Below are 44,202 nucleotides of genomic sequence, written 5' to 3'. Positions count from 1 at the left end.
GAGGAGGAAAGGGGGGGGGGGGGGGGGGGGAGGGGGGGGGGGGGAGGGGGGGGGGTGTGGTGGGGGGGGGGGGGGGGGGGGGGGGTGGTTTCCCCCCCCCCCCCCCCCCCCACCACCGTGCCAGGCAGGGCCGGCCGGCTCCGTCGGGGCGCCGCCGGCCCCGGTGCCCCCAATGGCGGTGAGGGTCCAGCCCCGTCGCCCGAGAGCCGAGCGTCGGAGAACGAACCACGGCTTCCTCGTATCTCCAGCAATCGCCTCGCAGACCCTCACTCCCAGCAATCACCGCCCACCGCCCACCGATAGCAACTCCCTTGCGGGACTTGCTTTTTCGACAGTTATTATCTAGTATCGAACTTACCGACCGGGTGACGCCGGACGGGTCGCCGAACAACACACGAAGGGAGAGCCCCCTAGTGGCTCACGAGAACGGCCAGACCATTACGGGCGCCGCGGACGCAGGCGCGCGTAACGCCTCGCTTGAGGACCTGGCCCAGGCCCTCAAGCGGGACCAGGACGCCAAGATCGACATGGTGGCGCCTGCATCTGCGATTACCGCCGTCGCCGGTCACATCACCGTGACCGGCGTGGAGCCGGTACTGACGCCCGGCGGCGTGACACGCGCCGACGGCGCCTACCGCCCCACTACCGTTGCCGACGAAGGGATTGCCGACAAGCTGAAGATCCCTACCGCCTACCTGAGGCGCATGCGCGCCGAAGCCGTCGACCTGTACGACCTGAACGTCAACGGGTGGCTACAGAAGGACCCATCCCGACGCTTTCTCCTCCGGGCGTTCAAGGGCGAGCCGGGCGTACTGCGTGCGTGGCTGTCCGACGGCTACAAGATCATCGATCATCTGGACATGCTGACGGCCGTGTTGGCGGGTATCCAGGAGTCCGGGCACAGCGTGAACATCACGGGAGCCGACCTCACGGAACGGCGCATGATCGTGCGCGTCGAGTCCGAGCACGTCGCGGCCCTTGCCCCTGAGCTCTTGCGCGGGTACCGGTCGCCGTTTACTGGGCAGACAGGCGACGAGCTGCCGCTTGTCTCGGCAGGGTTCGTGATCACCAACAGTGAGGTAGGCAGCGGCAGGTACGCCATCACGCCCCGCATCGTCGCGCAGGTGTGCGGCAACGGTATGACGATCACGAAGGACGCGTTCGGGAAGGTGCACATCGGTGCGCGGATGGACGAGGGGATCATCAAGTACTCCGAGGACACCCAGGAAAAGAACCTCGCGCTGATCACCGCTCAGACCCGCGACGCCGTCGCAACGTTCATGAACCGCGAGTACGTCGAGCGGAAGATCGCCGACATCGAGCGGGAGGCCGGGCGCGAGATCACCAGCCCGGTTGAGGTTGTGGAAGTAGTGGCGCGGCAGTTGCGGTTCTCCGACAGCGTGCGTGAGTCCGTGCTGAACCACTTCATCAAGGGTGGCCAGCCGACGGCGGGCGGGATCATGCAGGCGATCACCGCGACCGCTCAGACCCTCGGTGACGGAGACGCGGCATACGAGCTGGAGACGCAGGCCCTTTCCGCGATGGCCATCGCCGCAGCGGCATAACCGCCCGAAGGCTCCGGCGGGGGCGTGGCGGCTTCCCGCTCCCGCCGGATGACGCCTGTGAGCGGTACCCACGTGCCGCTCACAGGCACCCAAGCCAGAACCGGGGACTTGACTTCCGGGCAAGTTTTATCTAGTATCGAATATAGCTGGAAGGTGACGCTTCCGGCTCGCCGAACAGCACGAGGGGAAATCTGATGGATTCACAGTTCTTCGATTCCGGCCAGGACCCGGAGGGCATGGAATCGCTCCTGATCCACGCCGTACGCGCCGTCAGTGAACTGATGTACGCGGCTGGTGCTGGAAGACACATGGTGATCACAGCCGTCGCGCCGGAGGACCGCGTGCCGACCTACGCCGTCACCTGGTTCGATATCTTCGGTAAAGGAGATGACGCCCTGTGGGGCGGCACTTTCGCTGAGGTAGCCGAAGTGACCGAAACCGTGGCCCTCGGTTTCCTGGTCGGCCGGGGCAGCGTGGTACTCGGTTCGACCTCTCCGGACGGCACGGAGACCGTACGCGGGTGGATGGTTGACGGCCGATCGCTGCGGCCGCTCACGGCGGACCAAGTGCGGCTGACCTTCAACTCGGCAGTTGGTCCCCAGTCGCCCGACGTCACTTTCCGTACGGCATACACGCTTCCCTCCGCCGCCAGCGCGTAGCCCCTGCTGCGCCCTCAAGCCAGCGGCCACGCGTTTCCCCCACCCGTGACCGCTGCGGCCCGCCGCCCCGAATCCCCCGCAAACGGGGCGGCGGGCCACCCCAAGCCCGCACCTCAGGCAGAGCCAGCGCCCCAGCAGGCGCCAAGGCACCCCCGGTCCGAATCCGACCGCGCCCGCCCCCAGCCCCAGCACCCGTGACGGAGGAGCCATGGCCACCGACGACACCCCGACCACCACCCCCCAGCCGACCGCGCCCGGCGCGCCCCAGAAGTCCCCCCGACGTCGCAGCGCGCAGGAAGTGATCCAACTCGTCATCCGTGAACGGCAACTCACCGACCTGGACGTCGAAGTCGACTTCGAGGCACTCGCCCGACTCGACGACATGTCCGACGACGAGGCCGCAGCGCTCATCGACGAGACCATGGCCCGCATCCTGTCCAACTGACCAGCGGCCGGGGCCGCCCTGCCCCCGCCCCGGCCGCTCCCAGGGCCGCGCCCCCGCACCCCTGCCCCTGCCGGGGCGCGGCCCGCACAACTCCGGGGTGCTGTAGCTCAGTTGGCAGAGCACCGGTCTTATAAGCCGTGAGGTCGTGGGTTCGAGCCCCACCAGCACTACGCACACAGCCAACAGTCCTCCCCCGCGCGGCCGCCGGCCGCTGCCACGAGCCCCCGGCGGCCGGACACGCGACCCGCGCCACGGCGCACCGACTCGCTTCCGTGCCGCCGGGCCCGTCCCGTCACCAGAGCACGTTCTGACCGACAGCAGCAGGCCCACCGCCAGGTCACTCGCCCGCTCACCGGCCCCGACCGGGCTGGACCCTGCACACCACCCTGCCCGATGTAGCCATGGGCACAGCCTCACCCGACCCGCGAAATGAGGGATTCCAAGTGGCACCCGCCGAACCGCCCCGCTGCTACCACGTGATCGCTCACTGGGTGACCGACGATCAACGCCAGCAGATCACCGACGCCATCAAGTACGCCCGCCATGTGGGCGACATGGGCGCGCTGCCGCTTCTCCTCCTGCGGCTCACCGCCCCGTGCGACGCCCGCGACACCTACCGCGAGCAGCCCACAGGCAGCGACGAACAAGGCACCCTTCTCCTGCCGCCTCTCTGACCACCCCTGAAAGCCGTTCCCGCCTCGGCGAGCGGGACGGACAACCCGGCCAGTTCGTCACTGGCCGATGAGAGGCCATCCCGAGCCCGCTCCTCCCTCACCGGGCTCGGGATGGCGGCCCCTGCTCGTCACGTCGTCCCGAGGAGCCAACAGCCGTGCACAGCCCGCACCTGACCATCGAAACGCCCGCCGGTACCGTGAGCGCCACCGCCGGCCCCCGCCTGGCTGATGCGATCGTGTTCGAGCTGCACGGCGCAATGCGCGGCCTGGTACACGTCACCGGCACCCACCACCGGCGCCACTGGGACCAGTTCACCGCCGTACGAGCCTGCCTCGGCCCCGTCAACGCCTTCACTACCACCGCCCCCGAGGACGCGCTGCCGCGGCTTGCTCGCAGCCGCACCGGCTACCGGGGCAGCCTGACCCTCTACGCCGACAGCGCCAACTGCCCCGAGGCGGAGGTGTCGCCGATACGGTCCGCCGCTGACCGCGAACCGTCGCAGAGAACGGCAGCGGTCTTGATCGCCACCCTGCGCGCCTGCGCCGCGCACGTCGCGAAACGCGACGACCTGCCGGTGATCCTGGACGCCTCCCGGCAACGCGATACTCCCGCGCTCCTGAGGTTCCTCGACTGGTCGGAGGAGGCCCGCACCGCATACCTCGCACAGCGAGCCGCCGTGACCGCCTGGTGGACCGCGGCACGATGGCTCGCCCTCTCTCCCCACCCGGTCCTGCTGCTCCTCCTGGCCGACCGCCCCGGCTCTCTGGCCCGCGACGTCAGCGGGTTGCAGTGGTGGGCCCCACGCCGCGCCAGCGCAGCCGCCAACGAGCGTGATCTAGCCTGCCGCGCCCAGCCCGAGGCTGTCTCACTACGTACCCAACAGCGCCCCGGTCTGTGCAACCGCCACTCTGCCGCCCGCCGGCACGCCACTCCCGAACGGCTGTCCGGCGGAGCACCGCCCACCGATGCGTGAGCGGCTGCGCCGCCGTAAATCCGTGAGAACGAGTCGGAGGCAGGGCTGCTTGACCTGCAAGCACTTTTTATCTAGTATCGAATTACGCTGCTCGCGTCACCAACCCCGCACGAGGTACGCGCCATGGGAGCCAACTGCCGTTCATCCAGCCAGGCCTGTCAGCGACTGACACCGGCCATCACCCGAGCCGTGCACACCATCGCCTATCTCGTACAAGCGGCAGGCCCGGGGTCACACCGAATCACCACCGCCGCCCAGCCCACGTACGGCGAGCCGTTCGCCGCTCACGCCCATTTCGACGTCGTCGGCGAAGGCACGGACGCCCACTGGAGGGGCACTCATGCCGACGCAGCCGCCGTCGCAGAGGTCGTGACCCTCGCATTCATCGTCGCCAACGGCAGCATCCTGCTCGCCACGTCGACGCCGACAGGCGAGGAGTCCATGCACGGCTGGCTGATCGACGGACGCGCACTCCGACCGCTCACCGCCGACCAGGTCCGATTCACCTTCCACGAGACCCCGGGCCCCGTGCGCACCGAGGTCACCTTCCTCACCGCTTTCCCGGTTCCGCCATACACCCCGACCGGCCGCCACCCGGTCTGCCTCCATCACACCCTGCCCCACGCGGGAGAAAGGAACGAGCCGCGGCCGAGATGAACACCACGGTCAGCCAGGAACTTCACTTGCTTCTCATCGTGACCAGCGACGACTCACGGCCCGTGCGCACCGATCTGCGGTACGACACGACCGACCCCTACGCCGTGCACGCCACCTTCCACACCGGAGCCGAGGAGACCGTCGAGTGGGTGTTCGCCCGCGACCTCCTCGCCGAGGGGCTGCACCGCCCCACCGGCACCGGCGACGTCCGCGTCTGGCCGTCCCGCAGTCACGGTCAGGGCGTCGTGTGCATCGCCCTGAGCTCTCCGGAGGGCGAAGCCCTGCTCGAAGCCCCGGCGCGGGCCCTGGAATCCTTCCTGAAGCGAACTGACGCCGCCGTGCCGCCCGGCACGGAGCACCGGCACTTCGATCTCGATCAGGAGCTCTCCCGCATCCTGTCCGAGAACTGAGCATCCGGTACCGAAAGATCGGCGCAACCGTCAGCCGGAACCGGGGCCACCCCGGCCAGATTCGTTACTGGCCGACGTCCCGCCGTCCCGAGCCCGTACCTCCCCCACCGGGCTCGGGACGGCGGCCCCGAAGAGGCCACCGACCCTACCCAAGTACGCGGCTGCCCATCGCCACGCCCGCCGGTACCGGTCCACGCCACCGCCGGCGCCTGCAGCAACGAAGCCGTCCTGTTCCAGCCGGGCGGGGCGATGCCTGGCAGTGTCACCGGAACCGGCCGCCCCCGCAACGGGCCAGAGGCGACCGGGGCACCGTGGACGACCCGCAAGGGCACGCCCGCGCTCACCGAAAGCCCCCGACCCTCGCCAGCTCAGACCTCCCAGCCGATCGGCAGAGCTTGACTTTCCCGAAATTATTATCTAGTATCGAATCACATAGGTGGCACCTTCGCTCGCCACCGAAGCAGCTCGAGGGGAAACGCGATGGACACCAACCGCCCCAGGCGGGCCCGCCAGCAGGTGACACCCGCCGTCGCACACGCCGCCCACACCGTGGCCTACCTGATGGCGGCGGCCGGTCCGGGGAAGCACCGGATCACCACTGCCGCCCAGCCGGGTAGTGGCGGTGGGCCCATCACCGCCCGCACCCGCTTCGACGTCATCGTGGAAGAGACCCACACTTCCCTGAACACCGACCAGGACGACCTGACCGCCGTCGCAGAAGCCGTGGCCATCGCGTCCCTGTTCGCCGGGGGCAGCATCCTGCTCAACACGACTACGCCGACAGGCGAGGAGACCGTACGCGGCTGGCTGATCGAGGGCCTTGCCCTCAGGCCGCTCACCGCAGACCAGGTCCGCTTCGCCTTCCACGAGACCCCGGGCCCTACGCCCTCCGGCGTCACCTTCCTGACGGCTTTCCCGGTTCCGCCGTACACCCCGACATAGACCGGCGCGGCCCGATCTGGCAGCCGCCCCGCTTCCCGTCCGGGACCGCCCTCGCACCCGTCACCGACTCACCGGCGCCCTTTAGGAGCCGAATGAGCCCCCGCCCCCTCGACCCCAAGGAACTTGCCCATGGCCAGCACCGAGCCGGAACCGATCACCTACTCGAACGCCGCTGCACATGCCATCGCCGCCGCCATCCACGACATCACCGAGCAGGACATACCAGGCCACGGACCCGAGATCGTCGAGTTGCGGTTGCTTCGGCCCAGATCGGTCATCCGCGCCTCGGTCACCTACAGCAACGCCCGCACGGCTGGCAAGACCGAGCGCGAAGCCGTCCGCGTTGCGGCAATCGACCTCGCCAGGCAGTACCGCACCCAGCACAACCTCTGAGATGCCCTGGCGGCGGCCGTCAGCCCGTTCCTGCCCCGCACGCGAGGGACTTCCCGGCCCGGCCCGTTCTGTCATCCGTGGTATGCGACCGGATACACCGCAACCGACGCACGCCGCGAGGCCGAGCGCCCGCTGCAGCCGGCGCCGGAAACGGTGACACAGCGCTCGTTCCCGCCCGGCAACTCCTCCCCGGCATCGATGGAATATCCGACCCACAGCAGTTGTTAATCTAGTATCGAAGAAATGCGAAATGTCGTTCCGGCAGGCGCCTCACCTCCACGAAGGGAAGTTCCAGACATGGGCTACGGCATGCACTTCGTACGCTCCCCGGACGGCGAGGAGGCAGCCTACGAAGCGGCCAGGAAGTCCTTCGACGCGGCCGTGGAACACCGCGACAGCCTCCGCCTTCCGTGCAGGCACGCGGACTACCAGGCCGCACAGGTCGAGGTCGCCCGCACCTACGACGCAATGCAAGCGGCTCGCACCACCCACTTCTTCCTCACGACCTGGGCTATGAGTGAGTGCCGAGCCCTCATGGACCACTTCGGCATGCTGGTTGCCGCACAGCCACCGGTCCGGCCCGCACCCGAGGCGTACGGGACCACCTCCGCGCAGGCCGCCCTGCCCACGGCGGGGGACACGCCTCCCGAACAGGTGCAGCGCTACCACAGGGCCCTGCGCAAGCGGCTGGCCTGGACGCCGCCCCGCCCCGAGGGAATCGCGATCCACAAACTCGGCGGTGACGAAGGCTGGATGGTCACTCCCGGCGAGATCCGTGCCGCTCTCGCGGCGTACGAGACCAGCAGGACCGCGAACCCGGCATTCCTTTCCAACCTCATCGAGGACGCCGACTGGTGGCCCGAATGGATCGACTACCTCAGGCGCGCCGCCACACACGGCGGATTCCGCACCTACGGTCCTTCCGCGACCTGAGCCCCCTACCAGCCACCGCGTAACGGCGCGGATCCCCAGACCGGCCGGACCCGTTCCCTTCGTTTGGGGCCTGGCCGCCCACGGCCCGGCACGCGGTCGAACCGTCCGCGCGGATCCCCCTCAATCCGCACACGCGCTCCCGCGTGCCGGGCCGACCATCAGCCTGCACACCGAAGTTGAGAAGCCCCCGTGTCCAGACCCTCCCCCGCCCTGCTGCTGACCTACAACACGCAGCTCGTCGAGATCGAACTACCTGTCGGCCAAGACCCTGAATCCAGCGCCCAGCGCCGCGCCGTGATGCGTGCGGTTCTGCGCTGCGACAGGTTCGACGTCGTCGCCCTGACCCGTCGGTGGGACATGTGGATCGACGACGAAGGCATGTACAACCACCCGGTGAATCCCGCCGCCACCGCCCTCGCCCGACGGTTCGGTTATACATACCAGCCTTACCACGGCTCCGTACTGCTCACCGGGGGACCCGACGCCGACGGCAACACCCTGCCCCTGCTGAGACAACAGCTCATCGGCCTGCTGCACACCCTGCAAGACCTCACGTGACCGCGCTCAGACCGGCCGAGCCCGTCCCTTCGATTGGGCCCGGCCGCCCACGGCCCGGCAGCCGGTCGAGCCCTCCGCGCGGATCCCCCTCGAACGGCACACGCGCTCCCGCATGCCGCCGACCACCCACCGCGTCACCCGACGCCGATCAGCCCCACGCCACGTGCGAGCGCGCATACGAGGAAAGGCCAAGGACGCAGGCGGCCACCTCTCCGGCGACGTCTGGGCAGCTCTGGCCGACAGCTGAAAGGCGCGTCGGCCGGCGGGGGCAATGTGAAACCTGCGCCGAAGCACACGGCACCGAAAGTGAGGGGTATTACCCCATGATCGACCTCATAGACGAGATACGCCGCACCCACCAGCTCGAATTCGCCTGGCAGCACGCTGGGTCCGAGCGCAAGGCCGGCGAGCACACCGTCTGGCAGAAGTTCGAGATTCAGGCACATACCGGTGGCGGCGCCCGTGGCGCGAAGCTGAACCTGTTCGTCACCGACGACGTCGCGGCCGGCATCCTGCGCCCCGACGACCACCCGCACTACCCATTGACCGGCGAGGCGCTGTTGACGTGGAAGCTATGGACCGCGGTCTTCGACGACGCCGACCAGCAGATCAAGAAGGCGCCCGAAGACCGCGGCAGTTACTGGCCGTACGCCGAGCACCTGTTCGGCCGCGATGGCCTGGCCAAGCTCCTCGCCCTGTACCGACAGCTCGTCAAGGTCGACGTCGAGGCCGACATTCCGATCCGTGCCCGCTACGTGCACGAGTCAGGCCACCGGCTTTCCAACACCGGGCGCAGATACGACAACCCGCACGGCGCGTTCCTGTTCCGGTGCGTGGACTGCAAGCGGATCGCCCGCGTCGCCGACTTCCGCGAACACGAGTGCTGGATTCCGATGCTCATCGACCTGGAACACCGGGACGACTTCCAGCAGCTCGCCTTCCGCTTCGCCGGACCCGACCGGCAGAACATGTATGGCAGTCCCGACTTCGCGATCTGGCACAAGGGGGCCGCCGCCGTGGTTCTGTACGAGGCCAACGGCTATGGCCGGGGCACTCTCGGTGTCCCCGCCGACGTCGCGTTCGACGACCTCCTGGCCGCCGTGATCGACAAGTGGGGTCCTCTGGCATCGGTGCAGTTTTCCACGCTCCTCTACCCGAGCGGGGAGTGAGCGTGGCCGAGCTGGCGTTCATCTTCCGTCCGAACACCGGCGACCTGAATGCTCCGGGCACTGACACCTTGACCCTCGACGTCGACGACCACGGTGAATTACGGCTCCCCGCCAACCTCGATCCCGGCAGCCCGATCGCCACGTTCCGCGAGATGCACACCGCCGCAGGAATCGCCGCCGTCGCCGAGGCCGTCACCGAGGAGATCCGCTCCCACCTCGCCGAAACCGAACCGGATCCGGCGGCGAGCAATGGACCGTCCCGAGTGCGTGTGCAGGGGCCGACACGGGCGGGCTGCCCGCGCTCATATCGCCTGCCGTAACTACCCCTTGTCATAGAGGAGTTGGCACTTGCATTCACCTCATCTATTATCTAGTATCGAAGTATCACGGATGGACGAAACCTCGTCGGCACCCCGTCTCCCCAGCCACGCCCGTGAACCCACCGTCGAGAGGAATGCATCGCCATGTCTCACGCCGAAACCCCCGTCCCCTTTCCTCCCGGCTGGCCCGCGAACCGCTACCTCACCACCCGACGCGCAATGAAGGCGCTCCGGCTCGCCGACCACCTGCTGCGCAGCGGGGATGCCTACACACCCGACGCGGCCACCGACGACGTGATCCGCGCCGCCGCCGTCCGGACCGGAGTCAACGAGCCCTCCGCAACCACGTGCGCACTCGTCCGCGCCCTCCTCCTGCTGCTGCTCGCCCCGGTCCTGACCGCCTCCCCGGCAGACGGGGACACCAACCGGCGCGTCGTCCGCATGGTTCTCACCATGACCAACGCCCCGGCGACTCCCTGACCTTCGTGGCCGCCCCGCCATGAGCGGCCCCGCAACACCTGGAGAACCACGCATGTCCAACTCCTCGCAGTCGAAGAGGACATCCACCCCCGCCGAAACCTCCCCCGCCACGGCCGAGGAGACTGCCCAGCCCGCACCGCAGCACGCCGACGAGGGCCACGACCAGATCGTCCGCATCGACCCGGAACTCATCGTGCGCGACGACTACAACGCCCGCACCTCCGATACCGGGCCGAACGACGAACTGAAGGCGTCCGTGGCCGAACTCGGCGTTCAGGACGCCATCCACGTCCGGCCCCGGCCCGACGGAACCTACGGCGCATTCAAGGGTTGGCGGCGCGCACAGGCCCAACAGGACGTCAACGCCTCGGCCCGGGCCGGGGGCAGGCCCGTGCGCAAGATCCCGGCCATCGTCCGGGACGACCTGGTCGGCAACGACGCGATGACCCACCTGCTGTCGCTGATCGAGAACCACCACCGCGAGCCGATGCACGACCGCGACCGGCTCCAGGCCATCGAGACGCTCGCGCTCCTCGATGTGAACGAGGAAGAGCGCAAGCGGATGGCCCGCGCCCTGAAGATCAAGCGGGCCGAGCTGCGCGCGGCGCGCGAGGCCGCCCGCCTCGACGACGCCCAGCTCCGCCGCGCGACCGTCCAGGGCTTCGACCTGATGCAGATGGCCGAACTGGCCGAGGTCAGCGACGTCTCCGGCGCCGTCAAATCGCTGGAGGAAGCCCACACCAAGGACACAGCCGAGGACGGCGGCGGGCGCGGCCACTGGAATCACGCCATGGCCAGGCTGCGGCAGACCAAGGCAGACACTGACGCCCGGCGGTCGGCGCTGGACGAGCTGGAGAAGGCCGGTGTCCCGCTGCTGCCCGACTACTTCCCGTATGGAACGAAGGACACCTCCCGGCCGCTGACCGATCTGCGCACGCCGCTGGGTGCGCCGCTCACCGAGGACAAGCACCGCTACTGCTCCGGCCACACGGCACGTCTGGACGAGGAGTCCAACCCCGTGTGGCATTGCTCCGACCCCGCCAAGTACGGCCACAAGCTGCGCCCCGGGGCCAAGCAGGCGAAGAAGATCATGAGTGAGCAGGAGAGGGAGGCACGGGCCAGGACCATCGCGGGCAACAAGGCTTGGAAGGCCGCCCGGACGGTCCGGGAGGACTCCGTGAAGCGGCTGTCCACCGGCAAGTCCCTGCCCGAGAGCGTGCGCTTGTTCGCCCTGCGCACGGTGATGAGCCCGCCCCACCTCTACGCGAAGTGGTGCGAGAAGGGCGCGACCGAGGCCGTGGCCAGGTTCCTCGGGGTCCCCGACCCCAACGCTGACGACGAGACCCGCTACAGCCGTGAGGCAGGCCCGTTCGACGAACTGGTCACCCGCCATGGCAAGACCAAGGGATGGCACCAGGTCTTCGCCCAGGTGGCCGCCGCGTTCGAGTACAGCATGCGCGAGCCGAACGCGTGGCAGGGCCTCGACCGCCACCAGGCCGCCTACTTGCTGTGTCTCAAGGAAGCGGGCCACCGGCTGTCCGATGTGGAGGAACTCGGCCTCGCCAAGTACCTGCCGCCGACCGACGCCGAGCCCCAGACCGGGGGCGACGGCCAGGCCCTCGACTTGGCCGCCTGACCCACTGCCGGGCGCAGCACGCCCAGACCCCGTGCTGCGCCCGGCCCGCTCGGCGCCAGCACAGCGTCAAGGGCGCCCGCAGCCCGGCCCCATGCGTCGGGATGCCCACGCGCCCCGGCCGGACCCGACCTCCTTGCTCTCACTGCCTGAAAGGCCCCGACGTGAACCTCTACGCCACCGCCCAGCAACTCGGCGACCGCACCGCACAGTGCGACGCCACCGCCGTCCGCACCCACAACGGGACCCGCGCCTACGTCCTCCTCGACGGCATCGGCTCCACCAACGAGATCCGCACCTGGACCCGGGACGCCGCGCGCCGTCTCGCCCGCGCCGCTGCCCGCCGCGCTGACGCCGAGGCCGGCCTCCGCGCCGTGTACAACCAGTACGCCGCCGAACCCGAACGGGCGGATCCGTGGATGCGCCACTACGTGCCGAAGGCCTGCGCGGTCGTCGCCGTCACTGCTCCCGGCCGGCCTCTCACCGTCGCCTGGTGCGGTGACGCACGCGCCTACGTGCTGGCTCGGGGTGCCGTACGACGTCTCACCCGTGACCACAATCTGCGGCGCATCTACCCGCCCACCGATGTCTTCCCGAGCGGCGGGAACCGGAACATCATCACCTCCCGCCTCGGCTCCCCGGACGGCGACCAGGACGTGATGAACCAGTACGGGCATCCCTCGATCGAAGCCGTCACCCTGCCCGCAGAGGAATGTCGGCTCCTGCTGGCCTCCGACGGCGCCTACGAACCCCACGAGGACGCCGGGCACCAGATGACCGACTACCTGATCGGCGATCCCGGTGAGACCGCCCGGCACTTCGTCGACACGGCCCTCGCCGCGGCCCGCGACGTGCCCGACCCGCACGCGGACAACGCCACCGTCCTCATCGCCGACATCCGCCCCTTCTGACCCGTTCTTCGCTTACAGCCGCGTCCCATCCCTCTGCCCGCAGGCATCTCGCCGCCGTCCAAGCCGTCACCCGCGCCGCGCTGGAGGCCGGGCAGCTGGAGCTGACGGGCGCCTCGGACCCGTACTGGCGCTCAGAGGCCGACGTACTCGGCTTTCTGGTCACCGAACTGCGCTCACCCGGTAGCCGGGAGGCCCTGGGCCAGATCCACACCCCGCCGGAGATAGCCGACTTGATGGCTCGAATCACGTTGTCCGCGCAGGACTTCCCGGAGGGGGCATGGCTGAGTAAACCGACCGCGGGCACCGGCGGTCTCGTACGGGCCGCCGCGCAGCACCTGCGTGAGGCCGGCCGCGACCCGCGCGCCTACGTATGGGCCCTGAACGATCTCGACCCCATCTCCTCAGCCTGCTGCGCTGTCAACGCAGCGGTGTGGGACCTCGGCCCGCGCGTGCTGATCTCCTGCAAAGACACCCTCCGTGAAGGCGATGGCACCGAGCAGGCCATCGCAGAGCGCGCGGCCATCATCGCGCACCGCAACGACCTCCTCGGCCAGGCCCAGTCGATCGCGGCCACCCTGAAAGCACTCGCCCAGGTTGAGGACCTGATCGCGCGCGGTCCAGGACAGGCAAAGGCCTCCTGACCCCGGCCCTCCGTATCAGCCAGGCGCAACCCAGGCTTGCAGTTTCAGGCTTTTTTATCTAGTATCGAAGTAAGGGGAAGCCCCGCCAGCCTCGCAACGGCTACGTGTCGCAAGCCACCCGGCGAGCCGCCGCGCACAGGCGCCCATCCCGTCCGACAGCGTCCCGCCGACATGTCTGCATGCAGGGCCGCGTACCCGGGATCACCCCGCACAGCCAGAGGAATTCGTCATGCCCACCCCTGCAACTGCGTCCGGCTCCGTCCGGAGCCTGACCGCCCTTCAGCCCCGTCCCGAGCAGGTCAACGAACTGCCCTACCCCATCGCCGACGACTACGTGAAGAATTGGACCTCCGAGCGGGCACTCGTGGAGCTCATCGCGAACGCGCTGGACGAGGACCCGCACACCGTCGTGGCCTGGAGCGACGGCACCCTGACCATCCACGATCAGGGGCCCGGCATCCCTCGGACCGGACTCCTCCTGGGCGCCTCCCGCAAGAGCAGCCAGCAGATCGGCCAGTTCGGAGAGGGGAAGAAGCTTGCAGCACTCGTACTCGCCCGCGACCCGAAGATCGGGACGGTCCAGTTCGACACCGTCGGCTACAGCTTCACACCCGTCCTGAAACCGAGCACCTACCTCACTGACGTCCCCGGCCTGGACGATGGCAGACAGACCCTGGTTCTGCACTACCAGTACTGGACCACCAGCCGGGAACGCGGCACCCTCATCACTGTCGCCTGTTCGCAGAAGGTGGCCGAGGACGCCATCAGCCGGGTCCGCTACCTCAACAACCCCGACTACCGGCCTCCGCATGACCGCGCCGCGATCATCCTGGACGGCCAGCCGGGACGCATCTTCGTCGGCGGCATCCTGGTCTCCACCGACTCGCGGCTGGCAGCCAGCTACGACCTCCCGCTGAACACGGCCAAGGGGGAGCAGAACCGGGACCGTACGATCGTCGACGGGGCCGCGCTGGATACCCACATCCGAGGCGCGCTTGCCGCCAGCACCGATCCGGCAATCATCGCGCGCTTCGTCGAGCGCGCGCTGCACGGGCCACGCATGTCGGCCGCCGAGACCTACTTCGAGTACGTCAACGACTTCGCCGTACGCCGCGCTTTCCGCGACCACGCACAGAGCCTGTGGAACGGCGACGAGGTCTACTACAACGCTGCGGGCACAGCCGTCGAGGACGAACTCCACCTGCAGGGGCGTGGCGTCACGTGCGTCACCAGCAAGCTGAGCCGCTCCCCGCACAACGCCCTGATGCGCCTGCTCGGCATCAGGCCTGTGCGCGAGGCCTTGACGCACCACGAGCGCCAGTACCCCAAAACTCAGTGGGTGAAGCCGCAAGACGTCTCTGCCGAGCGGCGCCGCACGCTCGACCTCGCCTGTGCGGTCTTCCGCAGCGTTTTTGGTCTGGATGCGCTCGGAAAGGTCAGGGTCTATCGGGAGGACGAGGCCTCGGCACGCTACTGCACCAGCGGCCTCTATCTTTCCGCCCCCGATGTGACGGGCGTCAAGGAGAGCACCCTGGACGACCTGTACGAGACGTTGCGCGTCGTCTTCCACGAGGGAGGTCACCGACGGGCAGCCAGGGAGGGCCTCAACTCATCAGACCGCAGCGAAGGATTCGAACTGGCGATGACCGACATGGGCGGCAGACTCATGCACCTCGTCATCAGGCCCGAGCCGCGCAGCCTCCCGCTCCTGGACGCCACGGTATGGCAGGGTGTTCCGCTGCCTCCCGGCGCTTACCTGGCCGACAGTGCAGAATTGCGCGGCCGCCACCAGATCCAGGCGACCGTCACCCAGCTCAGAAGAGCCAAGCGGCTGGAAGCGGCTCCCGAACCACGGCGGCTGCTGGCCGAGGTCGCCGAGCAGCGCATGACCGCCGTCCTGCGCGAGCGCGGTCTGCGCTCAGCGGGAAGAGCCTTGTCCACCATCGCATGGACCACCGCACAGTGGAATCTGATCGTCAATCCACACCCCGCCGGATATCGCCGCAGCGGCGGGTTCACTTGCATCCCCGACTACCGCAGGGCCGCTGCGCTGGCCGAACTCCTCGGTCTGCACGCACCGGTGCTCTACCTCGGGCACATCGCCGTCGAAGGCCCTCTCTACAACGTCCGCCGGGGCATCACCCCAGCCGACGGTGCCTGGAAGAAACCGCTGAGCGAACACATGCCCACGGTCGTCTCGGACCTGCGCACGCTCGGCGGCCCCTACGCGGCACAGGCCAACGCCGTCGAGGCCATGTACCAGGGACGAACGCCCTACGACGCGGAAGGCGCCTGGCTGCGACCGGTATCCGAACTCCTGAATGCAGAGAAGGACCGGCTCAACCGCTGAAAGGACAGCCGCCCTGCTGCCGCCAGCGCCCGTGCACTGCACTCCGGTGAAGGCCCGCCCCGTCTCGGGGGCGGGCAGGCAGTCGGCCGCCCGCGTCGACGCCCGAGCAGAAGTCGGGCCACCATGCCGTCGCTGTCGACAACGCCCGGCCCTGCAATCGCGGCAAGGCCCCCGCCGACCTCGCCCGCTGACGGCCCCAGCCAGAACAGGAGTGATCCATGCCCATCGACTTCGTGACCCGCGTTGACCAGCTGCCGAGCTTCGTCCAGATGCCGTGCATCGCGTGCGAGATCACCGGCCGGGACGGCCAAGCCAGCAGTGTCGTTTCCGCCACCAACGGCCTCGGCCTCGGCTCGTGCGTGAACCACATCGAGGTGACCGCGCGGGTGCTGCGCAGACTCCGCACCTCCGAGCTGGCCGGCCTGCGCGCCTCGTTCGTGACGGCCGGGAGCACCCCCGAGCCGCAGCACGACCGCGGCCCCGGCGAGGGCGTCGTCTACGGCCGCCTTCCCGGAAGCGGCGGAAGCGACCGCTCCCACTCGGTGACCGACGTGATGTTCGGCCACCTGCCCCACTGACCTCCGCCCACGCCCGGCCCCATCCGGGCCATGCCCTGTCCCACCACGAGCAGAAAGACGGAGCCCACCATGAGCACCGCTCGCCTCGACCACTTCGCCGCCACCGGCACCGGCGAAACATTCAGCAGCATCCACCTCGCCGACAGCAAGAGGATCACCGTCCAGGCCGGGCCCGGCGCCTACTTCCTGCCCTGCCCCAACGGCGGCTCCGGACCCCACAGCCGCCCCCGCGACTACGCGGGCCCGTACACGCACCTGGAGGTCTACCTCCCCGAGGGTGTCGAGCCCACGGACAGCGACGGCTGGGAGCTGGAGGACTCGGTCGAGCTGTGGCTGACCTCCTCCAACGACGAGCCCGACAAGGGCCGCCTGTTCCACGAGGTGCCAGTCGCCGACGTTTGCGCGCTGATCGAGGAGCACGGCGGCGAGCACCCCGAGCAGCAGGACTGACTCCCAGGGCCGAGGAGAGAAAGGGGACGACCATGCCGATCTACCTGCGCGCACCCGAGGCCCCGGCCGGCGGGCCTGACGGGAAGGGCTGGAACCGGCTGAGCCTCAACGCCCACGGCGGTTTCCTGAGCCAATGCGCACTGAGGCCCCGACGCTGGGGCGCACTACTGGAGTCCCAGGACACCCGCCGAGCCCGCTGGGGCGGGTTCGGCCCCTGCATCAACCACGGCAATTGCAACGAGTGCCCTCTGCGGACGGCCATCAACGAACAGCGCACCGTCGTACCGGTCAACGCCCCCCGTGTCCTGGTGCGCTGTGAGCCGGTCTTCGCGCCCGACACGCTGTTCGGCGGCCCGGACGGATGGCGCCTGTGGGTCACGACCGGCCCGGACGACCAGGACTACCGCAACCGGCATCCGCAGCCGTGGATCTGGGAGGACGCCGTCAGAGTCCACGGCTGGGACCTCGGCTGCGCGTACCTCGACGAGCACGGCGAAGGCTTCTGGCTGGAGCGCACGACGCGCATCCCCGCGTGGGGCTGCGCCATCGTCAGCCGTGCCCGCTCCTCCTTCACCCGGCACGCGTTCCGGGTGAACGGAACCCGGGTCGCACTCCTGCACCACCACGGCGAGTGCGCGCACGACGAGGAGTTGCTGAACGCGATTTCCCACGCCTGCCCCGGCGCGGACGGTGCCGACGAGGAGCGCGTACCGGTCAGCTGGCGACAGGCACAGGAGATGACACCGCCGCCCACCGAGCGCCTCCGCTTTGGCGTCGGCGTGCGGACCATGAGCGTGAGGATCGTGGCCGTCGACGGCCCGAGGTGCGAGCGGGCCCGGCTGACGCTGACCGGTTCCGGTTGGACGGCCGAGCGCGTACGAGCCGCCGGCGAAGCGCTCCGCATGCGCCTCGCAGACCACTGAGCAGCCTCGATCAGAACGGAGCCGCGATGCCGCCACGCCCAACTCCTCACGTCGACCACCCGGAGAACAGCGAGGAGCAGTGCGCGGACTGCGGCTGCTCGCAGAACGAGTTCACCCCGGACTGCGACTGCCCCAACCTCGTCACGTGCCCCGCCGGGTGCGGACGCCCCTAACCACCTTCGACGAACAGGAAGACGAGCATGAGCGAGCAGGACATCACAACCCCCGAGCGGTACGGCGGCGAGCCCCTGTACGACGGCTTCCCCGACGACTACAGCGCGCACGACCGGACGTTCACCGTGACGATCGCGGGCACCGAGCGGTACGACGGGGAGAAGCCCCACAAGTACGTGCTGAAGGCGCGGTCGACGCAGGTCGCGTGGGCGGAGGCCCTCGCCTGGCACATGGTGGCGGAGGAGACGCCGGACTGCTACGTGGTCGCCGACGAGTCCTTCGCGGGCGTCCCTGCTGGCGACGTCGGGTTCCAGTGGAACGACCTGCGGGCCGAGCAGGAGCGGCGGCGAACCCTGGACGAACTCGCCCCGGTTCCGCTCGACCGGATCCTGCACCGGGTGCGGTTGATATGGCCGGATGCTCAGTGGGTGCTGCGTGAGCCGCCGGGCGTGAGGCCGTCCCTCACCTGGCAGGGCGGGCCGAGCATCGAGGAAGTCACCGAAGAACTGCGGCGACCGGACATCGATATGAGGCGCACTGCCTGACAACCGCCTGACGGGCATCGTCGACGCCGCCCTGGCCACCTCCCGTACTGACCACCCGGCAGGGCATCTTCCCGACCTGACGCTTCTCGCCCGGGACGTGTACGTGGGTGTTTGCATCTCACCATGTTTATATCTAGTATCGAATCTAGACACTTAGCGCCCTTCCGGCGCCGAACCACACGAACCAGGAGTCGCCCCGTGCCCAAGCCGGATCTCCTCCCCACCATCACCGGGTCCGTCAAGGCCCGCCCTCACCACAACGCCCAGAACTGAGCGGCCGCCATGACCGGCGAGGCCGTCGTCACCATCACCGGAAACCTGGTCGCCGATCCCGAACTCCGGTTCACCGGCAAGGGAACGCCTGTCGCCCGCTTTAGGGTCGCGTCAACTCCCCGGATCTACGACCGCACCACGGGTCAGTGGACCGACGGCGAATCACTGTTCATCACCTGCACGGCGTGGCGCCAGGTCGCCGAGCACATCTGCGAGTCCCTGCAGCGCGGCATGCACGTCATCGTCCAGGGCCGCCTGCGCCAGCACAGCTACACCGACCGCGACGGTAAACAGCGCACCGTGCTGGACCTCGACGCCGATGAGGTAGGGCTCAGCCTGCGCCACCGCATCGCCTACACCGACAGCACGCTCCCTCCCGCGCTCGCCCAATCGCCCGTACCCACACCGGTCCCGCTGGCACCCCCGACCCGCCGGGAGGCATCGGGACACGAGCGGCGGCCATCCCGCCCGCTGCGGCATCCCGGCTGGGCCCGCCTCCGCTGACACCAGCCGAGATCCCCGTGCGCCGTCCCAGCCTCCGGCCCCTGCCGGTCCGCCGGATCCCCTCACCAGCCCACTCCCTCTGCCCCGAAATCGCCGCTCCCCGCCAGCACTCCACCGAACGTCCCGGGAAACATGAACGACATCTCCTCCCCAGACCGCCACCAGACCACCATCCCCGACCGAGTCAGTCACGAATTCGCGGACACCTGGTGCGGCATCCTCACCGCCGACATCGCCCACCTCTTGACCTGCGAGGAAGTCGACGTTCTCGCCAGCCTGTTGCGCGCACTGGGCGCCGAGCAGGCCGCCGACGAATGGATCGATGCCCACGCCCAGGCCGACGACGAACACCAGGACACCCACTATCGGGACCCGGACGCACCCCAGTCACTCTCACCCGACGCGTTCCGCTGGTGCCCCGGGCCTGAAGGGAGCTGAGCCGTGGCCTGCGATCGCCCCGTCGCGATGAGCCCCTGCGTCGGCTGCGGCCGGCTGTTCATGTACGACCCTGAGCGAGTCGTCTCGGTCCTGGTCGACCCCGAGACCGGCTGGATCCCCGAACCCGGGCGCCGGCACCACGCGGTCAAAGAACCGGCCTGCCACTTCTGCGTCAGGGCAGCGAACATCGAGCGCCGAAAACAGGGCCTGCCGCTGGGCTACGAAGGCGATACCTACGCCGACCTGGCCAGCCGCCTTTCCTGAGGCGAGAGACAGAACTGCTCAATCGCACCGCTCCCCCAGCACGCAGCCGGCCCCGGGCTTCCGCCCGTCCCACGAACCCTCGCACCACCCTGCTGGAGGGCATCTCATGACTACCCGCCACCGCACGTCCCAAGCCGTCGCCGCGCTCGTGGACAAGCGCATTCCCTTCCCCGCCACGGACGGCTCCACTCCCTGCCACGACGACCCGGCGCAGTTCGCCTTCGAAGACATCACCGACCCCCGCCAGCAGGCGAAGGCCATCGCCAGGGCCAAAGGCACCTGCTCCGGCTGCCCGGTCGTCCGTGGCTGCCTGAAGTGGGCGCTGGCCAACCCGTCGCTGACCGGCCGCGGCGTGTGGGCGGCCACCACTCCCGGCAAGCGCCACGAGTTGCGCAAACGGCTCATGGAACGCCTTGGTGACGACTGGGTTGGCGTGCTGGCCGCGCGGGACATGCGAGCCGGGCAGCGGCAGACGGCAGCACGCACGGCGCCACCCACGATCCGGCATCACGACTCTCACCCGCATCGAGGTGGAGGTCGCCACCGTCCGGCCGCACCACCGTGAAGCCGCGGCGTGAACCGCTCACGCGCGCAGGGCGCGAACGTAGCCGTCGTCTCCTCGAACTCGCCTGCGCGGGCACCGCGCCGTACCGGCAGCCGCCTCCCGCGCGCCACCACCGCACAACGCCCCGTCCCGCTCGCTCCCCCCTCGTGTCGGAGGACTCGCTGATGACCGGTCCCGCCTTCCCCTCGTATGTCGCGCCGGTCCACGCCCGGCACGGCTCCTATTCGCCCCGCTACGGATGGCTCCTCAAAACGCACACGGCGGTGCTGGGCACCCTCGCGTGTTCGCATCGCCCGGCGCGATCACCGAACTCGGCGTTGGCAAAAGCGCAGTTGCCTCCATGCGGTTCTGGTCATCGGCGTTCAAGCTCACCACCGAGATCCCCCACGCCCCCGGCACGCCCAACGACGTCATCCCCACCGCGACAGGCCACTGGCTGCTCGACGAAGACGGGGCCGATCCCTACCTGGAGCAGGACGGCAGCCTGTTCCTGCTGCACTGGTGGCTGCTGGCTCCCCCCTGCCTGGTGCCGGCCTGGTACTACGCCTTCTGTCTGTCTCCGTTCGGCCGGCTGAAACCGGACCTTCTGACGGCAGGGATGCTGCGCGCGGCGGCCGCGGCGAACTGGAAGCGGCAGCCCACTGCCGCCACACTCCACCGCGACATCGGCTGCATGATCCGGATGTACACCCACACCGCCCACGAGCAGCCGCGCATGACGCTGGAGGACCTGGCCGACCGCCCCTTCAGCGCCCTGGACATGATGAGCGCCGATCCCGACGGGGTCATCTCCCTGAGCCGTACGGCCGGCAACCGGACCCCGGCCGCCGTCGTGGCGTACGCCTGCCTCGAGTACGCCTCACGGTCCGCCCCCGGCCCGGGCAGCATCTCCTTGGACCGACTCCTGAGCGACGCAGCAGGGCCTGGTCGCGTACTGAGGCTCACCCCGCGCACCCTGCGGCGCGCCCTGCAGGCAGCCGCGGCACAGCACCCAGAGCTGAGCGTTGCGGACACCGGTGACGGCACCGAGGCGCTCACCTTCAACCGCCCCCCACTCGCGCTGGCCTGGGACGTCCTGGATGAGTCCTACGGGAGCGTCCGCCAGCGTCTCGGTGTCCGCCCAGAACAGGCCGCCCGCGAAACGCGGTCACCGAACGGCCCGCCAGCCGAATAGAAGGCATTCGACACGGCGGTCCCGAAGAACAGTCGCTGACAGCCTGTTCCGCCACACCCTGAGCGGCGCCCGCCTCGCGGGGGGGGCACCGCCACCTCTTTATCTCGGATCGAGTCTGCGGCTGTCGCTGTCAGAACTTAGCCCGGTCACCCTTTGCATCGCCGTTTTCCCGGAGACGTACATGCCCACCTTTCTCGAACAGCCCACCTACCCGAGAGGCCCGGACCGTCAAGGCTGGAACCGGCTGAACCTCAACGCCCACTTCGACCGCCTTCACCAGGGCGGTTGGCAGCCACGACGCTTCGCCACGCTCTTCGAGGCCCTGCCGAACCGGCAGCACTGGTGCGGTTTCGGGCGCTGCTTCGCCGGCCGTGCCGGTGCATGCGGGACGCGCCCCTCCAACTCCGACACCTCGCGTACGAGGACGGCGTCGAATGGCCCGCCAGGATGCCCCTGCTGCTGGCCCGTGTAAAGCCATGGCCGCTGACTCCCGGGTCGTTCTTCGCCGATCCGGCAGCTGGGCGCAGCTCGCTGGAACTGTCCTCCTGGCGAGGCGGGCCGTCGGTCCTCAAGGCCGGATGGACCGAGGTGCTCAACACCCGCAACCGCACGATCAGCTGGTGCTGGCAGGACGACCAGGGCGAGGTCTTCTGGCTCGTGCGCTACCACGACGCCGCGGACACCGCCGCCGTCCTCAGTGAAGAGCACAGCACCGGCATCCGGCATGAACTGCATGGCGGGCCCGGCGTTCAGCGCCTGGCCGTGCTCACTTGCCAGGGGTGCTGCGCTCACGAGGACTACCACCTGCGACACCTGGCCGCCGACCTCGCCGATCGCCCGAGACACGTCAGCAGGATCGCTCCGTAGGCGGAGCTGCCCGAGCGGCTGCCCGGCGTTCCCCTCGTCCGCATCGCGCACAGCGGCAAGAGCAGCATGATCCGGCGCGAGCGCTCTCGCGACTACGGCTCATCCACCATCCAGGTCAGCTGGGACCTGCCGTTCGACGAGCCCACCGCCACCGCGCTGGTGGCCCACACCGTCCGGCTGGTCTCCATATAAGCCCTCGGCCCGTCATGCGGCGCCCGCCGACGGCTGTCATCCCCCGGCCCCACCGGGTGCCTCCCACCATCGCCTCGCAGCCACTGCTGGCCGCGCGCCGCGAACGCCGACCAGGAGCGCGCGAGCCGCGGGCCGTCCTCGGTCCCTGGGACCGCAGGCCTCGCCCGGCACAAACACCTGACGCACTCACCGGCCGCCGGTCGGCGCCCCAAGCCGCCTGGCAACCCCCCTTATCGCCTGTGCGACCGACGAAGGTATCCATGAACGCCCTACTCACCGCCCCGTCCCGGCCACTGCCGAGGCCGCCGGCGGACACCTTGTATCCCGAGACGTGCACCTGCACGCCCGCCGCCCGCTACGCCTGCGGCCACTGCTACCACGACGAGGGGTGCACGAACACATAGAAGCCGCCCGCCAACGCCAGTCCCGCACCGCGCAGGCCGACGCCCGCGGCCGGGCCAAGGCCCCGGCGGGGTGGAAGGTCGAACAGGAGATCGTGCGCGAAGAGAACCGGTGCCTGCGCGCCGAGGTCGAGCGGCTCAAGACGGCGGTCCGCCGGAACCTGGGCCAGCAAGTCGACCAGCTCGGCGCCGCGGACCTCGGTGCCCGCGTCGACGAACTCACGGCAAGGAACCGGCAGCTGCAAGATCACCTAACTCAGGCCCAGGCCCGGGTGGAGGAGCTGACCAGCAAGCTCGCCGAGGCCGAGGACGATCTGGCCAGCGTACGGACCAGCCTCCGACGCATGATCCGGTCCGAGAATCAAGCCCCCGCCCCCTGACCAGCGACTCCGGAAGGACCACCAGAAGGACAGGGGTGCGTCACGGCGTGCCCCTGCCGCCTGCCGTGCGGTGGTGTCACGGCGAACCGACTGTGCTGAGCTGGTCGGCACCGCCGACACGACATTGGCGCCACGCTGCTGCGGTTGCGGGTCTTGATCGCTGCCGCGCCGCCTCGCTCTGACTCCCGCGTCACTGTGACGGCTCGGCGGCTCAGGGGCCCGCTACTCCTTATAGAGGTTGCGGCGGAGTTCGGCGTAGATGGACTCGACGTCTTCATTGAGCTGGCGTTGCCCGAGAGGTGCCGTGGCGTCAAGATACTGAGATGTGAGCGCCGGATTATCTCGTCTCAATCTCCCATACAACTCCGCCGCCTCGCGGAAACATTCTCGCGCTTCACCGGGACGCTTCAGGCGGGGCTACGGAGTGCCCATATCGACAGTCCAGTAGTGCCCACCTGGCCCGCCCTGGAGGTGTGCTGCTCCGGCCTGCGTGAGCCCGCAATCCAGGATGCGGTTACGGTGTCCCCACTGGGAGGGCGCGTCGTTCTGCATCCAGAACCGTACCGCGTCGGCGGCCGTGGGGAATCCTGTGGCGACGATCTCAGCTCGCGATGAATGGTATCCGCCCATGTCGATCGCCTCACCGGCGTCCCAGACCAGCGATCCGTCCGGACCCCTATGCATATTGGGATCAGCGTTTACCCAATCGATGGGTTGGGAGGCAAGGAAGCTGTTGTGTGCTTGCGCCGTGCCGTTCAACCACTTTGAGGATTGGAACACATTTGGACAGGCGCTCATTTTCGCCAAGGTGGCGTCTCCGTTGGGTGGGTATTTATTCGGATGCGTCCGGGCGTCGTTGATCAGCTGGAAGAGTTCTGTCGCTTCCACGCTCATATCCTCGGGCCCGGCCAGCGCGCCTGCCTCTGTCTGCCAAGGCCCCGGACCCCACACAGCAGCCGGGATGACCGGTCCCGTCGCGGTGCCGCGCGTGATGCCGTCCGGCCACACAGTGCCCGTGTACACCGCCTTTCCTAGGTTGTCATCCCAGGTTATGGTGAAGTCGATTGTGTGGTCGCTGATGCTGCCGCTGACAGCTCCATACACGCCGTTTACCCCCGTGAATGGCACGGAGACGCACCTCGGCCCGATCGAGGACCCGTTTGCATTGAGGTGGACTTTTTGGTTCGGCGCCGTAAGCGCCGTAATGTGCAGGTATTCCCCGATAACGATGTAAGATTCGACCATGGCGCGACTCCTGTACCCGATCTGCGTGTTGTGACGTTTAAGAGTCGCGACGATATGAGCCACCCGGCGGCGCGGAGCCGGTCCTAGAGCGATCGCGGAGCGCCATGGCGGCGACCAGGCCGCCAATTTGAGCCCAAGTGCCGTCAAACCGCCACACTGCGCCCACATTTCTAGAGATGACGCACATGCGGGCCACTCACGCTACTCACCTCGCAGCTGCACCTATACATCGCGACTGCAGTGCGTAGGCCGAAAGGAAAGTCGCCTCACTTTCATGCCGACCCGCTTAATGCCCTACGCAACAAGGGTAAGCCGAAAGGGCTAGATGCGCGACTGATGGGTGTTGATGCCGGTTATCGCCACCTAACCAAGTGAACAGTACAGCGGGTAGGGCGTTCCTCGCCCAATTTCCCGAACTGCCGCTATTCGAAGGGCTGGCGAGGCCATCAGTGGACACAGGAACGGCAGGCTCGGGCAGCCGATCCACTCTGGCCGCAGCAGCAGGACAGCATCCATCAGGGGATGCCGCCCTGTTGCTCTTCCGTCTCAGTTGGCCGGTACGAGCACGCCGGCCGCCCCGTCGTCGGCGTCGTCCGGCCGGTCCGTCTCGGGCTTCCAGATCAGGCCGTCCCTCGGCCATCCCCGCTCCCCACGCTCACATCGACTCCCGTCATGATGCACGCGCATCAGGACTCGGCCTGTACGGGGGCATTGCGTTAGCCTCGGGCTTTCACTTGAGGGCTGTCCAGATCGCTGGCGGAAACGCGAAAGTGCCTTCTGAGCTGGGACGATGAACCTTGTCGAGGGGTTCTATCGGTCCAGGTGGAAGGCACTTTCTACGTGCACGGTATCGGTTCGCGTCCCAAGCTCCATGTCTCCGCTGACGGTGCGGGAGTGGTTGGACACGCCAGGGCACGGCTGCTGGCTGATCTTGCCGATGCGACCGGTCTGGCCAGCTTGTACGCCACTGCGCTGAGACCGCTTCGACCACGCGGCACTGGTCATGCCCCGGGCCGGATCGCCACCGACCTCGCGGTGATGCTGGCTGATGGCGGCGAGGCCATCACGGATCTGGCCGTACTGCGCGACCAGCGCGAGGTGTTCGGCCCGGTCGCCTCGACACCGACCGCCTGGCGGCTGCTGGCCGCCGTCGACGAACGCGTACTGGACCGTCTGCGTTCAGCCCGCGCTCAGGCCCGGGAGGTGGCCTGGCTGCAGGCATCCGAGGCCCGCTGCGGCATACCGGCGGCGAGAGCCGGTGGACGGGAAGTATCCGGCCTGGTCCTGGACATCGACGCCACGCTGATCACCTGCCATTCCGAGAAGGACCAGGCCGCACCCACCTACAAAGGCGGTTTCGGGTTCCATCCCCTGCTGTGTTTCCTGGCCAACACCGGCGAGGGCATGTCCGGGCGCCTTCGGCCCGGGAACGCTGGAGCCAATACCGCCGCGGATCACATCGCGGTGCTGGACGACGCTCTCGCACAGATCCCCGACGCCCAACGGCACGGCACCGACATCCTCGTCCGCACCGACAGCGCCGGATCCGCAAAGTCCTTCCTCACCCACGTCCGAGACATGCGAACACGCGGAATCCGCACCTCCTTCTCGGTCGGACACGCGGTCACAGATCTGGTCCGCCACGCGATCCGGGCCCTGCCCGAGCAGGTCTGGCACCCGGCCCTGGACCAGGACGGCACCTTCCGCGAGTCCGCCGAGGTCGCCGAACTGACCGGCATGGCCGACCTTGCCGGCTACCCGGACGGCACCCGCATCATCGTCCGCCGCGAGCGACCACACCCCGGAGCCCAGCTCTCGCTGTTCGACCAGGACGAGGGCATGCGGCACCAGGTGTTCCTCACCGACACCCCCGTCACCGCCGGCTCGGCCCTCCGTTGCGGCAAGACCACCGGCTTCGGCCGCTTCCCCTCCCGCCGCTTCCTGGTCAACGCCGCCTGGCTCGAACTCAGCCTCGCGGCGATCGACCTCCTCGCCTGGACCCGCGTCCTCCTGCTGGACGGCGAACTCGCGGCTGCCGAACCCAAGAAACTCCGCTACCGGCTCCTGCACGTCGCCGCCCGCATCACCCGGGGCGGCCGTCGCCTCCGCCTTCGGATATCGGCGACCTCGCCCTGGCGACATGAACTCGCGGCCGCGTTCCACCGCCTGGCCGCACTACCCCGCCCCGCCAGCTGACTCGCCGTCCCCGCCCGCCCTCGACTCAAGGACCTTGGAGAACCCGACCCCGCGTCGGGCTCTCACCATGTCCACCGGACGAGACGACCCCAGGCAACCTCGCTCAGCCGCCCAGCGCCCCAGCTGAAACGCCGAGGCTAGGGCGCACAGGCCCGGCGGGGAGCGGTTCACCAGCAACGACAGAGCCAGACGTGCCTTACGTGCCTGAGGTACAAGCGTGCGAAGGACCAGGAAGAAGGCTTGACAGCTACAGATAAGGCCCGCGGTGAAGGTGCAGTTCGGCATGTACGACGTCTCGGGAGCTGAGCGACAGCTGTGCGGTGTTGCCGTGTTCGGCGTGCCGGTGAGCGCCGGCGTCCTCACCAACCCGCTGCCCGGGCTGAGGCCTTCTGCGAATCGGGTCCGAGCATCGACTGACTCGTACCATTCGCGGGCCGGCGGTCCAGTGAGGCGAATCATCCTTGCACTCTTTGATGTACTCGCGCCCGGCCCCAACACCGGTTATTTCGTTGGGTGATTGAGCTGCTACATTCCGTTTGTGCTCATTGCGGACAGGGCCAACCGCCGACATCCTCCGAGTCACGGTCACTGACACGTTGGCCTACTGGACGGTTCTTGCCGGGCCCACCTTGACGGTCGTCGAAGACGTGGACGGCTTCCTCTGCCACCTGCGCTTCGGCCGGGCCCGCGCGGAATCGACTACGAAGACGTACGCAGGTCACCTCAAGCGTTTCCACGCCTGGTGCGGCGAGCACGACCTGTCGCGGGAGCACGCGGCTGTCGAGCTCCCGCGCTATCTGATGAAGCTGAGGACCACGCCCCGGCTGACGAGCGGCCGCGGCCAGGGGCAGCTCCCGCAGGACTCCACGCTCGCCCCCGCTCTCGCGGCAATCCACGGCTTCTACCTGCACCTGGCCGACCTCCGCCGGATCAGCGTGAAGGCGGTCGACGCCCTGTTCATCACCGCTCCGCACCCGGCCACGGGAAAACTCGTCCTTGAACCACGCATCCGCGTCGATCCGCGACCGAGCCACGCTTCCGGCCGGGCACCGGCCGCCAGCCACGAGGAGTTTGCCGCACTCCTGCATGCCACGAAGACCGCCCGCGACCGCTGCATGGTCGCCCTGCTTGGTGCGTGCGCGCTGCGCGTCGGCCAGGTCGTCGGCCTGCTTCGCGAGGACATTCACCTCGTCCCGGCCGGCAGTGCCGTTCCGGGCTGTCCCTACAGCCTGGGCCCCCACCTGCACCTGGAGAAGCGTGACGGTCACCCACGCGGGGCGGCGAACAAGAACCGCGGCACCGTCATCGTTCCCGTGCCCGGACCCGCGGTGATGCTCTACGCCGACTGGATGCGCGAACGCCTCACCATTCCCGGGGCGGGCGACGCCGGTTGGGCTTTCGTGTCGTTCCCGGGTCCCACGGGAGAGCCGGGCGGGCAGGTCCTCGGAACGCGGCGAGTTCAGGACCTTGTGTCGGATCTCGCCCGGGACGCCGGCATCCGGCACATCCATCCGCACATGCTGCGGCACACCTTCGGCGAGACCGCAGCCGACCTCGACGTCGCGTGCGATGTCCTCCAGCGCCTGCTCGGCCACCGCGACGTGACCAGCCAGAACGTGTACCGCACCCCTTCCGACGCCCGGGTCGCCCACGCCGCCCAGGCCGTCAACGACAAGATCTTCGGACCAGCATGACGACTTCTGCACCTCAACCCGCTCCAGCCCCCGCAGCCGGGCCGGAACCGGCCTGGGACTACCTGACCCGGTACGGCCTCGACCGCTCCCCGCTCCAGCTGCGCTTCCCCCTGGGCGCCGACTGGCACTCGCTGCGCCGCTGCCGGCACACCGATTGCGAGCGGCCAGCCACGAGCTGGCCATGGCTGTGTCACCGCTGCGCATCCGACTGGCAGGAGGCCGGCGCTCCGGACGACATCGACAGCTGGTGCGCGAGCGCACCCGTGCCGCTCGCCCGCCGCACCTACGCCGAGCATCGGTGCCGGGTGGGCTGCGACCGTGCCGCGGAGGTCCATGGCCTGTGCAAGAGCTGCGCCTCCGAGCGCCGGGTACTCCGGCTGACCGTCGAGGAGTACCTCGCCCGGGGTCGCGAGCCTCGTCCGGGCTTCGGGAAGTGCCTGGTTCGCGTGTGCCCACGCATGGCCGTGGTGCGGCGGAGCCGGCTGTGCCTGCCTCACCAGCGGCAGTGGTCCAACGCGGGATGCCCCGACCGCGAGGCTTGGGCGCTGACGGCAAGCGCGGTCTACACGTCCATCGACGTGGTGCCGCTCGCCGATCTTGCGCCGACGGTCGTGGCGCAGGTGCTGCGCGGGTACGAGGCCCAGCTGCGCCAGGGCGGACGGATCAGCCCCGGACAGGTCAAGTCGGCGGTGCGCTGGCTGTGCGACCACGCGGTCGACGACCTGGCCACCGTGGAACTGCCGCCCAAGGGCGCGAAGACGACGTATCTGCGGCTCTGGCAGCGGACCCTGCCGCTCCTTGACGCCGACCCCGCGACGGAGCACACCCGAACCCTGGTCAGACTGCACATCCTCAACCCCCGCTACAAGGGCGGGAGCGTCGATCTGCGGGACGTCCACGCCCCCTGGGTCACGCACCTCGCCCAGCAGTACCTGCACCGCCTCGCCGCCGCCGGTGCCTCCTCGGCACGGTTGATGCTCGTCGGCTTCGCGGCCCGGTGGTTCGCGATGTTTCTTCGTACTCTGCCCGGCGAGGGCCGAAGGCCGGGCGACGTAGGCCGAGACGGCATGCTCGCTTTCCTGCGCTGGATGACGCACCGAGCCCGCGACACCAGCGAGTACCAGCTCCTCAACGATGACGACCCGGTACGGCAGATCGTCGCCGAGCGCCTCCTGCCGTCCCGGCAAGGCGCCCGACCGCTGCTGGTCACCCCGGTGCGCCACTACGAGCTGGTGAAGATGCTGCGTGAAGCCCTCGAACATGGCCGGACATGGCTCGCGGACAATCACGCTGCGGACGTCCATCTGCTGGAGATGGACGTGCCGCCGTACCCGGAGCGGGACGACACGGCCAGCGAGCTGGAGGGCCGCTCCCAGGACGCTCTGCCCGAACAGGTCTTCTTCCAGCTCATGGACGAACGCAATCTCGCCCTGCTCCCGACCGGAAACCGCCGCAACTGTGTCGAGCTGGCGATGCGCGTTGGCCGACGGCCGTGGGAGCTCCGCCACCTGGAGTTCGACTGCCTGGAGTGGCACGACATCGAGGTGGAAGACCCGGACGGAACGGTGCGCCGCCGGTCCTACCCCTTCCTCGCGTACTGGATGCAGAAGGTCCGCCGACGGCACAAACTCCCGCTCCATCCCAGCGACGCCGAGGTCATCACCCGTCAACAGGACCACCTGCCAAGCGAATCCCCGCACTGGTTCCACGAAGACGGCCGGCCCCGCTCCACCCGCATGGTGCTCTTCCCCACCCCTCGCCGATCCCGCACCAACGCGCTCGGCGAGCGGCCGTACGACAGCAGCACGATCGGCTACTGGCTTCAGACCTGGCTCGACCAGTTCGCCTTAACCGACGAACACGGGAAGCCCTTCGATCCGGCACGGGTCTTCCCCTACGCCTTCCGACACACCTACGCGCAGCTCCGCGCCGACGCCAGCGTCCCGCTCGACATCCTGCAAGTCCTCATGGCTCACCAGGACCCCTCCACCACACAGGTCTACTACCGGACCTCGCACCCCCGGCGGGTGGAAGCGGTGCGCGCCATCGCCGCCAAGTTCCAGTTCGACCTCACCGGCGGCCGCATCCGCTCCCGCACCCCCGACGCCGACCTTGCCGACCGGATCCGCGCGGGCGTCGGCTCGGTGCCCGTCCCCGCAGGACGCTGCCACGAGATGAACAACGTCCGCGCCGACGGGCACGGCTGCCCGGTGTACAACCGCTGCTTCTCCTGCACCTTCTACACCACCGACTTCACCCACCTGCCCGAACTGCGCCAACTACGCGCCGGGAAGGCGGAGCAACTCGCCGCGCTGGAAGGCGCCTACGGCACCGTACTCACCGCAGGCCCTTTGAGCGCGGCGAACCTGGAGCTGCTCCGCCAGGAGATCCAGCAGATTGACAAACTCGTCGGCAAATGCGAAGCCGACATCGACTCCCTCACCCACGAGGAACGGACCACGGTGGAGTCCTGGCTCCACACCAGAGATCGGTTCCTCACCGTCATCCCCGTAGCGGCGGTTCTGGCCGGACAACAGCGTCTGGACAAGCCAACCGTCGACCCGATCGTCACTGAATCGACGACCGGATGACGCGCCCGGCCGCCCCGCGCACGCAGCCAGGCCAGGCAACGATCCCCGCCGGTCGGACCGAGGTCCTCGATGCCGGCAGGGCGGCCGCCGTTCAACGGCGCCGTGCCGACAGCGAACAGTGCCGACAGCGGGTCCTTGACGTCCTGGCCGCGATGCGCAAGAGCCGCCAGACCCTCTCCGACGCGGAGATCACCCGGCGCGCCGCCGTCAACCCGCAGTACCTTCAACGCCACCGCGACCTCAAAGCCGAAGCCGAGAACGTCCGCGCCCACGTTGCCCAAGACGGGCCGCGGGCGGCAGCGGCAGCGACCGCACGCAAAGAGGCGGCCCTCGAAGTCGAGAACCGCATGCTCCTGGAGCAGAACGCCGCCCTGCAACAGACCCTTCACGAAGTCCAGAACGAGCTGCGCACGCTACGCGCCCACGAACTGGGCGCCCGCCTCCGCGACGGCCTGAACGCCCGCTCGCTGCGCGACACGGAGATGGAGGAACTGCGCGAGCAACGAGACGCCGCACTCGCAGCCGGCCGCCAAGCAGAGACTGCCATGCAGGCACTCCGCAACGTCAACCAGCGGCTGATGATCGAGAACAGCCGGCTGATCGCCGCAGATGCTCCAGAAGCACCCCGAACAGTTGCACCCGCCCCCGAGCCGCCCGGCGCTTGATAAGCCCACCACCGAGCGATCTCAGTCAGGTACGCGGCTTCAGCTTGATCAGACGCACTGGATCCCCTTCGAGAAGGAAGCTGTCGATCAGGTCATCGGTGACCTCGTCATGCTCGCCCTGGGGGAGCTCGAGGGTGATGTGGAAGTCCTTCAGAGCGGCCCGGATTCGGGTCGGCAGATCTGTGTAGTCGGGCGTCTCAGCGGGGTCGGCGGCAACGTTCAAGAGAGCCTCCCGTGGCGCGTCGATACCGGTGACGCGCACGTCGACCAGTTCGAGCTTCGCCTCCGCCAACGCCTTGCGTGCCGTGTCGTGCAGCGCGACGGCGGCCAGGTACTGCGTCACCTGGTCGCGGCTGAAGGCCGGGGAGACGGTCCGGGCGATCGTCTTGGCCGGTGTGCCAGCACGGAACTCTCGCGTGATCGCATCGACCAGGGCACGCTTCTCACCGAGAAAGTTGTTGAGTTCGGTCTTGATGTCCATGCGGCACACTTTACGGTGTGGACTGAATTCAGGCTAGACGTGATTCAGGCCCCATCGAGACTCGGAGGAGACTGTCCAGTCCATCAACGCATCGACTCACTGATCGCACATACTGTGCGCTGCGACAATGACTGCTCTCGGTGCATAGAAGGAGTTCCCTGTCAAGTTCAGCGTGTTGAGCTCGGTTGCTGGGTGAGTCGCTCGCTGCGGCAGCCGCGTCGGCTGGGGTTTGGCACGGCGCGCCCGGGTGCCGTCGGAGGCGGCGCGGGCGAGGTCGAACAGGTGCTGGATCTCGGCTTCGTCCATGCGCAGGGTGTGGCGAGTGAGCGCAGGACGCTCTCGGAGACGCCGCGCAGGTTCCCGCGTTTCATCCGGGTGTAGCAAGCGGTGCTCACGCCGGCGAGCTGGGCGACCTCCTCGCGGCGCAGCCCGGGGACGCGGCGCTCACCGCCGAAGACCGTCACACCGGCTTCCTTGGGGGCTGAGGCGTCCTGGAAGCGTGTTGGTTGGTCGGCTGCCTCAGACGCCGCTGTTGCTGGTCGGCTTCCAGGGGGTTTCGATGTCCGGAGCCGGGCGGATGGTGTTCCTCTGCACTGTGGTGGCGACTCGTCCGGAAGGTCCGTCGGCTTGCGCGGTCCCGTTTCCGTGATCCACATCCCGCCTGGGGGCGGGGAGGTAACCATCGGCGAACCCCTCTGACCTGCGACTCCACCCAACCGGAAGGGGCTGGCGCTGGGGGTTACTGCTGTGAGGGGTAATGACAGGGTCTCTCAGTCCGTGTGCGGCGAACCTACCCTGGCCTCATGGACAACCGCGCCGAAATCAGTGCGTTTCTGAAGTCTCGCCGTGGCAAGATCACGCCCGAGCAGGCCGGTCTGCCCGTGTACGGCCAACGCCGGGTGACCGGGCTGCGTAGGAACGAGGTCGCGACGCTCGCAGGCGTCAGCGTCGAGTACTACACGCGGCTGGAGCGCGGCAATCTCAGCGGTGTCTCCGACGGCGTCCTGGACGCGCTCGCCCAGGCCCTGCGGCTTGATGACACGGAGCGCACGCACCTGTACGACCTGGCCCGAGCGGCGAACACGACGCCCGCCCGGGTGCGGCGCCGGACTGCCCGGCCGGCGGTGCGGCCCAGCGTGCAGCGCATCGTGGACGGGATGCCGGGCATGCCGGCGTTCGTGAAGAACCACCGGTTCGACATTCTGGTCGCCAACCCGCTCGGTCGCGCGCTGTTCTCGGAGATGTACGCCGACCCGGTCTGCGGGGCGAACACCGTGCGGTTCGTGTTCCTCAGCCCCGCGGCCAGGCGGTTCTACGTCGACTGGGAACGCATCGCCAAGGGTGCTGTGGGCGCGCTGCGGATCGAGGCGGGCAAGAACCCGTACGACCGGGAGCTGTCGAACCTGATCGGTGAGTTGTCGACCCGCAGTGACGCCTTCCGTGTGATGTGGGGCGCCCACGACGTGCATGTCTTCCATGAGGGGACGAAACGCCTTCGGCATCCGGTCGTCGGCGAGCTGGAGCTCGACTTCGAATCGATGAACCTGCCGGACGGCTCGGGTCTGGTCGTGGCGTTGTACAACGCGGCCCCCGGCTCCGCGGCCGAGGACGCTCTGAAACTGCTGGCGAGCTGGTCCGCCACGACCGAGGCCGCGGATGTCCAGGCCGCCGAGGCGGACTCCGGGAGCTGAACCGACCTCCACGGCCCCGCCATCTCCGGCTGCCGCCGGCAGCATGGGCGGGGCCTTGGCCTGCGCATATACCGCTGGGGGTCCCTGCCATTACCCCTCACAGCGGAGACTCCCTCATCGTGTCGGTTCCCGGTTGCATGGTCAGTGCCCCGCTTCAGGGGCCGGCCGATATCGGACCCCGTATCGGTCCGTCCCCGCTCATGCAAGGACCACCATGACTGGCAAGAGCACGATGATCACGCTGAACAACGGCGTGCAGATGCCCGCGCTCGGCCTCGGCGTCTTCCAGAGCCCGCCGGAGGAGACCGCCACCGCGGTCACGACCGCGCTCCAGGACGGCTACCGGCTGATCGACACCGCCGCCGTCTACGGCAACGAGAAGGAGGTCGGCGAGGGCATCGTCGCCTCCGGCGTCGACCGCGGCGAGGTCTTCGTGACCACCAAGCTGTGGCTCTCCGACTTCGGCCACGACGCGACCCTGCGTGCCTTCGACACCAGCCTCGGCAAGCTGGGCCTGGAATACCTTGACCTGTATCTGCTGCACTTCCCGTACACGTCCGAGTTCGACTCCACGGTCGCCGCGTACAAGGCGGCGGAGAAGCTGCTGGCCGACGGGCGGGTGCGGGCGATCGGCGTCTCCAACTTCGGCCCCGGGCGTCTCGACGACCTCATCGAGCGCACCGACGTCGTGCCGGCGGTCAACCAGGTCGAGTTGCACCCGTACTTCATCCAGCGCGAACTGCGCGAGGCGCATGCCGGCCTCGGCATCGTCACCCAGGCGTGGTCTCCCCTCGGCGCGGTGAACCTGTACTGGCCCGACGCCCCGCACGCGGGCAGGAGCCCGTTGCAGGACCCGGCCATCACTCGGATCGCCGCGAAGTACGGCAAGACCCCCGCGCAGATCGTGCTGCGCTGGCACATCGAGCACGGCCTGTCCGCGATCCCGAAGTCTGTCACGCCGCACCGCATCGCGGAGAACATCGGCGTCTTCGACTTCGCGCTCACCGCCGACGAGACGGCCGCCGTCGACGCCCTCGACACCGGCCTGCGCGGCGGCCCCGACCCGGACAGCATCAAGGCCGACTCCTTCGGCTGAACCGGCGCCGGCACCCGGCCGCTCCCGCGCCCCGGCCCCCCTGTTTCACCCCCCACATTCAGCAAAGGCTCTACCTCCGCATGTCCTCTCACCGAGAAAAGCCCGCCAAGCTGCCGTTCGTCGTCCCGCTACTCGCCCTCGGCACCTTCCTGATGATCACCAGCGAGTACATCATCGCGGCCCTCCTGCCCGAGGTGTCCTCCGACCTCGGCGTCGGCGTCTCCACGGCCGGCCTGCTGATCACTGCGTTCGCGGTCGGCATGATCGTGGGCGCACCCACGATCTCGATCGCCACGCTGCGCCTGCCCAGGCGCTCCACCCTGGTCCTGGCGCTTGCCGTCTTCGCCGTCGGCCACGTGATCGCGGCACTCAGCTCCTCCTTCACCGTCGTGCTCGCGGCCCGTGTGATCACCGCGCTGGCCACCGGCACCTTCATCTCCGTCGCCTCGGTCGTGGCCACCTCCGCCGCGGGTGCGGCCGCCGCCTCCCGCGCCATGGGCGTGATGATGAGCGGCATGAGCCTGGCCATCGTGGCCGGTGTTCCGCTGGGCTCCTGGGTCGGTCAGGCGATCGGCTGGCGTGGCACGTTCTGGGCGCTGGCCGCCCTCGCGGTCGTGGCCGCCCTGGTCATCGGCCGGTTCATCCCCGCCGAGGAACGCGCCGAGGTGACACCCTCCGTCCGCTCCCAGCTCGCCGTACTGCGCCATGGCCGTATGTGGCTGGTCCTAGCGGCCACCGCGCTCGTCACGGGTGGCTTCATGGCCGCGTACAGCTACATCTCTCCGCTGCTCACCGAGCGGACCGGGATCTCCGAAGGAGCCGTACCGCTGGTCCTGGTCGGCTTCGGCGTCGGCGCCCTGCTGGGCACGAACATCACCGGGCGCCTCGGCGACCGCAGGCCGCTGGCCACGTTCATCACCGCCTCCGTCGCCTCGGTGCTGGTGCTGCTCCTGCTGATCCCGCTGTCCACGAGCCCCGTGGCGACCGTCGTCCTGGTGGTGCTCCTGGGCGTGACGGGCCTGGGCATCACGTCGATCGCCACCCCGCTGTCCGTGCGCTTCGGACACTCCTCGCCCGCCCTTGCCGCTGCCTTGACGGTTTCGGCCTTCAACGTGGGAATTGCCCTCGTCTCCTGGCTGGCCGGCACGACCTTGGACACCTCGCTGGGCGTGACCGGACCGGAGGTGGTCGGCGCGGTCATGGCCGGCCTGGGCCTGATTCCCCTGCTCGTCCTCGCCGCGATACGCGCCACCCGGACCGCCATGCCGCGGGTGTCCCTGCCTGCGGCGGACGAGGAGACCTCGCACGAGGCTCAGGCCCACCGCGTCGCGGCCTGAGTACGGGACGCCACCGGGTGTTCCATCGCAGCCCCCATCGCGGCTGATTACGTTTCGTAACAGATCAAACACTTGCAAAGGATGAAACGCCATGGCTGAAGGACAGAGTGCCGCGCAGAAGCTGCTCGGCGACTTCGCCCCCGAACTGGTCCGGCTCACCGACGACGTCCTCTTCGGCGAAGTGTGGGCGGGTGAGGGCCTGTCCCAGCGGGACCGCAGCCTGATCACCGTCGCCACCCTGGTCGCCCTCTACCGCGCCGACCAGCTCGCCTTCCACCTGCCCCGGGCCCTGGAGAACGGGGTGACCAAGGAGGAACTGGTCGAGGCCATCACCCACATCGCGTTCTACGCCGGCTGGCCCAACGCGATGTCCGCGATCACCCAGCTGAAGAACATCGTCGAGAACGCCGACGCGGGCTGACCCCGCGCCCACGCGTCTGCAACTCCGTCTGGAGTAACACCCCTATGAGCAAGGTCTTCTTCATTACCGGTGCCGGCCGCGGGCTGGGCGTGGACATCGCCCGCCAGGCCCTGGCCGCCGGCCACCGGGTGGTCGCCACCGGCCGCCGCCCCGAAGACGTCGTCAAGGCCCTCGGCGAGTCGGACAACCTGCTGGCCACCACCCTGGACCTCACCGACCCCGACACCGCCGAGGCCGCCGTCCGCGCGGCTGCGGAGCGGTTCGGCCGGATCGACGTCCTGGTCAACAACGCCGCCAACTTCTTCGCCGGCTACTTCGAGGTCGTCTCTCCGCAGCAGATGCGGCAGCAGATCGAGACCAACGTCTTCGGCCCGATGAACGTCACCCGCGCCGTGCTGCCCGTCCTGCGCGAGCAGCGCGCCGGGCACATCATGACGATTTCCTCGCTGGCCGGGCTGGTCGGCCAGGAGTTCTGTGCCGCCTACACCACCTCCAAGTTCGCCGTGGAGGGCTGGATGGAGGCGCTGCGCCTGGATGTGGCCCCCTTCGGGATCCGCACCACGACCGTGGAGCCCGGCTTCTTCCGCACCGAGCTGCTGGTGGACGTCTCCACCACCTGGCCGGAGCGGATCGTCGACGACTACGCCGAGAGCACCGCGGCGCAGATCGAGGGCTGGAAGTCCATGAACGGCCGCCAGGCCGGCGACCCGGCCAAGCTGGCCGTCGCCCTGGTGAAGGTCGCCGAACAGGACGAGCCGCCGGCGCGGTTCGTGGCCGGCGCCGACGCCATCACCGCCGTAGAGGCAAGGGCCAAAGAGCTGCTGGCGCAGGTCGGGGCATCACGCGAGCTGGGCTGGTACCTGGCCCACGACGACGCGGCCTGACCGGGCGCCCGGCACACCTCACCCACCATCAGGACCCACACCGGCCAGGGCGTCCTCGCCCGCGGCCACTCGAAAGGAGAACCACCATGAAGAAGCGTGAACTGGGAAACAGCGGCCTCGAAGTGTCCTCGATCGGACTCGGCTGCATGGGAATGACCTTCGGCTACGGCCCGGCCGCGGACACGGGTCAGGCCATCAAGCTGATCCGGGCCGCCGCTGAGCGCGGTGTGACGCTCTTCGACACCGCCGAGGGGTACGGGGAAGCGAACGAACGGCTGGTGGGCGAGGCCCTTGCGCCGGTGCGCGACCAGGTCGTCATCGCAACCAAGTTCGGGTTCAAGGACGGCAACCCCACGGCGGGACTGGACAGCCGCCCGGAACGGATCCGGATCGTCGCCGAGCAGTCCCTCAAGCGCCTGCAGACCGACCGCATCGACCTCTTCTACCAGCACCGGGTGGACCCCGACGTGCCGATCGAGGAGGTCGCGGGCACGGTCCGGGAACTCATTCAGGAGGGCAAGGTCAAGCACTTCGGCCTTTCCGAGGCCGGTGTGGACGTCATCCGCAGGGCCCACGCGGTACAGCCGGTCACGGCCCTGCAGAGCGAGTACTCGCTGTGGTGGCGTGAGCCCGAGGAGGTCATCCTGCCGACGCTGGAGGAACTGGGCATCGGCTTCGTGCCGTTCAGCCCGCTCGGCAAGGGCTTCCTGACCGGCGCCATCAGCCAGGACACGAAGTTCGAGGCCAACGACGTACGGAACGTCCTGCCGCGCTTCGAGGAAGAGGCCCGCCAGGCCAACCTCGCGCTGATCGCGCTGCTGGGCGAGATCGCGGACGCCAAGCAGGCGACCCGGGCCCAGACCGCCATCGCGTGGCTGCTGGCACAGAAGCCGTGGATCGCACCGATCCCGGGCACGACGAAGCTGCACCGCCTCGAAGAGAACATCGGCGCCGACAGCGTGGAACTGACCTCCGAGGACCTCAAGCGCATCGAAGAGGCCGTCGCCCAGGTGCAGATCAAGGGCGAGCGGTACACCGCAGCGCAGCAGAAGACCATCAACCGGTAAGCCACCGGCTCCCATTGGCCCTTTCCTGACGAAGCGCTGGAGCGTCGTTCGAGGCGCTTCGTCGGGAAGGCCCCACCCATCAGGAGAAGTTCACATGGAAACGCAGGCACTCAAGGGGCGGATCGCCCTGGTCACCGGCGGCACGACCGGACTCGGCTTCGGCGCTGCCAAGCGTCTGATCGAAGAGGGCGCCACGGTCTACATCACGGGCCGGCGCAAGGACGTGCTCGACGCCGCCGCGGAGAAGCTCGGCGCGTCCGCCACCGGGATCCAGGCCGACGTCACCAGCAAGGCCGACATGCTTCGTGTCGCCGAAACGATCAAGGCGGCGCGCGGCCACCTCGACATACTCTTCGCCAACGCGGGTGGTGGACACGCCATGCCCCTCGCCGAGCTGACCGAGGAGCAGATCGACAGCGAGCTCGGCATCAACATCAAGGGCGTCATCCTCACGGTGCAGAGCGTGCTGGGCGTCCTGCGCGACGGCGCGTCCATCGTCCTCAACGCGTCGATCACCGCCGACATGGGGCTGCCCGGGTTCGCCGTCTACGCGTCGTCGAAGGCTGCCGTACGCTCCCTCGCCCGCAGCTGGACGACGGACCTCAAGGACCGGGGGATCCGGGTCAACTCGATCAGCCCCGGAGTGGTGCCCACCGAGGGCTACAGCCACGAACAGAAGCTGAGCGATGAGGACATCGCCGCCTACGTCGAGCGCGTCGCCAAGGAGATCCCGGCAGGACGCGTGGGCACGGCCGAGGACATCGGCGACGCCCTCGTCTTCCTCGCCTCGGACAGCAGCCGCTACATCACGGGCGTCGACCTCGTCGTGGACGGCGGCATGACCCGCGTCTACGCCGGCCAGAACTGACGAAGGAATCCACATGACCGACATGACCACCGCCAAGTCGGCAGAGCGCCACATCATCTGCGAGGTACGCGGCAAGGCAGCCCACCGCGCCAGGGTCGAGGAACTCCTGCTGGAACTCGTGGGCCCCGCGCGAGCCGAGACCGGATGCGTCTACTACGACCTCTACCAGCAGTCGGACGAGCCCGACACCTTCTACATCGTCGACGGCTGGGCTTCGGCCGAGGCGGTCGCGGAACACGCCGAGCACCCGAACGTGACGAAGGTCGTCGAGCAACTGCTCCCGCTGCTCGACGTACCCCTCAAGGTCGCCACCAGCAATCGGGTCAGCGACCCGGACTAGCGACTGGTCGGGGTCCGAACCCGTCAGGAAAAACTCATGGCTCGCATCTTCATCACCGGTTCCACCGACGGCCTCGGCCTGATGGCCGCCCAACTGCTGTCCCGGCAGGGCCACACAGTGGCGCTCCACGCACGCGACAACGCCCGGGCCCACGACGCACACACCGCACTCCCGGACAACGCGGGCGTCGCCGTCGGGGACCTCGCCGGCATCGCCCAGACCCGCGAAGTCGCCGCCCAGGTCAACGACCTGGGCACCTTCGACGCGGTCATCCACAACGCCGGCGTCGGCTACTACGGGCGAGAACGGGTAGAGACCGAGGACGGCCTCTCGGACGTCTTCGCGGTCAACGTGCTGGCCCCGTACCTCCTCACGGCGCTCATCACCCCGCCCCAACGGCTCGTCTACCTCAGCCCCCGATGCTCGACCTCTTACGGCTCTCGCCCTGCGGGTGCTCCAGCGGGGCCCTGGCGGAGCGCCAGATCAGGAAGCGGTCCGTACCGGGGCTCAGCATGTGTACGGCCGCGCGGGCGAACACGGTGCCCTCCAGCGCCTGCGTGATGAGCCGCCCGGAGGAGGCGGCCCCGTCGTCGGTGAGGTTGCGGGTCTCGAAGTACCGTCCGGCGCCCCGCTTGTGCTTCTCCAGCTCGACCCGGTAGATCCGCGGGCCGTCGCTGCCGGCGTCCGGGGCCGCTTGCGGCACCTTCAACCGGTTGATCACCGACAGGTTCCAGCCATGCTCGGCCATCAGCAGCACCCCCAGCGCGACCGTCTCCATCCGGGTCAAGAACAGCCGCTGCCACGTGTGCTCGGGCCGCTCCCCGCCCAGCACCCGCGCATAGCGGGCGAGCACCCGGCCACGCTGGTGACGCACCCTGGTGTCGTGGGGTGCCTCACCGGTTCGGGCCAAATAGTCCAGCGCCTCGCCCAGCAGCCATGCATCGCTGCCGCGAGCGAACGTTCCCGACCGCCATTGGGCGAGGTGGCGGGCGTTGTCCGTGATCCGCAGATGCGCGGCACGGAACATTCGCCGCGCCGTGGTGACGAGTGCGTCGAACTCGGCCTCCTGGAAGGACGCTTCCTTGGCCGTGGGCTGCAGGACGCGGCGGGCGAGCGCTTCCCGTGCTGCCGGGGACAGCCGCGGGTCGTCCAGCAGCAGCCCCCGCACGGTGGTGATCTGGCGGTAGCCGAACCGGGTGTTCTGGCGGCTGAGCCTCCACTGCTGCCACACCCCCGCGGTCAGCTGGTCGAGGTCGGCAACCGGTGCGTCCAGCGTGGACAGGTACGCGGCAAACGCCTGCAAGGGCAGCCAGAAGTACCTGCTGCTGTGGTGCGAGGTCCACCGGCTCGGCACGCACCGCGCGGCGAACAGGCGGGCCAGCGACCTGCGCAAGGCATCCTCGACCGGCAGAGTACCGAAGTCGTAGACCGCGACGGCTCCCGATCGGTCGCGGTGCTCGACGACGAGGCCGTCGTCCATCAGAACCGGTGGCCTTCGCACCGGCGTTGTCGGCAAAGGCGCCGTACGCCCGCGCCGGTTCATCCTGTCGTCCGCGGGGTGACCTGCAGCTTGGCGTCGATGTCCTGGATGCCCTCGGCCTCCCGCGCCAGACGCGCGAACACCTCATCCATCCCATCTGCCGGCCGTTCCCCTTCGCCGATCGGGGGCGTGGTGGTCAGCAGCGACCGCAGCTGAAGGTCGGCGACCGGGCCCAGATACCTCTCGCGGGTCGTCTCAAGGAACGCATGACCCAACAGGTCCTGCACCATCCGCCACGGATCCCCGTAAAGCAGCCGGTAGTCCCGCCGCTCCTCCGGGCTCAGACCGAACCGCCGGTCCATCAAGTGGTGCAGGATCACCAGCATGTAGAGGGCGAAGCTGTGCCGGCAGGAATGCGGCGTCGCATACGGCGCCGGGCTGCGATGCGGGTCCAGCCGACGCTCCGGCTCCGGATCCAGCACCGCCCGGCACCGCCGGTTCGCCGCCGTGAAGACGTTGTTCCACGAATGCGGCTGGAACGGCAGACCCATCTCATTCAGCCACAGCCACAACGGCTCCAGCCCCTCGGGGCCTTCGGTGTACCACGTCATCCGTTCGTCCGCGGTCGCCTCCGTCAGCGCAACGCGGCCCGTGACGCCCTGGCGGTCGCACCAGTACACCGTCGGCTTCGGTCCCCGGCTCACCCGGGTGACCAGCCGCATGCCCGGCACGCCGTCGTACCGGCCCCGCGCCTGGGCCTTGCGGATTGCCTCGGCGCGCGAGGAGTCGATGTAGTTCTCGATATCGCCCACCACATGAGCCTCGACGTAGTAGGTACGCGCCTTCTTGGAACGCGTGACCGCCGCCGCAAGGCGTCCCGTGTAGTAACGGCCGCCCTCCAGACGCAGTGACGGCACCTCGAACGTCAATAGGGAGGCGCCCTCCAGCCTCCGCACCCCCGACGAGGTCAGCAACCGCACGAAGGCGACGTTGCGGTCCTCCAGGCGGCCCACCCAGCCCGGCGAGGGAAGACCGTCAGTGCCGTAACCGCGCAGCCCGATGTCCACCCAGAGCCGGAACGTCCGGGGTGTCAGCCAGTGAACGTTGCTGCCCCGGGCGTCCTTCGCCTTCCCGTCCGGCACCTCGACGATCTGCCCATGCCGCCCCACCACGCGATGCATCGGCAGCGGGTTGCGCGGCATGAACTCGTTCCCCGGCTTCGCCGCCCACGTGTACAGGTTCATCAGCGCGGCCAGTTCGCGATTCCACTTGTTCCCACCCACCCACACCGGGTTCTCGGGCGACGTCTGCCGCCAGAATTGGAAGTCGTCAACATCCGTCTCGACCGCCTGCGTCCAGACCTTTCCGCGCTGCCACAGAAAGTTGAGGAACAGACAGAGGTCCGTGATGTAGTTCCGCTTCGTCTCTTTTGTGTATCCCCGGAAGGGGCTACTGCGCGTGTACAGGCTGAGGAGCTCGTCGATGCGGTAGTCCGGCGCCAGCAAAATCGGGTCGCCGGGCCGGATGCCTGTTGACGCTTCGCGCTCCGCCAGATCAGTCCACCCTGCCAGAACAGGTGCCTGCGGTGGGGCGATAGGCGCCAGCTTGGGAACCCAGAAGACACGCCACTTGCTCATCCCGCCACCCTGTCAGATCGGCTTCAACACGCCGATTCAATAGGGATGGTCCGCCCTTCACGCAGTCAGTCGAGTGCTCGCGGTTCGTGCTTTTGCCGGAGTGCCCCGGCAATTCCGAGTCGTGGTTTCTCGCGCGCACCTTCGAGGCCCTGCTCGCGGACGGGGTACGCGGCGTCGTCTCGTTCGCCGACCCGGTACCGCGCCGTACCGCGGGCGGCCGCCTGGTAATGCCAGGTCACGTAGGCACGATCTACCTGGCTTATGCGGGGGCGGACATGTTCAGCAAGGGGTGAAGGAGTTGTCCGCTACACGGAAATGACTGATGCGGTGCGGTGCACGAAGGAGTGACGAGGGGCAGCGCCTGTTGCGGATCATCCGCAGAGGCACCGGTTCGGTGGTCACCTGGCGGCGGGCCCAGATGGTGCTGTTATCCGCGCAGGGCATGCTTGTGGCGATGATCGCCGAGGTGACGTTCACCAGCGCGGACCGGGTCCGGGACGTGATCCACAACTTCAACGCCGACGGGTTCGACTCGCTCTACCCGAAGTACAAGGGCGGACGGCCGAGGACGTTCAGCCTTCCGGAACGCCGGGAGATCAAGAAGATCGCCAAGTCCAGGCCGGCCGAGCATGGCTTGCCGTTTTCGACCTGGAGCCTGGTCAAACTGGCGGACTTCCTGGTCGCCGAGGGGGTGGTCGACGACATCAGCCACGAGGGCCTTCGGGTCCTGCTCCGCGAGGAGGGCGTCTCATTTCAGCGTGTGAAGACCTGGAAGACTTCACGCGACCCGGACTACGCGGCCAAGAAGGCTCGTGTGGAGCACCTGTATGCGATCGCCGATGGCGAGGTCTTGTCCGAGGAGGAAGAGCCCGAAGTCGTCTTCTGTCTGGACGAGTTCGGCCCGCTCAATCTCCAGCCCCACCCGGGCCGGCAATGGGCCGAACGTGGCGGTCGGCACAAGGATCCCGACCGGGAACCGAGGCCCCGCCGGGAGGGGGGGTGGGGGGGGGGGGGGGGGGGGGGGGGGGGGGGGGGGGGGGGGGGGGGGGGGGGGGGGGGGGGGGGGA

Annotated in this window: 48 protein-coding genes, 1 tRNA gene and 1 pseudogene; 45 read left to right on the top strand and 5 right to left on the bottom strand. The window is 68.8% G+C overall.

Annotation, left to right across the window (positions count from 1 at the left end; translation table 11 throughout):
- Nucleotides 1-413: 413 nt before the first annotated feature.
- The 31 genes from ACZ5K7_RS46790 to ACZ5K7_RS46640 all read left to right on the top strand — a co-directional run bounded on the left by ACZ5K7_RS46790 (nucleotide 414) and on the right by ACZ5K7_RS46640 (nucleotide 23,442).
- Nucleotides 414-1,565: a DUF932 domain-containing protein gene (locus tag ACZ5K7_RS46790; protein WP_468924520.1), complete on the top strand. Its 1,152-nt coding sequence runs from the start codon at nucleotides 414-416 to the stop codon at nucleotides 1,563-1,565.
- A 194-nt stretch (nucleotides 1,566-1,759) separates the two neighbouring features.
- Complete coding sequence (locus ACZ5K7_RS46785) at nucleotides 1,760-2,224, top strand: hypothetical protein (RefSeq protein WP_468924517.1); 465 nt, start codon at nucleotides 1,760-1,762, stop codon at nucleotides 2,222-2,224.
- A gap of 208 nt (nucleotides 2,225-2,432) precedes the next feature.
- Nucleotides 2,433-2,669: a hypothetical protein gene (locus ACZ5K7_RS46780; RefSeq protein WP_468924514.1), complete on the top strand. Its 237-nt coding sequence runs from the start codon at nucleotides 2,433-2,435 to the stop codon at nucleotides 2,667-2,669.
- A 96-nt stretch (nucleotides 2,670-2,765) separates the two neighbouring features.
- Nucleotides 2,766-2,839, top strand: a tRNA-Ile gene (locus ACZ5K7_RS46775).
- A gap of 273 nt (nucleotides 2,840-3,112) precedes the next feature.
- Nucleotides 3,113-3,343, top strand: coding sequence for a hypothetical protein (locus ACZ5K7_RS46770; protein WP_468924511.1), 231 nt, complete (start codon nucleotides 3,113-3,115; stop codon nucleotides 3,341-3,343).
- 155 nt (nucleotides 3,344-3,498) lie between these two features.
- A complete protein-coding gene (locus ACZ5K7_RS46765; protein WP_468924508.1) occupies nucleotides 3,499-4,317 on the top strand; it encodes a hypothetical protein in 819 nt (272 codons plus the stop codon).
- Nucleotides 4,318-4,440: 123 nt separating this feature from the next.
- Nucleotides 4,441-4,974, top strand: coding sequence for a hypothetical protein (locus ACZ5K7_RS46760; protein ID WP_468924506.1), 534 nt, complete (start codon nucleotides 4,441-4,443; stop codon nucleotides 4,972-4,974).
- Nucleotides 4,971-5,384, top strand: a complete 414-nt coding sequence (locus tag ACZ5K7_RS46755) for an SsgA family sporulation/cell division regulator (RefSeq protein WP_468924503.1) — start codon at nucleotides 4,971-4,973, stop codon at nucleotides 5,382-5,384. Before ACZ5K7_RS46760 ends, ACZ5K7_RS46755 begins: the two co-directional genes overlap by 4 nt.
- Before the next feature lie 480 nt (nucleotides 5,385-5,864).
- Nucleotides 5,865-6,326 (top strand): hypothetical protein, encoded by a 462-nt coding sequence (locus ACZ5K7_RS46750; protein WP_468924500.1) that lies wholly within the window; start codon nucleotides 5,865-5,867, stop codon nucleotides 6,324-6,326.
- A gap of 129 nt (nucleotides 6,327-6,455) precedes the next feature.
- Nucleotides 6,456-6,719 carry a hypothetical protein gene (locus ACZ5K7_RS46745; RefSeq protein WP_468924497.1) on the top strand — a complete coding sequence of 88 codons (264 nt, stop codon included), beginning with the start codon at nucleotides 6,456-6,458 and terminating at the stop codon, nucleotides 6,717-6,719.
- A 297-nt stretch (nucleotides 6,720-7,016) separates the two neighbouring features.
- Entirely contained in the window at nucleotides 7,017-7,652 is a 636-nt protein-coding gene (locus ACZ5K7_RS46740; RefSeq protein ID WP_468924494.1) for a hypothetical protein, read from the top strand.
- A gap of 189 nt (nucleotides 7,653-7,841) precedes the next feature.
- Complete coding sequence (locus ACZ5K7_RS46735) at nucleotides 7,842-8,210, top strand: DUF3846 domain-containing protein (protein WP_468924491.1); 369 nt, start codon at nucleotides 7,842-7,844, stop codon at nucleotides 8,208-8,210.
- Nucleotides 8,211-8,533: 323 nt separating this feature from the next.
- Nucleotides 8,534-9,379, top strand: coding sequence for a hypothetical protein (locus ACZ5K7_RS46730; RefSeq protein ID WP_468924488.1), 846 nt, complete (start codon nucleotides 8,534-8,536; stop codon nucleotides 9,377-9,379).
- A 2-nt stretch (nucleotides 9,380-9,381) separates the two neighbouring features.
- Nucleotides 9,382-9,699 (top strand): hypothetical protein, encoded by a 318-nt coding sequence (locus tag ACZ5K7_RS46725; protein WP_468924485.1) that lies wholly within the window; start codon nucleotides 9,382-9,384, stop codon nucleotides 9,697-9,699.
- Nucleotides 9,700-9,843: 144 nt separating this feature from the next.
- Nucleotides 9,844-10,179: a hypothetical protein gene (locus ACZ5K7_RS46720; RefSeq protein ID WP_468924482.1), complete on the top strand. Its 336-nt coding sequence runs from the start codon at nucleotides 9,844-9,846 to the stop codon at nucleotides 10,177-10,179.
- A gap of 52 nt (nucleotides 10,180-10,231) precedes the next feature.
- The gene (locus tag ACZ5K7_RS46715; protein WP_468924479.1) at nucleotides 10,232-11,815 is read left to right on the top strand and encodes a ParB/RepB/Spo0J family partition protein; all 1,584 of its coding nucleotides are present in this window, start codon (nucleotides 10,232-10,234) and stop codon (nucleotides 11,813-11,815) included.
- 161 nt (nucleotides 11,816-11,976) lie between these two features.
- The gene (locus ACZ5K7_RS46710; protein WP_468924475.1) at nucleotides 11,977-12,723 is read left to right on the top strand and encodes a PP2C family protein-serine/threonine phosphatase; all 747 of its coding nucleotides are present in this window, start codon (nucleotides 11,977-11,979) and stop codon (nucleotides 12,721-12,723) included.
- Between the two features lie 233 nt (nucleotides 12,724-12,956).
- On the top strand, nucleotides 12,957-13,364 hold the full coding sequence (locus ACZ5K7_RS46705) for a hypothetical protein (RefSeq protein WP_468924472.1): 408 nt from the start codon (nucleotides 12,957-12,959) through the stop codon (nucleotides 13,362-13,364).
- A 229-nt stretch (nucleotides 13,365-13,593) separates the two neighbouring features.
- Nucleotides 13,594-15,714 (top strand): ATP-binding protein, encoded by a 2,121-nt coding sequence (locus ACZ5K7_RS46700; RefSeq protein WP_468924469.1) that lies wholly within the window; start codon nucleotides 13,594-13,596, stop codon nucleotides 15,712-15,714.
- A 218-nt stretch (nucleotides 15,715-15,932) separates the two neighbouring features.
- Entirely contained in the window at nucleotides 15,933-16,292 is a 360-nt protein-coding gene (locus tag ACZ5K7_RS46695) for a hypothetical protein (protein WP_468924466.1), read from the top strand.
- A 69-nt stretch (nucleotides 16,293-16,361) separates the two neighbouring features.
- Complete coding sequence (locus ACZ5K7_RS46690) at nucleotides 16,362-16,742, top strand: hypothetical protein (RefSeq protein ID WP_468924463.1); 381 nt, start codon at nucleotides 16,362-16,364, stop codon at nucleotides 16,740-16,742.
- Between the two features lie 32 nt (nucleotides 16,743-16,774).
- On the top strand, nucleotides 16,775-17,665 hold the full coding sequence (locus ACZ5K7_RS46685; protein WP_468924460.1) for a hypothetical protein: 891 nt from the start codon (nucleotides 16,775-16,777) through the stop codon (nucleotides 17,663-17,665).
- 200 nt (nucleotides 17,666-17,865) lie between these two features.
- On the top strand, nucleotides 17,866-18,384 hold the full coding sequence (locus ACZ5K7_RS46680) for a hypothetical protein (RefSeq protein ID WP_468924457.1): 519 nt from the start codon (nucleotides 17,866-17,868) through the stop codon (nucleotides 18,382-18,384).
- 282 nt (nucleotides 18,385-18,666) lie between these two features.
- Nucleotides 18,667-19,161 carry a single-stranded DNA-binding protein gene (ssb, locus tag ACZ5K7_RS46675; protein WP_468924454.1) on the top strand — a complete coding sequence of 165 codons (495 nt, stop codon included), beginning with the start codon at nucleotides 18,667-18,669 and terminating at the stop codon, nucleotides 19,159-19,161.
- A 132-nt stretch (nucleotides 19,162-19,293) separates the two neighbouring features.
- Nucleotides 19,294-19,599: a hypothetical protein gene (locus ACZ5K7_RS46670; protein ID WP_468924451.1), complete on the top strand. Its 306-nt coding sequence runs from the start codon at nucleotides 19,294-19,296 to the stop codon at nucleotides 19,597-19,599.
- Between the two features lie 3 nt (nucleotides 19,600-19,602).
- A complete protein-coding gene (locus tag ACZ5K7_RS46665) occupies nucleotides 19,603-19,863 on the top strand; it encodes a hypothetical protein (RefSeq protein WP_468924448.1) in 261 nt (86 codons plus the stop codon).
- Between the two features lie 106 nt (nucleotides 19,864-19,969).
- Nucleotides 19,970-20,428 (top strand): WhiB family transcriptional regulator, encoded by a 459-nt coding sequence (locus ACZ5K7_RS46660; RefSeq protein WP_468924445.1) that lies wholly within the window; start codon nucleotides 19,970-19,972, stop codon nucleotides 20,426-20,428.
- 238 nt (nucleotides 20,429-20,666) lie between these two features.
- Complete coding sequence (locus ACZ5K7_RS46655) at nucleotides 20,667-21,602, top strand: DUF4007 family protein (protein ID WP_468924442.1); 936 nt, start codon at nucleotides 20,667-20,669, stop codon at nucleotides 21,600-21,602.
- A 381-nt stretch (nucleotides 21,603-21,983) separates the two neighbouring features.
- On the top strand, nucleotides 21,984-22,469 hold the full coding sequence (locus tag ACZ5K7_RS46650) for a hypothetical protein (RefSeq protein ID WP_468924439.1): 486 nt from the start codon (nucleotides 21,984-21,986) through the stop codon (nucleotides 22,467-22,469).
- Nucleotides 22,470-22,535: 66 nt separating this feature from the next.
- Nucleotides 22,536-22,661, top strand: coding sequence for a hypothetical protein (locus tag ACZ5K7_RS46645; RefSeq protein WP_468924436.1), 126 nt, complete (start codon nucleotides 22,536-22,538; stop codon nucleotides 22,659-22,661).
- A 388-nt stretch (nucleotides 22,662-23,049) separates the two neighbouring features.
- Nucleotides 23,050-23,442, top strand: coding sequence for a DUF6262 family protein (locus ACZ5K7_RS46640; protein ID WP_468924433.1), 393 nt, complete (start codon nucleotides 23,050-23,052; stop codon nucleotides 23,440-23,442).
- A 417-nt stretch (nucleotides 23,443-23,859) separates the two neighbouring features.
- Here the strand turns inward: ACZ5K7_RS46640 and ACZ5K7_RS46635 are convergent, their stop codons facing one another.
- On the bottom strand, nucleotides 23,860-24,687 hold the full coding sequence (locus tag ACZ5K7_RS46635; protein ID WP_468924430.1) for a CAP domain-containing protein: 828 nt from the start codon (nucleotides 24,685-24,687) through the stop codon (nucleotides 23,860-23,862).
- A gap of 840 nt (nucleotides 24,688-25,527) precedes the next feature.
- Between ACZ5K7_RS46635 and ACZ5K7_RS46630 the strand changes: the two genes are divergently transcribed.
- The 4 genes from ACZ5K7_RS46630 (at nucleotide 25,528) to ACZ5K7_RS46615 (ending at nucleotide 31,833) form a co-directional block, all read left to right on the top strand.
- Nucleotides 25,528-26,883 carry an IS1380 family transposase gene (locus ACZ5K7_RS46630; RefSeq protein WP_468924523.1) on the top strand — a complete coding sequence of 452 codons (1,356 nt, stop codon included), beginning with the start codon at nucleotides 25,528-25,530 and terminating at the stop codon, nucleotides 26,881-26,883.
- A 629-nt stretch (nucleotides 26,884-27,512) separates the two neighbouring features.
- Nucleotides 27,513-28,577: a tyrosine-type recombinase/integrase gene (locus tag ACZ5K7_RS46625; protein ID WP_468924427.1), complete on the top strand. Its 1,065-nt coding sequence runs from the start codon at nucleotides 27,513-27,515 to the stop codon at nucleotides 28,575-28,577.
- Nucleotides 28,574-31,168, top strand: coding sequence for a hypothetical protein (locus tag ACZ5K7_RS46620; protein WP_468924424.1), 2,595 nt, complete (start codon nucleotides 28,574-28,576; stop codon nucleotides 31,166-31,168). The genes ACZ5K7_RS46625 and ACZ5K7_RS46620 overlap by 4 nt, the downstream gene beginning before the upstream one ends.
- Complete coding sequence (locus tag ACZ5K7_RS46615; RefSeq protein ID WP_468924421.1) at nucleotides 31,165-31,833, top strand: hypothetical protein; 669 nt, start codon at nucleotides 31,165-31,167, stop codon at nucleotides 31,831-31,833. Before ACZ5K7_RS46620 ends, ACZ5K7_RS46615 begins: the two co-directional genes overlap by 4 nt.
- Nucleotides 31,834-31,858: 25 nt before the next feature.
- Here ACZ5K7_RS46615 and ACZ5K7_RS46610 read toward each other — a convergent pair whose 3' ends face one another.
- Complete coding sequence (locus ACZ5K7_RS46610) at nucleotides 31,859-32,314, bottom strand: hypothetical protein (protein WP_468924418.1); 456 nt, start codon at nucleotides 32,312-32,314, stop codon at nucleotides 31,859-31,861.
- A 96-nt stretch (nucleotides 32,315-32,410) separates the two neighbouring features.
- The gene (locus ACZ5K7_RS46605) at nucleotides 32,411-32,620 is read right to left on the bottom strand and encodes a hypothetical protein (protein ID WP_468924415.1); all 210 of its coding nucleotides are present in this window, start codon (nucleotides 32,618-32,620) and stop codon (nucleotides 32,411-32,413) included.
- Between the two features lie 497 nt (nucleotides 32,621-33,117).
- Here ACZ5K7_RS46605 and ACZ5K7_RS46600 point away from each other — a divergent pair, with 497 nt between their 5' ends.
- From ACZ5K7_RS46600 to ACZ5K7_RS46560, 9 genes and pseudogenes are all read left to right on the top strand, one after another.
- Complete coding sequence (locus tag ACZ5K7_RS46600; RefSeq protein WP_468924412.1) at nucleotides 33,118-34,005, top strand: helix-turn-helix transcriptional regulator; 888 nt, start codon at nucleotides 33,118-33,120, stop codon at nucleotides 34,003-34,005.
- Between the two features lie 214 nt (nucleotides 34,006-34,219).
- Entirely contained in the window at nucleotides 34,220-35,101 is an 882-nt protein-coding gene (locus ACZ5K7_RS46595) for an aldo/keto reductase (protein WP_468924409.1), read from the top strand.
- Nucleotides 35,102-35,181: 80 nt separating this feature from the next.
- Nucleotides 35,182-36,438 carry an MFS transporter gene (locus ACZ5K7_RS46590; protein ID WP_468924406.1) on the top strand — a complete coding sequence of 419 codons (1,257 nt, stop codon included), beginning with the start codon at nucleotides 35,182-35,184 and terminating at the stop codon, nucleotides 36,436-36,438.
- A gap of 91 nt (nucleotides 36,439-36,529) precedes the next feature.
- Nucleotides 36,530-36,859, top strand: a complete 330-nt coding sequence (locus ACZ5K7_RS46585) for a carboxymuconolactone decarboxylase family protein (RefSeq protein ID WP_468924404.1) — start codon at nucleotides 36,530-36,532, stop codon at nucleotides 36,857-36,859.
- A 44-nt stretch (nucleotides 36,860-36,903) separates the two neighbouring features.
- Nucleotides 36,904-37,743 (top strand): SDR family NAD(P)-dependent oxidoreductase, encoded by an 840-nt coding sequence (locus ACZ5K7_RS46580; protein ID WP_468924401.1) that lies wholly within the window; start codon nucleotides 36,904-36,906, stop codon nucleotides 37,741-37,743.
- Nucleotides 37,744-37,829: 86 nt separating this feature from the next.
- Nucleotides 37,830-38,810, top strand: a complete 981-nt coding sequence (locus tag ACZ5K7_RS46575; protein WP_468924398.1) for an aldo/keto reductase — start codon at nucleotides 37,830-37,832, stop codon at nucleotides 38,808-38,810.
- Nucleotides 38,811-38,904: 94 nt separating this feature from the next.
- Nucleotides 38,905-39,678, top strand: coding sequence for an SDR family oxidoreductase (locus ACZ5K7_RS46570; protein WP_468924395.1), 774 nt, complete (start codon nucleotides 38,905-38,907; stop codon nucleotides 39,676-39,678).
- 13 nt (nucleotides 39,679-39,691) lie between these two features.
- Complete coding sequence (locus tag ACZ5K7_RS46565) at nucleotides 39,692-40,018, top strand: putative quinol monooxygenase (protein WP_468924392.1); 327 nt, start codon at nucleotides 39,692-39,694, stop codon at nucleotides 40,016-40,018.
- 36 nt (nucleotides 40,019-40,054) lie between these two features.
- A pseudogene (locus ACZ5K7_RS46560) lies at nucleotides 40,055-40,405 on the top strand (SDR family NAD(P)-dependent oxidoreductase); the annotation flags it as partial.
- A 22-nt stretch (nucleotides 40,406-40,427) separates the two neighbouring features.
- Here ACZ5K7_RS46560 and ACZ5K7_RS46555 read toward each other — a convergent pair.
- Nucleotides 40,428-41,498 carry a hypothetical protein gene (locus ACZ5K7_RS46555; protein ID WP_468924389.1) on the bottom strand — a complete coding sequence of 357 codons (1,071 nt, stop codon included), beginning with the start codon at nucleotides 41,496-41,498 and terminating at the stop codon, nucleotides 40,428-40,430.
- A gap of 59 nt (nucleotides 41,499-41,557) precedes the next feature.
- Entirely contained in the window at nucleotides 41,558-43,135 is a 1,578-nt protein-coding gene (locus ACZ5K7_RS46550) for a site-specific integrase (RefSeq protein WP_468924386.1), read from the bottom strand.
- 322 nt (nucleotides 43,136-43,457) lie between these two features.
- Here ACZ5K7_RS46550 and ACZ5K7_RS46545 point away from each other — a divergent pair.
- Nucleotides 43,458-44,202, top strand: a 745-nt coding sequence (locus ACZ5K7_RS46545) for a helix-turn-helix domain-containing protein (RefSeq protein ID WP_468924383.1), incomplete at its 3' end; no start/stop codon positions are given.

This window comes from Streptomyces sp. NPDC031497, assembly GCF_055580905.1.
This window is presented reverse-complemented; position numbering and strand designations above follow the sequence as displayed.

What these genes read in the sequence shown, in the direction of transcription:
- ACZ5K7_RS46680 (WP_468924457.1), top strand. Translation starts at nt 17,866, where the DNA reads ATGAGCGAGCAGGACATCACAACCCCCGAGCGGTACGGCGGCGAGCCC.
- ACZ5K7_RS46700 (WP_468924469.1), top strand. Translation starts at nt 13,594, where the DNA reads ATGCCCACCCCTGCAACTGCGTCCGGCTCCGTCCGGAGCCTGACCGCC.
- ACZ5K7_RS46590 (WP_468924406.1), top strand. Translation starts at nt 35,182, where the DNA reads ATGTCCTCTCACCGAGAAAAGCCCGCCAAGCTGCCGTTCGTCGTCCCG.
- ACZ5K7_RS46600 (WP_468924412.1), top strand. Translation starts at nt 33,118, where the DNA reads ATGGACAACCGCGCCGAAATCAGTGCGTTTCTGAAGTCTCGCCGTGGC.
- ACZ5K7_RS46575 (WP_468924398.1), top strand. Translation starts at nt 37,830, where the DNA reads ATGAAGAAGCGTGAACTGGGAAACAGCGGCCTCGAAGTGTCCTCGATC.
- ACZ5K7_RS46660 (WP_468924445.1), top strand. Translation starts at nt 19,970, where the DNA reads ATGACTACCCGCCACCGCACGTCCCAAGCCGTCGCCGCGCTCGTGGAC.
- ACZ5K7_RS46645 (WP_468924436.1), top strand. Translation starts at nt 22,536, where the DNA reads ATGATCCGGCGCGAGCGCTCTCGCGACTACGGCTCATCCACCATCCAG.
- ACZ5K7_RS46760 (WP_468924506.1), top strand. Translation starts at nt 4,441, where the DNA reads ATGGGAGCCAACTGCCGTTCATCCAGCCAGGCCTGTCAGCGACTGACA.
- ACZ5K7_RS46705 (WP_468924472.1), top strand. Translation starts at nt 12,957, where the DNA reads ATGGCTCGAATCACGTTGTCCGCGCAGGACTTCCCGGAGGGGGCATGG.
- ACZ5K7_RS46620 (WP_468924424.1), top strand. Translation starts at nt 28,574, where the DNA reads ATGACGACTTCTGCACCTCAACCCGCTCCAGCCCCCGCAGCCGGGCCG.
- ACZ5K7_RS46750 (WP_468924500.1), top strand. Translation starts at nt 5,865, where the DNA reads ATGGACACCAACCGCCCCAGGCGGGCCCGCCAGCAGGTGACACCCGCC.
- ACZ5K7_RS46565 (WP_468924392.1), top strand. Translation starts at nt 39,692, where the DNA reads ATGACCGACATGACCACCGCCAAGTCGGCAGAGCGCCACATCATCTGC.
- ACZ5K7_RS46745 (WP_468924497.1), top strand. Translation starts at nt 6,456, where the DNA reads ATGGCCAGCACCGAGCCGGAACCGATCACCTACTCGAACGCCGCTGCA.
- ACZ5K7_RS46715 (WP_468924479.1), top strand. Translation starts at nt 10,232, where the DNA reads ATGTCCAACTCCTCGCAGTCGAAGAGGACATCCACCCCCGCCGAAACC.
- ACZ5K7_RS46785 (WP_468924517.1), top strand. Translation starts at nt 1,760, where the DNA reads ATGGATTCACAGTTCTTCGATTCCGGCCAGGACCCGGAGGGCATGGAA.
- ssb (WP_468924454.1), top strand. Translation starts at nt 18,667, where the DNA reads ATGACCGGCGAGGCCGTCGTCACCATCACCGGAAACCTGGTCGCCGAT.
- ACZ5K7_RS46580 (WP_468924401.1), top strand. Translation starts at nt 36,904, where the DNA reads ATGAGCAAGGTCTTCTTCATTACCGGTGCCGGCCGCGGGCTGGGCGTG.
- ACZ5K7_RS46690 (WP_468924463.1), top strand. Translation starts at nt 16,362, where the DNA reads ATGAGCACCGCTCGCCTCGACCACTTCGCCGCCACCGGCACCGGCGAA.
- ACZ5K7_RS46610 (WP_468924418.1), bottom strand. Translation starts at nt 32,314, where the DNA reads ATGGACATCAAGACCGAACTCAACAACTTTCTCGGTGAGAAGCGTGCC.
- ACZ5K7_RS46755 (WP_468924503.1), top strand. Translation starts at nt 4,971, where the DNA reads ATGAACACCACGGTCAGCCAGGAACTTCACTTGCTTCTCATCGTGACC.
- ACZ5K7_RS46605 (WP_468924415.1), bottom strand. Translation starts at nt 32,620, where the DNA reads ATGGACGAAGCCGAGATCCAGCACCTGTTCGACCTCGCCCGCGCCGCC.
- ACZ5K7_RS46615 (WP_468924421.1), top strand. Translation starts at nt 31,165, where the DNA reads ATGACGCGCCCGGCCGCCCCGCGCACGCAGCCAGGCCAGGCAACGATC.
- ACZ5K7_RS46550 (WP_468924386.1), bottom strand. Translation starts at nt 43,135, where the DNA reads ATGAGCAAGTGGCGTGTCTTCTGGGTTCCCAAGCTGGCGCCTATCGCC.
- ACZ5K7_RS46585 (WP_468924404.1), top strand. Translation starts at nt 36,530, where the DNA reads ATGGCTGAAGGACAGAGTGCCGCGCAGAAGCTGCTCGGCGACTTCGCC.
- ACZ5K7_RS46570 (WP_468924395.1), top strand. Translation starts at nt 38,905, where the DNA reads ATGGAAACGCAGGCACTCAAGGGGCGGATCGCCCTGGTCACCGGCGGC.
- ACZ5K7_RS46685 (WP_468924460.1), top strand. Translation starts at nt 16,775, where the DNA reads ATGCCGATCTACCTGCGCGCACCCGAGGCCCCGGCCGGCGGGCCTGAC.
- ACZ5K7_RS46555 (WP_468924389.1), bottom strand. Translation starts at nt 41,498, where the DNA reads ATGGACGACGGCCTCGTCGTCGAGCACCGCGACCGATCGGGAGCCGTC.
- ACZ5K7_RS46730 (WP_468924488.1), top strand. Translation starts at nt 8,534, where the DNA reads ATGATCGACCTCATAGACGAGATACGCCGCACCCACCAGCTCGAATTC.
- ACZ5K7_RS46780 (WP_468924514.1), top strand. Translation starts at nt 2,433, where the DNA reads ATGGCCACCGACGACACCCCGACCACCACCCCCCAGCCGACCGCGCCC.
- ACZ5K7_RS46650 (WP_468924439.1), top strand. Translation starts at nt 21,984, where the DNA reads ATGCGGGACGCGCCCCTCCAACTCCGACACCTCGCGTACGAGGACGGC.
- ACZ5K7_RS46740 (WP_468924494.1), top strand. Translation starts at nt 7,017, where the DNA reads ATGGGCTACGGCATGCACTTCGTACGCTCCCCGGACGGCGAGGAGGCA.
- ACZ5K7_RS46670 (WP_468924451.1), top strand. Translation starts at nt 19,294, where the DNA reads ATGAACGACATCTCCTCCCCAGACCGCCACCAGACCACCATCCCCGAC.
- ACZ5K7_RS46720 (WP_468924482.1), top strand. Translation starts at nt 9,844, where the DNA reads ATGTCTCACGCCGAAACCCCCGTCCCCTTTCCTCCCGGCTGGCCCGCG.
- ACZ5K7_RS46695 (WP_468924466.1), top strand. Translation starts at nt 15,933, where the DNA reads ATGCCCATCGACTTCGTGACCCGCGTTGACCAGCTGCCGAGCTTCGTC.
- ACZ5K7_RS46635 (WP_468924430.1), bottom strand. Translation starts at nt 24,687, where the DNA reads ATGGTCGAATCTTACATCGTTATCGGGGAATACCTGCACATTACGGCG.
- ACZ5K7_RS46655 (WP_468924442.1), top strand. Translation starts at nt 20,667, where the DNA reads ATGGCTCCTCAAAACGCACACGGCGGTGCTGGGCACCCTCGCGTGTTC.
- ACZ5K7_RS46595 (WP_468924409.1), top strand. Translation starts at nt 34,220, where the DNA reads ATGACTGGCAAGAGCACGATGATCACGCTGAACAACGGCGTGCAGATG.